Annotated in this window: 48 protein-coding genes and 1 CRISPR repeat array; of the genes, 22 read left to right on the top strand and 26 right to left on the bottom strand. The window is 59.4% G+C overall.

Features of this window, described 5'->3' with window-relative positions; translation table 11 throughout:
* The first annotated feature begins 568 nt into the window (after window positions 1-568).
* Window positions 569-2,461: a tetratricopeptide repeat protein gene (locus tag FNU79_RS02570; RefSeq protein WP_143719350.1), complete on the top strand. Its 1,893-nt coding sequence runs from the start codon at window positions 569-571 to the stop codon at window positions 2,459-2,461.
* A 303-nt stretch (window positions 2,462-2,764) separates the two neighbouring features.
* Complete coding sequence (locus FNU79_RS02575) at window positions 2,765-4,453, top strand: glycoside hydrolase family 13 protein (RefSeq protein WP_143719351.1); 1,689 nt, start codon at window positions 2,765-2,767, stop codon at window positions 4,451-4,453.
* A gap of 60 nt (window positions 4,454-4,513) precedes the next feature.
* Here FNU79_RS02575 and FNU79_RS02580 read toward each other — a convergent pair whose 3' ends face one another.
* From FNU79_RS02580 to FNU79_RS02605, 6 genes are all read right to left on the bottom strand, one after another.
* Window positions 4,514-6,391: an amylo-alpha-1,6-glucosidase gene (locus FNU79_RS02580; RefSeq protein ID WP_143719352.1), complete on the bottom strand. Its 1,878-nt coding sequence runs from the start codon at window positions 6,389-6,391 to the stop codon at window positions 4,514-4,516.
* Window positions 6,392-6,528: 137 nt separating this feature from the next.
* Window positions 6,529-8,058, bottom strand: a complete 1,530-nt coding sequence (locus FNU79_RS02585; protein ID WP_143719353.1) for a carbohydrate ABC transporter permease — start codon at window positions 8,056-8,058, stop codon at window positions 6,529-6,531.
* Window positions 8,055-9,155 (bottom strand): carbohydrate ABC transporter permease, encoded by a 1,101-nt coding sequence (locus FNU79_RS02590; RefSeq protein WP_143719354.1) that lies wholly within the window; start codon window positions 9,153-9,155, stop codon window positions 8,055-8,057. Before FNU79_RS02590 ends, FNU79_RS02585 begins: the two co-directional genes overlap by 4 nt.
* A 112-nt stretch (window positions 9,156-9,267) precedes the next feature.
* The gene (locus FNU79_RS02595) at window positions 9,268-10,503 is read right to left on the bottom strand and encodes an extracellular solute-binding protein (protein ID WP_143719355.1); all 1,236 of its coding nucleotides are present in this window, start codon (window positions 10,501-10,503) and stop codon (window positions 9,268-9,270) included.
* A 69-nt stretch (window positions 10,504-10,572) separates the two neighbouring features.
* Window positions 10,573-11,556 (bottom strand): LacI family DNA-binding transcriptional regulator, encoded by a 984-nt coding sequence (locus FNU79_RS02600; protein WP_143719356.1) that lies wholly within the window; start codon window positions 11,554-11,556, stop codon window positions 10,573-10,575.
* Window positions 11,557-11,787: 231 nt separating this feature from the next.
* Window positions 11,788-13,707 carry a tetratricopeptide repeat protein gene (locus FNU79_RS02605; RefSeq protein WP_143719357.1) on the bottom strand — a complete coding sequence of 640 codons (1,920 nt, stop codon included), beginning with the start codon at window positions 13,705-13,707 and terminating at the stop codon, window positions 11,788-11,790.
* Between the two features lie 87 nt (window positions 13,708-13,794).
* Here FNU79_RS02605 and FNU79_RS02610 point away from each other — a divergent pair, with 87 nt between their 5' ends.
* Window positions 13,795-14,256 carry a S8 family peptidase gene (locus FNU79_RS02610; RefSeq protein WP_143719358.1) on the top strand — a complete coding sequence of 154 codons (462 nt, stop codon included), beginning with the start codon at window positions 13,795-13,797 and terminating at the stop codon, window positions 14,254-14,256.
* Between the two features lie 130 nt (window positions 14,257-14,386).
* Here FNU79_RS02610 and FNU79_RS02615 read toward each other — a convergent pair whose 3' ends face one another.
* Together FNU79_RS02615 and FNU79_RS02620 are read right to left on the bottom strand one after the other, a co-directional pair.
* Window positions 14,387-14,854, bottom strand: coding sequence for a hypothetical protein (locus tag FNU79_RS02615; protein WP_143719359.1), 468 nt, complete (start codon window positions 14,852-14,854; stop codon window positions 14,387-14,389).
* A 136-nt stretch (window positions 14,855-14,990) separates the two neighbouring features.
* Entirely contained in the window at window positions 14,991-15,380 is a 390-nt protein-coding gene (locus FNU79_RS02620) for a nuclear transport factor 2 family protein (RefSeq protein ID WP_225429835.1), read from the bottom strand.
* 108 nt (window positions 15,381-15,488) lie between these two features.
* On the opposite strand from FNU79_RS02620, the gene FNU79_RS02625 reads away from it, so the two are divergent.
* Entirely contained in the window at window positions 15,489-17,873 is a 2,385-nt protein-coding gene (locus tag FNU79_RS02625) for a glutamine--tRNA ligase/YqeY domain fusion protein (protein ID WP_143719360.1), read from the top strand.
* 58 nt (window positions 17,874-17,931) lie between these two features.
* On the opposite strand, the gene FNU79_RS02630 is transcribed toward FNU79_RS02625, so the two are convergent.
* Together FNU79_RS02630 and wrbA are read right to left on the bottom strand one after the other, a co-directional pair.
* The gene (locus FNU79_RS02630) at window positions 17,932-18,222 is read right to left on the bottom strand and encodes a GNAT family N-acetyltransferase (protein WP_143719361.1); all 291 of its coding nucleotides are present in this window, start codon (window positions 18,220-18,222) and stop codon (window positions 17,932-17,934) included.
* On the bottom strand, window positions 18,219-18,815 hold the full coding sequence (wrbA, locus tag FNU79_RS02635; RefSeq protein ID WP_143719362.1) for an NAD(P)H:quinone oxidoreductase: 597 nt from the start codon (window positions 18,813-18,815) through the stop codon (window positions 18,219-18,221). Before wrbA ends, FNU79_RS02630 begins: the two co-directional genes overlap by 4 nt.
* Before the next feature lie 123 nt (window positions 18,816-18,938).
* Here wrbA and FNU79_RS02640 point away from each other — a divergent pair, with 123 nt between their 5' ends.
* Window positions 18,939-19,838, top strand: a complete 900-nt coding sequence (locus FNU79_RS02640; protein ID WP_143719363.1) for a phosphotransferase family protein — start codon at window positions 18,939-18,941, stop codon at window positions 19,836-19,838.
* 26 nt (window positions 19,839-19,864) lie between these two features.
* On the opposite strand, the gene FNU79_RS02645 is transcribed toward FNU79_RS02640, so the two are convergent.
* The 3 genes from FNU79_RS02645 to FNU79_RS02655 form a co-directional block, all read right to left on the bottom strand.
* Entirely contained in the window at window positions 19,865-21,382 is a 1,518-nt protein-coding gene (locus FNU79_RS02645) for a CoA-acylating methylmalonate-semialdehyde dehydrogenase (RefSeq protein WP_143719364.1), read from the bottom strand.
* A gap of 45 nt (window positions 21,383-21,427) precedes the next feature.
* Entirely contained in the window at window positions 21,428-22,774 is a 1,347-nt protein-coding gene (locus tag FNU79_RS02650; RefSeq protein ID WP_143719365.1) for an aminotransferase class III-fold pyridoxal phosphate-dependent enzyme, read from the bottom strand.
* An 84-nt stretch (window positions 22,775-22,858) separates the two neighbouring features.
* A complete protein-coding gene (locus FNU79_RS02655) occupies window positions 22,859-24,271 on the bottom strand; it encodes a replication initiator protein A (protein ID WP_143719366.1) in 1,413 nt (470 codons plus the stop codon).
* Between the two features lie 97 nt (window positions 24,272-24,368).
* Here FNU79_RS02655 and FNU79_RS19615 point away from each other — a divergent pair, with 97 nt between their 5' ends.
* Window positions 24,369-24,500 (top strand): hypothetical protein, encoded by a 132-nt coding sequence (locus FNU79_RS19615; RefSeq protein ID WP_263862359.1) that lies wholly within the window; start codon window positions 24,369-24,371, stop codon window positions 24,498-24,500.
* A 1-nt stretch (window position 24,501) separates the two neighbouring features.
* A CRISPR array of direct repeats spans window positions 24,502-24,820; the repeat unit is 24 nt; unit sequence CAAACCCACCGAATGTCACGGGCG.
* Between the two features lie 139 nt (window positions 24,821-24,959).
* Here FNU79_RS19615 and uraH read toward each other — a convergent pair.
* Genes uraH through uraD form a run of 3 tightly spaced genes read right to left on the bottom strand, consistent with a single transcriptional unit; the run spans window position 24,960 to window position 26,789 of the window.
* Entirely contained in the window at window positions 24,960-25,319 is a 360-nt protein-coding gene (gene uraH, locus FNU79_RS02660; protein WP_143719367.1) for a hydroxyisourate hydrolase, read from the bottom strand.
* On the bottom strand, window positions 25,319-26,200 hold the full coding sequence (gene pucL / locus FNU79_RS02665; protein ID WP_143719368.1) for a factor-independent urate hydroxylase: 882 nt from the start codon (window positions 26,198-26,200) through the stop codon (window positions 25,319-25,321). The genes uraH and pucL overlap by 1 nt, the downstream gene beginning before the upstream one ends.
* Window positions 26,201-26,255: 55 nt before the next feature.
* Entirely contained in the window at window positions 26,256-26,789 is a 534-nt protein-coding gene (gene uraD / locus FNU79_RS02670; protein ID WP_225429836.1) for a 2-oxo-4-hydroxy-4-carboxy-5-ureidoimidazoline decarboxylase, read from the bottom strand.
* Between the two features lie 278 nt (window positions 26,790-27,067).
* Between uraD and FNU79_RS02675 the strand changes: the two genes are divergently transcribed.
* Entirely contained in the window at window positions 27,068-27,616 is a 549-nt protein-coding gene (locus FNU79_RS02675) for a MarR family winged helix-turn-helix transcriptional regulator (RefSeq protein ID WP_143719369.1), read from the top strand.
* Between the two features lie 12 nt (window positions 27,617-27,628).
* On the opposite strand, the gene FNU79_RS02680 is transcribed toward FNU79_RS02675, so the two are convergent.
* A complete protein-coding gene (locus tag FNU79_RS02680; protein WP_225429837.1) occupies window positions 27,629-28,237 on the bottom strand; it encodes a TetR/AcrR family transcriptional regulator in 609 nt (202 codons plus the stop codon).
* A 213-nt stretch (window positions 28,238-28,450) separates the two neighbouring features.
* Here FNU79_RS02680 and FNU79_RS02685 point away from each other — a divergent pair, with 213 nt between their 5' ends.
* The 3 genes from FNU79_RS02685 to FNU79_RS02695 all read left to right on the top strand — a co-directional run bounded on the left by FNU79_RS02685 (window position 28,451) and on the right by FNU79_RS02695 (window position 32,547).
* Complete coding sequence (locus FNU79_RS02685; protein WP_143719371.1) at window positions 28,451-29,467, top strand: LacI family DNA-binding transcriptional regulator; 1,017 nt, start codon at window positions 28,451-28,453, stop codon at window positions 29,465-29,467.
* A gap of 312 nt (window positions 29,468-29,779) precedes the next feature.
* Window positions 29,780-31,141, top strand: a complete 1,362-nt coding sequence (locus FNU79_RS02690) for an ABC transporter permease subunit (protein ID WP_143719604.1) — start codon at window positions 29,780-29,782, stop codon at window positions 31,139-31,141.
* Window positions 31,138-32,547: a sugar ABC transporter permease gene (locus tag FNU79_RS02695; protein WP_143719372.1), complete on the top strand. Its 1,410-nt coding sequence runs from the start codon at window positions 31,138-31,140 to the stop codon at window positions 32,545-32,547. The genes FNU79_RS02690 and FNU79_RS02695 overlap by 4 nt, the downstream gene beginning before the upstream one ends.
* A gap of 56 nt (window positions 32,548-32,603) precedes the next feature.
* On the opposite strand, the gene FNU79_RS02700 is transcribed toward FNU79_RS02695, so the two are convergent.
* Window positions 32,604-33,671, bottom strand: a complete 1,068-nt coding sequence (locus tag FNU79_RS02700) for an aldose epimerase family protein (RefSeq protein WP_143719373.1) — start codon at window positions 33,669-33,671, stop codon at window positions 32,604-32,606.
* A 377-nt stretch (window positions 33,672-34,048) separates the two neighbouring features.
* On the opposite strand from FNU79_RS02700, the gene FNU79_RS02705 reads away from it, so the two are divergent.
* The 3 genes from FNU79_RS02705 (at window position 34,049) to FNU79_RS02715 (ending at window position 36,764) form a co-directional block, all read left to right on the top strand.
* Entirely contained in the window at window positions 34,049-35,557 is a 1,509-nt protein-coding gene (locus FNU79_RS02705; protein WP_225429838.1) for an alpha-N-arabinofuranosidase, read from the top strand.
* 68 nt (window positions 35,558-35,625) lie between these two features.
* Window positions 35,626-36,003 carry an ArsR/SmtB family transcription factor gene (locus FNU79_RS02710; RefSeq protein ID WP_143719605.1) on the top strand — a complete coding sequence of 126 codons (378 nt, stop codon included), beginning with the start codon at window positions 35,626-35,628 and terminating at the stop codon, window positions 36,001-36,003.
* Complete coding sequence (locus FNU79_RS02715) at window positions 36,000-36,764, top strand: class I SAM-dependent methyltransferase (protein ID WP_143719375.1); 765 nt, start codon at window positions 36,000-36,002, stop codon at window positions 36,762-36,764. The genes FNU79_RS02710 and FNU79_RS02715 overlap by 4 nt, the downstream gene beginning before the upstream one ends.
* A gap of 117 nt (window positions 36,765-36,881) precedes the next feature.
* On the opposite strand, the gene FNU79_RS02720 is transcribed toward FNU79_RS02715, so the two are convergent.
* The 8 genes from FNU79_RS02720 to FNU79_RS02755 form a co-directional block, all read right to left on the bottom strand.
* Window positions 36,882-38,417: an FGGY-family carbohydrate kinase gene (locus FNU79_RS02720; protein WP_225429839.1), complete on the bottom strand. Its 1,536-nt coding sequence runs from the start codon at window positions 38,415-38,417 to the stop codon at window positions 36,882-36,884.
* Complete coding sequence (locus FNU79_RS02725; RefSeq protein ID WP_143719376.1) at window positions 38,414-39,505, bottom strand: NAD(P)-dependent alcohol dehydrogenase; 1,092 nt, start codon at window positions 39,503-39,505, stop codon at window positions 38,414-38,416. The genes FNU79_RS02720 and FNU79_RS02725 overlap by 4 nt, the downstream gene beginning before the upstream one ends.
* 58 nt (window positions 39,506-39,563) lie before the next feature.
* Complete coding sequence (locus FNU79_RS02730; protein WP_143719377.1) at window positions 39,564-40,331, bottom strand: SDR family NAD(P)-dependent oxidoreductase; 768 nt, start codon at window positions 40,329-40,331, stop codon at window positions 39,564-39,566.
* A 63-nt stretch (window positions 40,332-40,394) separates the two neighbouring features.
* Window positions 40,395-41,909 carry a mannitol dehydrogenase family protein gene (locus FNU79_RS02735; protein WP_143719378.1) on the bottom strand — a complete coding sequence of 505 codons (1,515 nt, stop codon included), beginning with the start codon at window positions 41,907-41,909 and terminating at the stop codon, window positions 40,395-40,397.
* Window positions 41,910-41,978: 69 nt separating this feature from the next.
* A complete protein-coding gene (locus tag FNU79_RS02740) occupies window positions 41,979-42,674 on the bottom strand; it encodes a nucleoside/nucleotide kinase family protein (protein ID WP_143719379.1) in 696 nt (231 codons plus the stop codon).
* 182 nt (window positions 42,675-42,856) lie between these two features.
* Window positions 42,857-43,720 carry a carbohydrate ABC transporter permease gene (locus FNU79_RS02745; protein ID WP_143719380.1) on the bottom strand — a complete coding sequence of 288 codons (864 nt, stop codon included), beginning with the start codon at window positions 43,718-43,720 and terminating at the stop codon, window positions 42,857-42,859.
* Window positions 43,720-44,634: a carbohydrate ABC transporter permease gene (locus FNU79_RS02750; protein ID WP_143719381.1), complete on the bottom strand. Its 915-nt coding sequence runs from the start codon at window positions 44,632-44,634 to the stop codon at window positions 43,720-43,722. Before FNU79_RS02750 ends, FNU79_RS02745 begins: the two co-directional genes overlap by 1 nt.
* 198 nt (window positions 44,635-44,832) lie before the next feature.
* Window positions 44,833-46,167: an ABC transporter substrate-binding protein gene (locus FNU79_RS02755; RefSeq protein WP_143719382.1), complete on the bottom strand. Its 1,335-nt coding sequence runs from the start codon at window positions 46,165-46,167 to the stop codon at window positions 44,833-44,835.
* 309 nt (window positions 46,168-46,476) lie between these two features.
* Here FNU79_RS02755 and FNU79_RS02760 point away from each other — a divergent pair, with 309 nt between their 5' ends.
* The 9 genes from FNU79_RS02760 (at window position 46,477) to FNU79_RS02800 (ending at window position 57,391) form a co-directional block, all read left to right on the top strand.
* Window positions 46,477-47,508, top strand: coding sequence for a LacI family DNA-binding transcriptional regulator (locus FNU79_RS02760; RefSeq protein WP_143719383.1), 1,032 nt, complete (start codon window positions 46,477-46,479; stop codon window positions 47,506-47,508).
* 434 nt (window positions 47,509-47,942) lie between these two features.
* Window positions 47,943-49,385 carry a xanthine dehydrogenase small subunit gene (locus FNU79_RS02765; protein WP_143719384.1) on the top strand — a complete coding sequence of 481 codons (1,443 nt, stop codon included), beginning with the start codon at window positions 47,943-47,945 and terminating at the stop codon, window positions 49,383-49,385.
* A 67-nt stretch (window positions 49,386-49,452) separates the two neighbouring features.
* Window positions 49,453-51,813, top strand: a complete 2,361-nt coding sequence (xdhB, locus tag FNU79_RS02770) for a xanthine dehydrogenase molybdopterin binding subunit (RefSeq protein ID WP_143719385.1) — start codon at window positions 49,453-49,455, stop codon at window positions 51,811-51,813.
* Between the two features lie 103 nt (window positions 51,814-51,916).
* Window positions 51,917-52,774 (top strand): xanthine dehydrogenase accessory protein XdhC, encoded by an 858-nt coding sequence (gene xdhC / locus FNU79_RS02775; RefSeq protein ID WP_143719386.1) that lies wholly within the window; start codon window positions 51,917-51,919, stop codon window positions 52,772-52,774.
* Window positions 52,771-54,096: a guanine deaminase gene (guaD, locus tag FNU79_RS02780; RefSeq protein ID WP_143719387.1), complete on the top strand. Its 1,326-nt coding sequence runs from the start codon at window positions 52,771-52,773 to the stop codon at window positions 54,094-54,096. The genes xdhC and guaD overlap by 4 nt, the downstream gene beginning before the upstream one ends.
* Window positions 54,097-54,241: 145 nt before the next feature.
* The gene (locus FNU79_RS02785; RefSeq protein ID WP_143719388.1) at window positions 54,242-55,645 is read left to right on the top strand and encodes an NCS2 family permease; all 1,404 of its coding nucleotides are present in this window, start codon (window positions 54,242-54,244) and stop codon (window positions 55,643-55,645) included.
* A 2-nt stretch (window positions 55,646-55,647) separates the two neighbouring features.
* On the top strand, window positions 55,648-55,857 hold the full coding sequence (locus FNU79_RS02790) for a hypothetical protein (RefSeq protein WP_143719389.1): 210 nt from the start codon (window positions 55,648-55,650) through the stop codon (window positions 55,855-55,857).
* 131 nt (window positions 55,858-55,988) lie between these two features.
* Window positions 55,989-56,756, top strand: a complete 768-nt coding sequence (locus tag FNU79_RS02795) for a hypothetical protein (protein WP_143719390.1) — start codon at window positions 55,989-55,991, stop codon at window positions 56,754-56,756.
* On the top strand, window positions 56,753-57,391 hold the full coding sequence (locus FNU79_RS02800; RefSeq protein WP_143719391.1) for a hypothetical protein: 639 nt from the start codon (window positions 56,753-56,755) through the stop codon (window positions 57,389-57,391). The genes FNU79_RS02795 and FNU79_RS02800 overlap by 4 nt, the downstream gene beginning before the upstream one ends.
* The last annotated feature ends 280 nt before the right edge of the window (window positions 57,392-57,671 follow it).

Below are 57,671 nucleotides of genomic sequence, written 5' to 3' on the forward strand. Positions count from 1 at the left end.
AAGTCCACCGTGGAAACCGCCCGTCTGCGGGGTCAGGATCCCGTCGACGTCTTGATGTCCTTGCGCTGCTGACCTTCTACAAGCCGCTAATCAGATACTGTAATAGCTTTGTCAGATCAGGTGAGCTAATTTTGGAGCACGAAAAAACCAGCGCCTAGAGGGACGCTGGAGGAGTAAACTGTAGGTTGTGAGGCATTTTCTTAGTTCCCGAAGTCTTTGATGGCTTTGTTCATATTATCCTCTTGATAAATCTCTAGCAAACTTGTTTGGCTTTGAAAATGTGTGGCAGGGTGTAGGTCGTTATTTAGTTTCCGAAGTCTTTAATAGCTTTGCTCATGATTCCCTCCTGACAGTTCTGTAATCGACTCGATTGAAAGATAAATGGTAGGGTGTAATCCGTTACTTAGTTTCCGAAGTCTTTGATAGCTTTGCTCATGATTCCCCCTCTGTAATTTGTTCTGGACAAACGCGAGATTTTTTCTTTCCCTCAAGGAACTAATCTTTTACGGTAACCGAAAAACTCTTAACGTTTTCTTACCGCTCATACAGCTATAGTATTGATAATTTTATGACTACCGAAGCGAGAACCATTAACGAAGCGTTGGCTGCTTTTGAACATGGTCAATACAAAACCGTCATCACGCTTCTGACAGACCAAACCGACCTCAGCCCAGAGGGCTTGCGCGTACTCGGAAATGCCTATGTGTTTAGCGGTCACTTTGAGCAGGCTGAAGAACCGCTCGAAAGAAGTAGCCGAGCAGGCGACGAAGAAGGCATGGTCGAGTACGGCAATTTCCTCCGCTTGACGGGTCGATTGGCTGAAGCAAGCAGCCATTTTATGGAAATCACCCCGAAGTTGTCGGGCGAATTGTTTTTACGTGCCCAGCGTTGGTGGGGAACAGTTGATTTCCTTGCGGGCCGTACTGAAATGGGTTTACAGCGCTGTGAGATAGCATGGCACGGTTACATGGCGTTAGGAGATGATGAACTCATTGGCCGCGTCACCCAGACTATTGCCCAAATGCACCTTACGGCTGGTGATCTCAATAGAGCCGGACAACTCTACCAGGAAGCCATACGCCGCTTGCCACTGACAGATCAACCCATTTTCCGAATTTCGGCTTTAGGAGGCTTGGCAGAAGTTCAGATATCACTGGGAGAAGTCAAAGAGGCCCGAAAGACTTTAGACGCGACACAAGAAGCGCTTCAATTTACAGACTCACTCAAATCCCACGTCCATATTCTTTCTGTCGAGGCCGAATATTACCGTCTATTTGGAGATCAAGAAAAATACACCAAGATTCTTCATGAACTTCAAAGTGTAGTAGAAGACTTACAAGACTTCGAGTCTTCTACGTGGACAGCCGCCAGCCTCGCTGACCTCTACAGCTTGCGGGGCGATCACAGTTTGGCAATGGAAACGCTCTACGAACTCGCACCCGAGGGCCATCATCCACTGGTCATTGCCACGCGGGGCATGTTGCTGCGCCGCCGCCGCCTTTACGGAGCGGCCATTGAAGCCCTTCAGGAAGCGCTCGATTCGCCGCGTCTGGAATCCCGCGCTCAACTGCGCTCGCTGCTGCATCTGGCCGATGCTCAAGCCAAAAATGGCGACACCGAGGGAGCAGGCACGTCGCTCAAGTTGGCGATGGAAGGCTTGCTGGCGGCCCGCGACCTTATTCTTTACTCGCCAGATATCGCCGAACTCTCAGATCTGGCGCAACACGCCCTGCTTGAGCCGGATTTGTCGCCGTACATGGAAGTCTTGCTCGGTAAGCTCGCAGCGCTGATGGGCCGCAACAGCGTACCAGACAACACCGCGCTGCATCTGCGGATTCAAACATTGGGCCGCGCCGCCGTATTCAAAGACGGTGAGGAAATCAAATTGAGCTTGCAGGGCAGTGTCCTCACCTTGGTGTATTTAGCGCTCAATCCCAGCTCGACGCGAAAAGAGCTTGAGGCCACGCTCTACCCAGATCGTGAAGGCAAAACGGCGGGCGATTATTTTCGGGCGGTGTTCCGAGAACTGCGTGTCAAACTCGGTCAGGAGGTGCTGTGGATGGACGGCAGCCCCAAATCGCCGCACTACCGCTTGGGGCCGGGCGTCCACGTTGACCTCGACACCGAACACCTGCGCGAAGCCCTCAGAAACGGCGACACGGCGCGGGCGCTCTCGCTTTACCGGGGGCCATTTTTGCCAGATTCCAAGATGGAAAGTGACTGGGTGGACGACACCCGCGAGGAGTTGCGCCGCAGCCTTTCGGCTGAGCTGCGCTCCAAACTTCAAAAAGCGCGTGATGATGGAGATTTGCGCCGCGCCCTGCTGCTGGCCAATCAATCGCTCAAACTAGACCCCGGCGACCTCGATATGCTCGAAATCCGGGTGGCGGTGGCCCATTTGGTGGCTTCACCACAAGACTTGGCCCGCTACGTTGTCGAGTTGCAGCGGCAAATGAGCTAAAACCTGCTCCAACTCAGCTGCTGCCGAATGTAAATCAAGGAGTCCACATCCGGCAGCAAGTGAGTTGACTTTGGCTTCTCCACTCACTTGAGGAATGGCTAAGAACCCTGACCTGTGATTGTCGAATACTTAACAAATCGATTTGGAGTTTGCTCGTTTACGGCTACGCTTCACTCAGCACTCAGCGCCCGTTCATGTAGCGCAGTCTATCAGTTTTCGAACGTTCAGGAATGGGGGAAATGAAGCGCATTTCACTCATACTGGAAAGCGGCGACTCGCCAGCGCCTTGCTATGATGCCAACCATGACTTCCACCCTAAACGCCCGATCCTGGTTCAAAGACGCGGTGGTGTACCAAATTTACCCGCGCAGCTTTCAAGACTCTGACGGCGACGGTATAGGCGATTTGCGCGGCATTCTTTCGCGCTTGGATTACTTGGCGCGGCTGGGTGTAGACGTCATCTGGCTCTCCCCTATTTTCGCCTCGCCCAACGACGACAACGGTTACGACATCTCGGATTACCGCGCCGTCATGGCCGAGTTTGGGACGATGGCGGATTTTGACGAACTGCTCGCCGCAGCGCACCAGCGCGGCCTCAAGATCATGCTGGATCTGGTGGTCAACCACTCCAGCGACGAGCATCCGTGGTTCGTGGAAGCCCGCGACCACCCCGACTCGGAAAAGCGCGATTACTACATCTGGAAACCACCCGTGAACGGTGACATGCCGACCCACTGGCAGGCCTTTTTCGGCGGCCCAGTCTGGCAACTCGATGAAGCGTCGGGCGAGTATTACCTGCACCTGTTCAGCGTCAAGCAGCCGGATCTCAATTGGGAAAATCCCAAACTCCGCGCCGAGGTCTACGACCTGATGCGCTTTTGGCTTGATAAAGGCATTGACGGCTTCCGAATGGACGTGATCAACCTCATTTCCAAAGACCAAGCTTACCCAGACGGTGAGCCGATTGCGGGCACAGCGCTGACCTCTGGCTACCCATATTTTATGAATGGCCCCCGCGTGCATGAATTCTTGCAGGAAATGAACCGCGAAGTGCTGAGCCGCTACGATTTGATGACGGTGGGCGAAACGCCGGGGGCCAGCGTGGACGACGCCGTGCGCTACTCCGATCCTCAGCGGGGCGAACTCGATATGGTATTTCAGTTTGAACACGTGGGGCTGGGCAGCGGCGAGCGCGGCAAGTGGAGCAACCTACCTTGGACACTGCCGGAACTGAAAAGCATTCTCAGCCGCTGGCAAACTGGTCTGCACAATCGCGGTTGGAACAGCTTGTATTGGGACAACCACGACCAGCCCCGCGCCGTTTCTCGCTTCGGCAATGACTCCTCCGACTTCCGGGTGCCCAGCGCCAAGATGCTGGCGACCTTGCTCCACTTTATGCAGGGCACGCCGTACATTTATCAGGGCGAGGAGTTCGGGATGACCAACGTCAGTTTTGAGAGGATCGATCAGTACGACGACCTCGAGACACTGGGAGCCGAGCGTGAGCTGCGTGAACTCCACGGCTGGAGCGAAGAGCGCATCATGGCCAGCATTCACGCCATGAGCCGCGACAACGCCCGCACGCCGGTTCAGTGGGACGCTTCACCCAACGCCGGATTTACCAGCGGCAAGCCTTGGCTGGAAATTAACCCGAATTATCCCAACATCAACGCGGAAGCCGCCGAGGCCGACCCGGATTCGGTCTGGCACCACTACAAGCACATTATTGCCCTGAGAAAATCGCTGGACGTGGTGCGGGACGGCACGTACGAGTTGCTGGACGCCGAGCATCCCAGTGTTTACGCTTATATCCGCGACGACGGCCACACCAAGCTACTGATCATGGCCCACTTTTCGGCCAAGGCGGGCCAATACCGCATTCCCGCCGAGTTCGTGGGCGGCGAAGTCTTGAGCAACAACTATCCAAGCTTGCAACTGGCCGAAAAATTGAACTTGGAGCCGTATCAGGCTGTGGTAATTCGGGCGAAATAAGGTGCGACAAAACTGGGGTGACCGCAAATAAGAGCAACCACCCCAGTTTTGTACAACAGCTTAAACCGGCTGCGGCTCCAGCGTCACCACTTCCAAGAGGTGCCACAAGGCCAGCGGCGCGGCGGCGTCCCAGCCCTGCGGGTGGCAGGCGGCAGGATACGGCACCGGCACGTCGGCCTGTCCTTCACGCTTGAACCCGGCCAGCAGCTCGCTGAGGCGCTTGTCGCCGGCGGCGCGGGCCACGTCAAACAGAGCGCGGGCGACTTGCTGGGCCTCGCGGCTCAGGCCGTAGCGGGCCATCCCCAGCGCGGCGGCAGCGGTGTCGTGCGGCCAGACGCTGCCGTTGTGGTACGACACCGGGTTGTAGCGAATTTCACCTTCGCCCAGCGTACGAATGCCCCAGCCGCTCCAAAGCTGCTCGCCCAGCGCGGTGGCCGCCACTTTGGACGCGAACTCGGGCGGAATGATGCCCGTCCAAAGGGTGTGGGCCGGATTGCTGACCAAGACCTTCATCGGCTGCTTGTCACCGTTGAGGCCGTGAACGTAATACTGGCGCTCCGGCCACCAGAAGGCGGTATGGAAGCGCTGGCGCAGCTCCGAGGCCCGCTGTTCCCACTCGCCAGCCAAGCCCGCTTCACCGAGCTGGCGGTACAAGCTGGCGGCGGCCAGATAAGCGGCGTAAGCGTAGCCCTGCACCTCCACCACCGCGATGTGGCCGCTGGCATCAATTCCTCCCTCCGTAAAGGTGCTGTCGCCGCTGTCTTTCCACACGGCGTTGGTGATCCCGCCGCTCGGGTCAGGAGTGTACTCGATGAAACCGTCTTGATCGGGGTCGCCGTCGGTCAGGCACCAGTTGAGTGCTGCTTCCCAGTGCGGGCGCAGCTCAGCAGCCAACTCGGGGTGCTGGCCGCTGAGTTCGCCCACCAACCAGACAAACAGCGGCGTGGCGTCGGCGGTGGCGTAGTAAGGGCGGTGCGGAGTACGGCCCAGGCGGGTCAGCTCCCCGACGCGCTCCTCGTGGAGAATCTTGCCGGGTTCTTCCAAAGTCGCTCTGTCGTATTTGGTGCCCTGCTTGGCGGCCAGATACCGCGCCACCGAGAGCGCCATTTCCGGTAAGGCGTCTTTGACCATCAGGGCGATGATGAGGCTGTCGCGGCCAAAGGGAGCCACGAACCAGGGCAGGCCCGCCGCCGGAAACGGCCCCTGCGGGGTATGAAACGACAAGCTGCGGAGGTCTTCCACGCTCTGGGCCACCACCTGCTGATCGAGCGGGTCACTGAGCGGCGCGGAGCTGAGGCGGACGTGAAGAGCGTCGTACTCGCTGGCCAGCGCGGCGGCGTCGCCGGAGGTCGGTGTTTCGTCTCCTTCCAGCAAAAAGGTGCTGACTTTGATGTGGGTTTCGGCCTCATTCAGCGTCCAAATCAGCTTCTCGCCGTCCCACTCGGCAGCGGGCGAGACTTGCACCAGGGCGCGGCACAGCAGGCCATCAAGAGCCAGATAGCGGAACTCCACACCGCCGTCTACCGCTTCGGCGCTGACTTGACGGTGTTCGATGCCCTGCGGCCAGCCACGCACCTCGAACATGTCCGCGAAGTCGGCGGCCAAGCTCAGGCTCAGCGTCTGCGGCCCGCCGCCGATATAGCGGGTGACACTCAGCACGTCGCGCACTTCGCTGCCCAGCACCGTCAAGTCGCGGGCAATCCCGACTTTCATGGTGTAACCCACGTTGGCGTTGGCGCTGTGTTCGCGCAGCCAAAATGGATAGCGTTCGTGCTGCATCAGGGCCTGGGGAGTTTCATGATTAAGTTGCCACTGATAGCGGCTCAGAAAGCGAGTATCCCGGCGGTAAAGGCCGCTTTCACCTTCAGCGATGGCGTACTGAGCGTCACCTACAAAATACAAATCATTTTCTTTGAGAACAGTGCGGGTATTCAGCATGAGCATCCTTGTAAGGAGGGGAAAATAAAGGAGAGTTGGAAGGCCAGCTTATAAGCGGCGAGAAGAGAAAGCAGACAAAGGGGGCGCAGGCTTTTGTCGTTGTCCTCCGCCCCAAAGCTGTACTAGACGGAGGCGGCTTAGCCTTTCACGGCGCTGTCAGATCCAGTGTCCACAAAATAGCGCTGGAAAATCACGAAGACGATAATCACTGGAATGGCGCTCAGCACCGCGCCGGCCAGAATCAGGCCGTAATCGCCCTGCCCACCGTAAGCCGAACGGAAGTTCGACAAACCGACTGTCAGCACGAAGTTGACCTGATTCCTGAGCAGCACCAGCGGCCAGAAAAAGTCGTTCCACGCGCCCTGAAACTGAGTGATACAAAGCGCGATCAGCGCCGGGCCAGCTTGCGGCAACATCACTTTCCAAAAGGTGGTGAACGGCCCAGCGCCGTCGATGCTGGCCGATTCTTCCAGCTCTTTGGGCATTCCCTCAAAAAACTGCTTCATCAAGAAAACGCCGCCAGCCGCCACCAAGCCGTTAAGCCACAGCCCCCACAAGTTGAGCAGCCCCAGTTGCTTGAGCAGCACATAATTGCTGACCAAATTGACCTGACTCGGCACCATCTGCACAAACAGCACGCCCAGCAAAAAGATCAGGTTTTTGCCGGGAAAGTCGAGGCGGGCCAGTGCGTAACCGGCCAGCGAGCAAAAGACGATGGCCGACACCACCCGCAAAAAAGCGTACAAGAAGGTGTTGAGCACCCAGCGCATAAACAAGCTGATGCCGCTACGCGGATCGGTGGTTTCATTGAAGGCGCGGCGGTAGTTATTAAAGGTGTAGCCGAGCACGCCGGGCGTGACGTTGCGGTAAGCGAAGCTGCGGTCAAAATTTTGCTTGTCGCTGGGCGGCAAGGTGCTGGCCACGATGCTCTGGCCGCGCTCCACGTCCACTTCGAGGGGGGTGCGTTCGAAGACCGGGCCGCGCAGATAATACTTCTCGCCGGACTTGATGAGTTCGACTTGTTGCGTTTCGTTGAGGTCGTACTGCTTGGCCTGCGCCTGCGGCGTGTCGAGCGTCACGTCCACTACCTTGCCGTTAGCCAAAATAGCCGTGAGCTTGTCGGTGGGCACGCCCAGTTTGGCCCGTACAGTCTCGCCGGTTTGCTGGGTCAGCGCCGGATAGTCAATGCTGACTTTGTAAGTGCGCTGGTCGCCCGTTTCGCCCGTTTTTTCGGTCTTGACAGTGCTGTAGTCTTTGGCCTGCGCCTGACGGGCCAACGCCACCAAACTGGTCGGCTGATACGGAAACAGAAAAATAGTCGGCGGAGTCTGCGGCGCGTCTTTGGGAGCAGCCACCGTCACGTCGAAGGTCAGGCTGCGCCCCGGTTTGAGGCCGCCGTTCCAGCCGTCGCCGCCGCCCTGCACGCCAAGGCGGTAGGCCTTGCCGATAAACTCCGGGGTGATTTGCGGAATGATCAATCGCGGCGGGTATTCGTTGGGATTGTCTTTGAGGCTGCTCAGTAAGCCCATTAAAAACGGCCCCAGAAAGAAAAAACTCATCACGATCATGAACAGGTAAAGCCAGCCAGCTTTGGCCCAGCGCCGCCGTGCCAGCCATTCTTCGCTCTTACCCGCCTTGGTCGGCTGCCGCGCAGAGAGCGCGGTCATACGCTGGCCTCGGAAGGAAAGAACTTGCGCTGAATAAAGACCATCACCAGAATAATCATGGCCAGAATGATCGCGCCCGCCGCCGCCATATTGACCGGCGCAGTTCCGGCTTTAAAGGTGTTGATATACACGTAATACGCCAAGGTAATCAAAGTGGATTGCGGCGCAGCGTCACCGATGACCGCCACTTGGTCAAACATCTGCATGGTACCGATGAGGCCCACAGTAATCACATAAAAAGTTACGGGGCGCAGCATCGGTACGGTAACATTCATCAGTTTTTCAAAAGGAGTCGCGCCGTCAATGTCCGCCGCTTCATAAAGAGAGCCGGGAATGTTTTGCAGGCCCGCCAAGAAAAAGAGCATCAAAGTGGGAATAGTCGTGAAGGTGTTTTGAATGATGATAACCAGCAGCGGAATACTGAGAACCTGCACACCGCCGATACTCAGCCACACGTCAGCAAAGTACTGGAAATCGAAAGCAGGCACTTCGCGAACTTGCAGCACGCCGGTAAAACTCAGCACCACAATCGCGCCAATCGCAAGTAAAGCGCTGATAGCCGCCAAAGCCGGATCAAACCAACCGGCTGGTAATTGACGTGAGCGCTCAAACAACACTTGGGCAATTTGGGCGATGACCAAGATTCCTAAAAAAGCCAGAATAAACGGCTGATACATTTGAAACTGGGTGATGACGTAGTTGGCCACCCCGCGCCGCTGAAACAGCCACAGAAAAATCAAAGTAATTACGACAGAACTGGTGATACTGGGCATATACCAAGCCGAGCGGAAAAAGCCCATGCCACGAATCTTATTGTTGAGAGCCACTGCCATCAACAGAGACAAAATGGTTTGCAGGGTGGTCACGGTGATGGCAAAAATCAGAGTGTTGGCCAGCGCCCGCCGAAAGAGAACATCGTTGAGAACGTCCGCGTAAGGCTTTAGGCCGATCAGATGCGGCACGTTGAACAAGTTGAAATCAGTAAACGAGTAGTAAATGGCCCGCCCAAAAGCGTAGACAAAGAAAACCAGAGTAGAGATCAGGAAGGGAGCGAGAAACAGATACGCGGTGGCAGTAGACTGATTCTTCTTAAACATAAAGCCTCTTGAACATCAAACTCTCCCTGTCCGCAACGCGGTCACTTCATATAAGAGAGGGTCGGGGGCACCCTGCTCGGCTCCCGACCCTGCCTCAACTCCGGGTAAGGAATTAGCGGCTTTGGAAGGTGTTCATTTCGCTTTGGGCCTGCTTGAGCGCGTCGGCACTGCTCTTTTGCCCACTCAGCACAGCGGCCAGCGCGGTGTTGATCGGCTTGATCCAGTCGGGGCCCTGAACGCCGAAGTAGTAAGGACGCACCGTGCCGTCGGTTGCGCCGTCAAACACGGCCTTGCTGTTGGCCGCGCCTGCATCGGTCTTTTTGAGGAAAGCGTTACTTTGCAGCGAGGTGCGGCTGGGAATGGCCAGGCCCTGCTCCAGCACGTACTGCTGCACCTGCGGGCTGGTCAGGATATTCAGCACCTTGACGGCGGCGGCTTTGTTCTTGGTGCCGGAATTGATGGCCCAGCCCACGGTATAGACGAAGTTGCCGCGCTTGCCGGTCTTATCGTCTTTGGGAATCAGCGCGGTGCCGTACTTGAGGTTGGGCGCGTTGTCTTTGAGGAAGCCGACAATCCAGTTGCCCTCGATGGCCACCGCCACTTTGCCGGTGCCGAGGCAGCCGCCCGACCAGCTCTGCGAGATCTCGGAAGGCTGCACGCCGACTTTGTTTTTGGCCAGACCCGTGAAGTAGTTAAAGGCCCGCACGAACGCCGGATCGAGCAAGTTGGTTTTGCCTTTGGAGTCAAAGGGTTTCCAGCCCGCCGCGAAGGCGAACTGACCCATCCGGGCATAATCGGGAGCCAAGCAGATGCCGTAGTAATCGTTTCCCAGCGCTTTTTTGACGTTGGTCAGCTTGGTTTGCAGGCTGCTCCAAGTGTCGGTGTTGTCGGGGTAGGCCACTTTGGCTTCATCGAACACAGCTTTGTTGTACTCGACGGCGAGGGTGTTGAAGTCTTTGGCAATGGCGTAAGTTTTGCCGCCCCGCGTGAACGCGGCGTTGAGGCTATTGATGTAGGGGCCAGTCGCCACCACACCGTTGAGCGGCAAAATTTTGCCGGTGGCCACGAAGCCGTCTAACGTTTCGGCAGGCAGATAAAACACGTCGCCCGCATTGCCCGCCGCCAGCAAAGTGGTGAGCTGCTGGTTATAGTCGCCCTGCAGCGGCTCATAGGTCACGTTGATCTTGTCTTTGGCCAGCGCCGGCTTGACAAAACGGTTGATCAAGTCGCCCACGATGGCGGGGTCTTGGCCCGCGTAGCCGTTGATCTTGATGGTGGTTTGAGCGGCAGCTTGGGTGGTGGCCGCCGCCGCGAGAAGCATCAGGCCGAGCATCATTTTGTTACGCATACTCCCTCCTAGGGAACAAAGCACGGAGAAATCAACAGAGAGCGGAGAACTGAGATTCGATTTTAAAACTCAGGAAATTGAGCTTGAACTGGGCGGCGCGGCCACCGTTGCGCCCAGTTTGAGACGCACCGGAATGTGCTGTCCGCGTGCCGGCAGGCCCTCCACCGCTTCACGCATCAGCTCTAGGGCGCACTCAGCGATGCGCTCAATGTCTTGCGACACGGTGGTCAGCTTGATCGGCAGTGCCAATTCCGGCAGGCCGTCAAAGCCCACCACCGACACGTCGCGCGGCACCGTGAGGCCCAAATCTTCGAGGGCGGCCACCGCGCCCACCGCGCTTTCGTCACTCTGGGCAAACAGGCCGGTGAAGCGCACGCCGTTTTCCCACGCCCGCCGCACCGCCCGGTAGCCGCCCAGCAAGGTAAAATCCGCTTCCAAGGTCAGCGTCTGCGCTCCTGCGGCCACAGCCGCCTGCAAAAAGCCGCTCTCACGGTCTTGGGCGACCTGCGAGGGGCCGCCACCGAGGTAGACCAAGGCGCGGTGTCCAGCTTTGGTAAGCTGCTCGGTGGCCAGCCGTGAGCCGCCGATGTCGTCGGGAGCCACCCAAAACGAAGCAGGGTGGTGGCCGATCAGCACCGCCGGAACGCCCAATTCAGCCAGCAGCGTCAGCCGCTCGTCGCCGTCTTGGGAGTTGTTGAGCACCAACGCCGCGTTGGGCAACGAGCGCAGACTGGCCAGATCGTGCTTGAGATTGACCAACTGAACGCCCTGCGGCGCGGTGCGGGCTTCTAGGGCGCGGGTAAACAGCACGTGGTAGGGCGAAAGCAGCGGATCATGGCGGCCAAACGACAGCCCCAAAGTCTGCCCCTTACGCCAAGACAACTGCCGCGCTGCCGGATCGGGGGCGTAGCCGAACTGATCCATCACAGCCTGAACGTGGTGCCTCGTCCTGACCGCCACCGTTTGGTGCCCATTGATGACGCGGCTGACCGTGCCCTTGCTGACGCCAGCGGCGCGGGCAATGTCGTCAATGGTGTAGCGCAGTGTGGTCATCAATTCCTTAAGCAGCGGCGTGAGGGCGGTGAGGGGAAAGGCGGGGCGGGACTGTAACCGGTTACAATAACTAGGCGAAGAATAATTCTCGACACCTGTCAGTTCAGAAATACAGAGGTTTTGTAAGCGGTTACAGTGCCATTGTGGGCTTTTTTGGGCGGATGTCAAGAGGGGATCAAAACGGCTAGATCGCTGTATCAACGAACAGGAGATTTCTGGTTACGTTATTGGCTAGGTCAGGCGCTGCCGAGCGCTTTCAAGCGCCTGCGCCAAAGCGGGCGAAGCTTCAGCAATCTGGGCATCTGCGGCCAGCGCCTGAGCGAGGTTGCGCTCTAAGCTACGCAGCTCAGCGGCTGTTTGAGCGCGGCTGAGGCGCAATTGAAAGACCAAATTAAACGCCAAGCGCACTTCCTGACGCACCTGATCGGCCCACTCGCTTTCAGGTGTCAAGTCTTCAAAAAAGCAGCCATGATACTGCTGAAGGGCCGTTTCCAAATCCGCCGCATTGAGGCTTTGCCGCACGGTGTCCAAGTCGAGGTTTAGCTCGATGCCGCCGCCGAGTTGGTAGCGCGGATGACGCAACGTATCGTCGAGTTGCACGACGCCTTGCCCCAAAACGGCCCGCAGTTCGCGCACGGTGGTGCGAAAAAAAGTGGTGGTTTGGGAGCGGTCAAATTCAGGAAACAGCACCGCTTGCATATCGTTGCGGCTTTGGTGCGGGTGCAAGTAAATATAGATGAGCAGCAGCGTCGCGCCCGCCGAGAGAGTGGCGGGGGCTTGGCCACCTTGGGCGTCGGTTGTAACACCCACACTGATGTGCCCCAGCGCCCGCACTTCGAGGCGCATTGGCTTGGGCCGCAACGCTGGCCCCGTCTGAAAGCGGGCCAAGAGCGCCTGCATCAGCGGCGCGAGCTGCGGCTCGATCAAGGCGTACTCCACCAATTCACCCAGCTCCTCCAGATCGGCGGCGTACCCACGAAAGTCCTGCGTTTGGCCGAGGTGCATCAAGACGCGCCGCAACGTTTCTCTGGCCGCCTCCGCTTGGCCGAGACTGAATTGCAAATCAGCCGCAAACAGTTGGCCGCGCCAAAACAGCCGCTGATCCTGGGGGCCGGTCTCCTGGCAAGCGGCTTGCAAATCGTCCAAAGCCTGAACTTCATACCGCTGGCGGCGCATCAGAAGGCCGCGCACCAACTTGAGCCGGGGAGGCAGACCCCGCCGGGTGCCGAGGTCGTACAAGCACAGCAGCGCTTGATCGGCTCTTCCCTGTAGGCTGAGCAGTTCGGCCCGCTGGGCCACCGTCCACAGCCGCAGTTCGTAGTCTTGAAGCTGATCAGCCAGCGTACCGAGGCCGCGCAAATCGGCTTGCAGCGCCGAGCGCTCACCGCCCAACAGCCGGATTTCCAGTTCAGCCTGCAGCACACTGGCCCGTGCCCACCGCTCAGCGCCACTGGGCAGCGTCAGCGACAGGCGGCGGCCTTCTTCCAAGCTGCGCTGGGCTTCTTCCGACTGACCCAAACGGCTTTGGGTCACGGCCCAGCCGCTCAGACACGCGATTCTGGCGGAGCAGGGCGAGGCGGGCAAAGCCATCAGGGCCTGCTCAAAACGGGCGCTGGCCTGCTCCAGTTCGCCGAGTTGCAAATGCATCTGCGCCAGTGCGACTGCTGCCGCCGCTCGGGCAGGTGACGGCCGGCGGCGACTGGACTTTTGAGTGGCCGGGTCGGTCAACACCGGACTCAGGCTGCGGCACAGGGCCAGCGCCCGCTCCACTTCGCCGCTCAAAAACAGAGCCTCGCTCCAAAAGACTTGGGCGCGGCGCTTGAGTTCGCCGCTGGGCAAGCGCCCGATCACCGCCGCCAAGCGTCCGGTAGCAGGCCTGACTTGCCCGCACCGACTCAGCCAGCGGCCATACTCCACTTCAGCCTCCAAGTCGCCCGACGCCGAGGCGCGGCGCAGCGGGATTTCAGCTTCGAGCGGTTGACCAGCCGCCCAATGCGCCACACCGAGCCAGCGCCAGTACGCGCCGCACCGCCTATGCAGCGGATTGGCACTCAAATCACCGAGCAGCGCCAAGGCCCGCCACGGGTTTTCGGCGGCCAGTGCAGTGGCCACTGCAATCAGATCAGCGGCCAGCGGCGGAGTGGAGTTCACGGATTGAGTCTAGGCCACCTCAGCGCATAGACCACGCCCACTGCTGTTGTGAAATCGAAGCGCTCAACGCCGTGCTGTGTTGGCATCTTGTCGCTGGCTGCCATGCGCGGGGTGCTGGTGGTGGCTTCAGCAGGCAACGACAACCAACCCAGACTGACTTCTCCCGCCGCAAATACGGCCAATTTCCTCCTGAGTAGCAATGATCTGATTTCGGTGGGCAGCATAGACGCGGGTGACGTCAAATCCAGCTTCTCAAATTATGCCTACTCGCTCAAATTGGTGGCTCCCGGTGAGCGCATCTACACTGCTGTTCCCAACAATCAAGTCGGCTACTGGAGCGGTACTTCCTTCGCCGTTCCGATGGTCAGCGGCGCGTTGGCACTGGCCTTGGGACAAGGCGCGGATGCCGACAGCTTGCCAAGTAAGTTGGCAAGCGGAAGCGACGATATCTTGGGTTTCAATAAAAACTACACCCATCAGCTCGGCAGCGAGCGACTGGATTTGGGGAAATTCTTGAAATCGCTCAACTCAGGATTCAAGTGGTTCTAGAAGCCTAGATTTCGCAAAAGTCCCATTTAAAGTCGGAAAATGCTCCTTCAACAGGTATCAAACACAGAATAGAAAAGCCAAGCTTCCTCGACACGAGAAAAACTTGGCGCTTCAATTGATCCTGTCAGAATTAGTGAGTCTTTAGGGTCACGGTCGTCCGGTCGCCCCGCGTCACCGTCATCAGATCAAGTTTCCACTTTTTCATCATGTAGGCTTCAGCGTATTCACCGGTTTTCATCATGCCCATTTTCATATTCATGTCCTCTTTCCAACCTTCAGCCATGATGGCCTTGTTGTAAAAGGCAGATAAGCCCTCGGCGTCTTTGCTTTTGTAAACTAAGGTGGCACCATGCCTGCTGTAGCTGTAATTCATCAGGCTGTAGCCGGGAGCTTTGGTAAACGCCACCGTATTGCCCGCCATCATCATATTCATCATGGGGTTGGCAGAGTATTTGAACATGGGTGCCCCCATCATGTCCCCCATCCTCTCTCCGGGCATTTTGAGATCATGGGCCTTGACGTCCATCTTATGGGCCATTGCGGGAGCAGCGAGGGTCAGAGCCAATAATCCAGAAACGAGCAATCTTGTCTTGTTCATGCTTTCTCCTTGAGGCGGTTGAAGCTTCATTTCAGGCAAGGTGCCTTCAAAACAACTTCACCCTCTCTCCTATACTTAGAAAGAGGGTGAAACGGTTCAGTTTAAGTTTTTTAGAGATTCTTTATTTCTGTCTTACTTATCCGGCAGCAGTCTTGATAAAAGCGGCGGAGTCATAATAAGTGCGGAAGGCCGTGACTTTTTGGCCATCATGCTCAATGACGCTGATCCCTCTGTACTCGATGGCTTGGCCGCCTTTGAGTGCGCCTTTGCCGACCCATTCCATCACGCCCATATCCTCAGCGTCGGCGTGGTGGGTAAAGTCGCTGTGAATCGTTTCAAAGTCCGACAGGTAGCGTTCCCAGAATATTTTCGCGCCGTCTAGGCCGCTCCAATCTTGCTGGGTCAGGTTGTGCAGCGTGACAGTCTCGGCGTGCAGGGCGAGCAGGGCGCTGAGGTCGCCGCTGTCTTCGGCCGTGTGCAGGGCCTTCATAAACTGCTGGGTCAGGGAGTTACTGGACTGAGTCATACACCCAGTTCAACATCGGAGCGCGGCGAAAAGCGTAAGCCTTCTTTCACAGCTCCCTTTGTCTCAAGTTCGCATGAAGCGCTGCCCAAGGCGGGTATGCTGTGAGCAATGACGAGTGCTGCTGATTTTGTTCCCCCTGCTCCCCGCGTGGCCCCCAACTTCATTACCGAGATCATCGAGCGCGATCTGAAAAGCGGTAAGTATCCCAAAATCGTGACCCGCTTTCCGCCGGAACCTAACGGCTACGCCCACCTCGGCCACACCTTCGCCTGCTTTTTGGATTTCCAAACCGCGCTCCAATATGGAGGCACCTACCACTTGCGCTTGGACGACACCAATCCGGCGGGCGAGAGTGTGGAGTTTGCCGAGGCGATTCAAGACGATCTACGCTGGCTGGGCTGGGACTGGGGCGAGAATTTATTTTATGCGTCCGACAACTTTGAGCGCTATTACGCCTATGCCGTGCAGCTCATCGAGATGGGCAAAGCCTACGTCGACAGCGTCAGCGGTGAGGAAATGGCCCGCCTGCGCGGTTCGGCCACCCAGCGCGGCACGCCCAGCGCTTACCGGGAGCGCAGCGTGGCCGAGAATCTGGAGTTGTTTGCCCGGATGCGGGCCGGGGAATTCGCCGATGGCGCACACATTCTGCGGGCCAAAATTGACCTTTCCAGTTCCAACATGAAGCTGCGCGATCCGGTGCTCTACCGCATTCTGCGGGGCGAGCATTACCGGCAGGGCGCGGCGTGGTGCATCTATCCGATGTACGACTTTCAGCACCCGCTGCAAGACGCCATCGAGGGCGTGACCCACAGCATGTGCAGCCTCGAATTCGTGGACAACCGCGCTATTTACGATTGGCTGATGGAAACGCTGGCGTTTGAGCCGCGCCCGCACCAGTACGAGTTCGGGCGGCGCAGCCTCGAATATACGGTGGTCAGCAAGCGCAAGCTGCGCAGACTGGTGCAAGAAGGCCACGTCTCCGGTTGGGACGATCCGAGGATGCCCACCTTGCGGGCTATTCGGCGGCTCGGCGTGCGGCCCGAAGCGGTCAACGCCTTCGCCTCGGCCATCGGGGTGAGCCGCACCAACCGCACGGTGGATTTGGCCGTCTACGAAAACGCCGTACGCGACGACCTCAACCCACACGCTCCCCGCGTGATGGCGGTGCTGGAGCCGCTGGAAGTCGTGGTCAGCAGCGCCGGGGGACAAGCTCTGGAAGCCAAAATGCTGAGCCTTCCCTACTGGCCGCACGACGTCATTCAGGCCAGCTTGGACGGCTTGGTGGCTTTGCCGAGTGGCCAGCGGGTAGAGCCTGACAAAGCGGTGCGCGAAGTGAGTTTGTCAACTCAAATTTACATCGAGCGCGGGGATTTTGCCCTTACGCCGCCCAAAGGCTTCAAGCGCCTAATCCTCGGCGGCGCGGTGCGGCTGCGCGGCGCGGGCATTTTGCGGGCCGATGAGGTGATTCAAGACGAGGCCGGACAGGTAACGGGGATTCGGGCCACCCTGCTTGGCGAGGAGAGCAGCGTCAAACCCGCCGGAGTGATTCACTGGGTAGACGCGGCAACGGCCCTCAGTGCCGAGTTCCGGTTGTATGACCGCCTGTTCAGCGTGCCAAACCCCGATGGCCCCAACCCCAACGACATTCTGCCGGACTTCGACCCCGAGCAGCCCGGCCACGAAGACCTGACCCAGCCGCTCAGCACCGATTTTTTGCGCTTCCTCAACCCTGAAAGCCTCAAAATCGTGCAGGGATACGTGGAGGGGAGCGTGGCCGCCGACCCCGCAGGCACCCGTTATCAGTTTGAGCGGCAAGGCTATTTCTGGCCCGATCCGGAAGACAGCCGCCCTGAAGCGCTGGTGTTTAACCGCATCATCACTTTGCGCGACACTTGGACAGGCAAAACCGAGCCTGCGACCAAAACTAGAGCCGTTAAAACTGAGCAGAAGAAAGCCGAGGCCCCCACACTCAGCGCCGACCAAAGCGCCGAAGTCGCCCGTCTGCGCTCGTTGGGCGTCAGCGAGGCCGAAGCGGTGGTGCTGGCCCGCGATCCGCTGCTGGGGGCGTATTTCGGCTCCACCACTCAGCAGGCCGGACAGGTGGCAGCGTGGGTGGTCAACGACCTCTCAGCGGCGGTGCGGGCCGGGCAGGTGGCCCTCAAGGTCAGCTGCCTCCCCGCGCTCGCCGAACTGCTGGCAAGCGGCGAGATCAGCAGCCGGATTGCTAAAGACGTGCTCACCGAGAGTCTGGAAAGCGGCGAAGCGCCCACCGAAATCGTGCAGCGGCGCGGCCTCAAGGTGGTCAGCGACAGCGGCGAACTGGAACGCATCATTGACGGAGTCCTGAGCACCAATCCTGACAAGCTGGCCGAATACCGGGGCGGACGCGCGGGGCTACTGGGCTTTTTCACTGGGCAAGTCATGAAAGCCAGCGGCGGGCAAGCCGAACCCAAAGCGGTGGCGGCACTGCTGAAAGCCAAATTGGACGGCTGAAGCAAGCAGCAAAAGAGCGCGGAACTTCATCAGGTTCCGCGCTCTTTTCGTTTTCCTTTTAAGCTTGCACCAAGTCCTGATATTCGGGGTGGCGCTTGATGTAGGCGGCGATGAACGGGCAACTGGGAATGACCTGCTTGCCCTGCGCTTTTACGTCGTCGAGCGCGTGCTTGGCGAGTTGACTGCCCAAGCCCTCACCCTCATGGCCGTCCTCGACTTCGGTGTGGTAAAGGTTGACCGTGTTGCCGCTGACTCGGTACTTGGCAAGCCCGATCAACTGATCTCCGCTGAAAATTTCGTACTGATGTTTGGCGGAGTTGTCGCGGAGTTCGGTTGATGGCTGACTCATTGCGCCAGTTTAGCGCTGATCTCCACGAGTCGCTTGGCTTGGTGGCGGATGGTGGCTTTGTCTTCTTCCGAAAGCGGCTGGCCGTTCGCCGTGACGCTCGCGCCGTAAGGGTTGCCGCCGGACGCGAAAATGGCTTTGTCAGTGTAGCCTGGAGCCACGATAATGCTGCCCCAGTGCTGGGCGGTAACGTACAAGGTCTGCAAGGTGGTTTCCTGGCCGCCGTTGGGGTTCTGTGCGGAAGTCATGGCGCTGAAGCCTTTATTGGCCAGCTTGCCTTCTCCCCACAAGCCGCCGAGCGTGTCGATGAAGGCCCGCACCTGACTGGCCGCGCCGCCGAACCGGGTGGGCGCAGAGAACAAGTAGGCGTTGGCCCACTCCATGTCGGCGGGGGTCGCTTCCGGCACGTCGGCGCTTCGCTCCTGCTGGGCCTTCCAAGCGTCTTGGGAGTCAATCGCAGCTTGCGGGGCAGTTTCCGGCACCTTCAGCACCCGCACTTCGGCCCCGGCAGCGCGGGCGGCTTCGGCGGCAGTGTTGGCCATTTGGTGATTGGTTCCGTAGGTGCTGTAGTAAATGATGGCGAGTCTAACGGTCATAGTGGTTCCTCCCGCGCCCGTGAAAGGAGCGCTTTCAGAGATCACTCTACATTAAACGGTTTGAAAAGTAAAGCAGTTTGTAGAACGTTTTCTAGGATGCCAGCGAGTTGGTAAACTGAGCGAGTGCCCAGTTTTTTAACGCCGCAAACCCTCAGTTGGCTAGGGCGGGTTGTCCCAGACGCCAAACTCGGCCGCGTCCAGCCGCTGGCGGGCAGCACTTCGGCCAGCGTTTACCGCCTTGACTTTACCAACAGATCGAGCGCGGTGCTGAGGCAGTTTGATGTGCTCCCCGATTGGCTGAAATTGGAGCCAGATTTGGCCCTACACGAAGCGCGAAGTTTAGAGCGGGCCGCCCAGATGAACTTGCCCACACCAAAGCTGCTGGCCTTCGACGAAAGCGGCAAGGAATGCGGCGTGCCGAGCGTGTTGATGTCGCATTTGGCAGGAACAGTGGAACTCAATCCACCGAATCTCACGGGCGAATTGGATCAACTCGCGGCAGCACTCTCGGAGATTCACCGCGTTTCTCCAACTGATTTCGGCTGGGCGTATGCGCCTTATGCCGACCTCAGCAAGCTGACCGTACCGACTTGGACAACCGCGCCGCAAGCGTGGGCTGGGGCGATTGAACTTTTACAGGGGCCACGCCCGACTTTTACACCATGTTTCATTCACCGTGATTTTCACCCCGCCAACGTGCTGCGGCAAAGCGGGCAAGTCAGCGGGGTGGTGGATTGGGTTAACGCTTGTGTCGGCCCAGCCGCAGCCGACGTGGGTCACTGCCACCTCAATCTGGCTCAGATGTACGGTTTAGAGGCCGCCGACACCTTTAAAGCGGCTTATGCGCGCCATACAGGGCATCGGCAAGAACCGTACTGGGACGCGCTGAGCTTGGCAGACTTGGTGGACGGGCCAGAGCCACCGAAAGTTTACGCGGGCTGGCCTGCTTTTGGGCTGACTGGATTGACCGACGAACTGATTCGGGCGCGGTTAGATGCTTTCTTGCTGAGCTTAGATTTCTAGGGTGGCTGCCTTCGCCACAGCTGTCTTTAACGTGTTTGGGGAAATCCCAGATCCACTTTGCTTCCCGCCGGATCAGGCCAGCGCGAAGTGATGACCTTGCTGCGGGTATAAAATTTGACGCCTTCGGGGCCGTACATGTGGGTGTCGCCAAACAAGCTGGCCTTCCAACCACCGAAGCTGTAATACGCCACCGGAACGGGAACCGGCACATTGACGCCCACCATCCCGACTTCCACATCAAACTGAAATTGGCGGGCCGCGCCTCCGTCACGGGTGAAAATAGCGGTGCCGTTGCCGAACTCGTTGTCGTTGATCAGCTTGAGGCCCTCAGCGTAACTTTCAGCCCGTACCACGCACAGCACCGGCCCAAAAATTTCGTCGTCGTAGGCGTCCATGCCCGGTTTTACACCGTCGATCAGCGAGACGCCGAGGAAGAAGCCCTCATTGTCAAATTTGATGTCGCGCCCGTCTACCACCACTTTTGCGCCCTGCTCCTGCGCCGACTGGATGTAACCGGCCACCTTGTCGCGGTGCTCGCGGGTAATCAGCGGCCCCATTTCGTTGCCTTCCACGTCGCCCGCACCAATTTTCAATTTAGGAATGCGCTCTTGGACGGCCTCAATCAGCTTGTCACCTGCGTCACCCACCGCCACCACCACGCTGATCGCCATGCAGCGCTCGCCCGCCGAGCCGTAAGCGGCAGAGACGGCAGCGTCTGCGGCCATGCCGATGTCAGCGTCAGGCAGCACCAGCATGTGATTTTTGGCTCCACCGAGGGCTTGCACCCGCTTGCCGTTTTTGGTGCCGGTTTCGTAGATATATTTGGCAATCGGCGTAGACCCCACAAAGCTCACCGCAGCGATGCCGGGATGTTCCAAAATGGCGTCCACCGCTTCTTTATCGCCGTGAACGACGCTGAACACGCCGTCCGGCAGGCCCGCGTCGCGCAGTAGTTCGGCCAAGAAGAGAGCGGCGGACGGGTCTTTTTCACTGGGCTTGAGAATGAAAGCGTTCCCGCAGGCCAGCGCGTTGCCGATCATCCACAGCGGCACCATCGCCGGAAAGTTGAATGGAGTGATGCCCGCCACCACGCCCAGCGGCTGCTGAATGCTGTACACGTCCACTCCGGTGCTGACCTGTTCAGAGTAGCCGCCGCGCAGCAAGGTGGGAATGCCGCAGGCGTATTCCACGTTCTCTATGCCGCGTGCGACCTCGCCCAGCGCGTCGCTGTGGACTTTGCCGTGTTCGCGGCTCACGATAGCGGCCAATTCGCTGCGCCTCGCTGACAGCAGTTCGCGGAACTTAAACATCACGCCCGAGCGCACACTCAGCGAGCTGGAACGCCACTTTCTGGCAGCGGCGGCAGCAATTTGCACGGCGGCGTCCAGTTCGGCTTTGCTGGCCAGCGGCACATGGGCCTGAACTTGTCCGGTGGCCGGATTGTAGACAGGAGCGGTGCGGCCCGATTTACCCTCAGCGGGCGCATTGCTGAGCCAATGGGTCAGGGTATGGACAGTAACGGGGGGTTCAGTGGTGGTTGTCATTTGGACTCCTTACGGCGAGGGGCTGAGTGAGCGCGGCGAATCTCTTCAATCCGCTGCTACTGGCCCCAAAATCATCTGATCCACCAAAGCCAGCGCTTCTTCATAGGCGTCTAAGCCAGCGTCCAGTTCTTCTTTAGTGATCACCAGCGGCGGGCAGACCCAGATCATATTGAAGCGGGTATAAGCATAAATGTGCTTGCTCTTGAGATACGAAGCCAGTTTGCCCATTTCCGGCGAAGTTCCGTTGAACGGTGCAAGCGGCTCTTTGGTCGCCTTGTCTTTGACGAGTTCCAACACACTAAACAAGCCGATGTAACGAACGTCACCTACACAAGCGAATTTGGTTTTCATGACTTCCAAGCGCTCGCCCAGATGCTTACCGAGTTCTAAGGTGTGTTCAAACAGGTTTTCGTCTTCGTAGACCTGCAAATTAGCAATCGCCGCCGCCAAACTCACCGGATGGCCGCTGTATGTCAAGCCCCCCGACAAAAAGTGATTTTCAAAGTAATCGGCAATCTTTTGGTTCACGATGACCGCGCCCAAAGGCATGTAACCGCTGGTCAGGCCCTTGGCACAAGTCACGATGTCCGGCGTAATGCCGTAATGCTGAGTAGCCAACCATTTGCCAGTCCGCCCAAACCCACTCATTACCTCGTCGGTGATCAGCACAATCCCGTATTTGTCGCACAACGCACGCAGGCGCGGATAGTAACTGTCTGGTGGAATAAGGATACCGTTGCTACCCGTAATCCCTTCCACCAAAATAGCGGCAATGGTGTGCGGCCCTTCCATCTGAATGACTTCTTCAATGTGACTGACGCTGCCCTCTTCCCACTGCTCGGCGGTCATCCCCATCGGAGGGCGGTACATGTAGGGATCAAACACGCGCACGATGCCCGGAATGCCCGGCTCGACGGGCCAGCGGCGCGGGTCGCCCGAAGCGCTCATACTGCCCATCGTCGCGCCGTGATAGCTGCGGTAACGGGTGATGATTTTGTCGCGCCCGGTGTAGAGGCGGGCCATTTTCATGGCGTTTTCGTTGGCTTCACTACCGCCCAGTGTAAAAAAGCTCTTGGCGAGGCCGGTGACTTCGCTCAGCTTCTTGCCGAGTTCGGCCCGCACATCGGTGGCAAAACTGGGGCCAGCGAAACACATCTTGTCGACCTGGTCTTTGATGGCCTGCAAGACTTTGGGGTGCTGATGGCCCACGTTGATATTGATGAGCTGCGAGGCCATATCCAGCCAACTGTTGCCGTCAGCGTCAAAGAAATAGCTGCCTTTTCCTCCAGTCATGTGAATCGGGTGGGTCTGGTTTTGCACGCTCCACGAAAAGAGAGTGTACTCGCGGTTATCGGCGATGACTTGGTCGGTGTTGGGATGGGCTTCGGGCATAAGTTGGCCTCCCTTGAGTTGAAGGTTCTCAGTCTAGGACAAACGCTCCCGCTGTGCCAGATGAGCCGAGCCCATTCGGCTCAGTTACTCCGCCAGATCCGCTTTTAAGTCTTTGACCAGGCCCGCCAGCCGCTTCTTGGCAGCAGCAGCGCTGGCTTCCCGAAACAGCTTGGAAGCGCTGATTTTGCCGGTCGTACAGAGTTTCTCAAGACTGTGAAACTCAGTGTCACTGAGCTGACCTTTGAGCAATATTTTCAGGGACGGACGGGCACTGACCCACTGCTCAGCAGGCGAGAGTTCAAGTAAAGTGCCTTGCTCATCTTCATCGGGCAAGACCAATGGTTTGACTGTACTCGCTTTGCCCACTGCACTTTTTTCCGGCTTGGGCTTGCGTTGCTCTGGGGGCGCGTAGCGCTCTTCGGCATCGGCCAAGATATCCCAGGCGTAAGCGCCCCGGCTGCGGCGAATGGTGGGAGTTTGCGCTAAAATCGCTTCGGCTAAACTCACCCGGTCTTCCACGAAAGTCACGGGTGAAGCGCGGACAAATTTTTTGGCCATACTGTCGCTGACACTCATGGCTTTGATGCGCCCGACTAGCAAAAGTTGCTCTGGCGTTAAGGGATGGTCAGGGCGCTGGGCGTTGAAGGTGTAGATGATCTCCTGCGCCGAGCCGCGCCCCAAGTACTCCACGGATTTCAAAAATTCGCGCCGAACGAGTTCGCTGTGTGGTGGCTCAATCGCCCGCCGAATCCGGTCAGGCGTGAGGTCGCTGAGGCGCAGCAGCTTGCCCCAATCAATCAGAGCCATTTTCAGCACTTGAGTGCGCTGAGCTTCCTCGTCACTGAACAGCAGAGCGTCCAGCAAACGGTACATAATCCCCGCTTGATTGGACGGCAGCGAGAGCATAAAATCCAAGTCCACCGGCTTGAGGTGTCGCGCCCGCAAATTCTCGGCAATGTCACGCGGCAAAGTCACGCGCAATTTGGTACCGCTGCCGAAGGTCTTTGGATTGAGCGAAGTGCCGGTCAAATTGATGTCTTCCAACTTATCGACGAAGCGGAATGTGGCCCGCCGCACACCTTTGCCGCTTTGGTCAATCCAGCCGCTGATGCGGTAGGTGGTGCCGGTGAGGCGCATCAGGCCGTCGTGAAGCTGCTGATAGGATTTGCCGCTGTCGTTGCGCCCCATCGCCTTAAGCAGTTCGTAGGGGGTAATCAGAACGCCGTCTCCAACAGGGCAACCCTGTTCCAAGTACATGTTGGTCAGCACCAGCATCAGGTCGTTGTCGGGGCCGTGCGGATAGCCGTAAGCGTTGCCCAAACACTCCACGTTCATGGCCCGGCCCGCGATCTCAAAAGAGTGTTCCCAAGTGGTCTCACCGGGCTTGAGCCGCTTTTGGAAGCTGATCAGCGAGGCCTGCGCCAAATTGATTTCATCAAACCGAATGCTGATTTGAGAAACGCTAATTGGGGCCAACTCGCCTTTGACCACGGTCATAACCCAAACTAACACATCTGGGCGAGCCGTCAAGAGCCGCCCACAAGCGGCAAAACACGCTCGAAAATGCTTCGAAACCGCTTTATGAGAGAAGAATGTGACGCTACTTACCGCCGCCCTTGATGATGATTCAAATCTTTTAATATCTTTTAAAGCTTTAAAAGAAAAAGATATTGAAGATCATCATCAAGGAATTTTGGCAAATGCTGTCTCAGACGGCAAATTCTGAGCAAACCCACCGAATGTCACGGGCGAAATCGCTCCAAACCCACCGAATGTCACGGGCGAATTTTGGCAAACCCACCGAATGTCACGGGCGAATAGAAAATCAAACCCACCGAATGTCACGGGCGAATTTCACCCAAACCCACCGAATGTCACGGGCGGAATTAAATCCCGTTGTAGCCGATTATCCTCAAACCCACCGAATGTCACGGGCGAATTTAGGAATTTGATCACCTAAACCCACCGAATGTCACGGGCGAATTTCGGCAAACCCACCGAATGTCACGGGCGAAATTATTCCAAACCCACCGAATGTCACGGGCGAATTTTTTGGAACAGCAGAAAACTGGAGCCCTATTCAAGAGCAAAGATGAGACGAAAAATCGCCCAACTTGATAGGAAGTTGGGCGGAATTTGTCTAGATTTTAGTCTTATGGTTTTCTTAACTAAGCTAAGTATTGATTTAGCTCCCTCTATAAGTGCTGTAAGACCAAGGCGAAACGAGCAGTGGAATGTGGTAGTGGGCCTCTGTATCTCCCACCGTGAAACGCAACGTCACGATATCTAGGAAGGGAGGCTGTGCGGTGGCTCCGAACGTGCTGAAGTACTCCGCGACGTGAAAAGTCAGCTCATAGGTTCCTTTCTCCAACGCTCCACGTTCAATCAGTGGCTGGTCGGTGCGTCCGTCGGCATTGGTGGTGGCGGTTTTGAGGGACGTACGGTTTTGTCCATCCACCCGCACCAATTCGATCTGTACGCCCGCTGCTGGGCAGCCCCTTGCCGTGTCTAAGACGTGGGTGCTGAGTCCGGCTTGGCCTGCCATTAAGCCCGCTCCACCCAGCCCTCGATTTGGCCGTAAGGGTCGGCGTCGGCGTGAAAGACGCTCTTGGGGTTGGTGACGCCGTGGCGCTCGGTGTTGTACTGGATGTGGTGGCGGTTGGGAAAAGCGAAGTGAATCCGGCTGATTTCGGGGCAGCGGGTCAACACCGTTTCACCGATTTTGTAGAGGGTGGCCTGCATACTGGCCGAGTAGTGATCGGTGAAGGTGTCCATCAGCGAGGTGTAGACGCGCTGCCATACGTCGTCATAGTCGCACTCGTCGACTTGATATTCCCACTTGGCCGTGACCACGGTGGCCAGAATGCGGTCATTGGTTTCGGGCAGGGTGGTGAATGGCTCTTTGAGGTAGCCTTCCCAGCCGCTCTGAGTGGTCTTGAGGATGTACAGCTCGTCGATGCCGCTGGTGACGGTAAACGTTTTGCCGTCGCCTTCTACGACTGCGGTGTGCTTGGGCATTTGGCGAACGAAAGCGTGGTCGTGGGCCTCGCCGTTGGACTGCATCCGGTCCCAGAGATGTTCGGTGAAGTAAGCGGTGGCGCTGGTCACCTTGGGGCCTTGCTCGACGAAGTGCCGAATCAGGTGCTTGCCGTACTCCTCGACGCTGCTGGTCAGGCCGTCTACTGCCAGGCCGTAAATGGTGTTGCGGACGGTGTCGGTGGCCAGCAAATCGGTATTGTCGCCTCCCACGTGGGCCGGGTCAAAATCGCCGCGCATGGCAACACGTACCCAGACGTCTTTGATTTCGTGCTTGGGCTGGTCGCGGAAGACTTTAAAGAGGCGCACGTCGGCTTTGCCGTAGTGGTTGTCGCCCATTTTGACCTTGACTTTGGTTTCGGTGGTGCTGTTGGGGATGGTCTGGGTCATGTTGATTCTCCTAATTGGGATGAATGTGGAAGCCGCTGATTGACGAATCTAGTGGTTAGCGGACGAGGTCTAAAATCCGCAGGCGGGCGATTCGGCTGATTTCAAACAGGGCGGCGGCCCGTTCTTGATCAGGGGTGTTGCTCAGACGGCTTCGGGCGCCCTCAAAAATGCTGGCTTTGGTGTTTTCGCGCACGCACACCACGTAAGGCAAGCCGAACTTCTGGTGATACGCTTCATTAAGGCGCTGAAACTCAGCAAATTCGTCGGCGCTGAGGTTGCCTAGGCCCGCTGAGGCTTGCTCGCTGGCGCTTTCGGGAGTGATCTCTCCGGCTAGTGCTGCTTTACCGGCCAGATCGGGGTGGGCACGAATCAGCGAGAGCTGCGCGGCTGAAGCGTCGGCTGTCACGGCGGCGCTGAAAGCCTGCGCGATGTCCTCAGCACCTCCGAAAGGCCGTGCTTTGGCCGCTGCTGCAGCGTACTGAGGCGAGTTCTCCAGCACGCCGCCAAAATAATCGGCGAAGGCCTGGGGCGTCATGGCATTGATCTCAGCCAAACTGAGCGCGGTGGGCGAGTGGGTGATCTGGATCAACAGAAACCTCCAAAGGCTTGAGTGAGAAACGGCGGGTGAGTCAGGTAGTAAAAAACTACTTAGACGCCTAAGTATTTTGGTATGCTCATCTTAAGTAAGGGCTCGGCTCTTGTCAAGCCGTCTGCTGCTCTGCCTTCTTGCGTTATGCCTACCCTTCGGCCACCACTCACGACCAGAGGGCCGCGCTGGGAAACAAGAGGGCGCAGAAATGAGGAGCGACAGATTTTTACCCGATGACAAAAGACTGTGTTAAGCTCACTGCCGAAGTGAGTCCCCGCATGACATCAACCACTGCCCCAGCGCCTAGCAGCGATCTGCCTACCACCGCCCGGCTCCTTGAGAGGATTCGGGAAGATTGGGCGCAGCTTCGCCCCGAACTCGACCCTCAACCGATGCTGACGGTGCTGCTGCTTGACCGCCTGCACAGTGCGCTATCGCGCCGCATCGAGCAGACGTATTTCGAATCGGACATCAACGCTTCCAACTGGGATCTGCTGCTGACTTTGCTGCGCTCGGCACCGCCAGAAGGCCTGACGCCCAGTGAGCTCAGCCAACTCAGCGCCATTTCGGGGGCTTCGATCACCAATAGGGTGGCGCGGCTGCTCGACAAAAAGTTGGTGGAGCGGGTGGTGAGTGCGCAAGACCGCCGCTCGGCCCAGATTCGGTTGACGCCCACAGGCCGGGCGCTGACCGAGAAGCTACTGACGCCGCATGTCGAGAATGAAACGCAGGTGCTGAGCGTCCTCAGCCAAGAAGAGCAGCGCACCTTGGAGCGCCTAGCCCTCAAATTGGTCAGCCATTTGGAGCGCCAAACCGCTCAGGAGTAAAACCCGCTCAAATCAGCGCTCTGGACGGTGCTCTGAGCGCCGAATGCCGCCGAGCAGCAGCGCCACGAACTGATCGGCCACGTCTTGGGGGCTGAGCGGGCCGCCGACTTTGTACCAGTTGGGCAGCCAGTTGGCTCCCGACAAAGCCAGCACCGCCGTTAAGCGCACGTCGAGTCCCGGCACGAATTCGCCCGCCGCCACTCCTTCGATCAGAATTTCGCGGAACAAACGCTCTACTTTGTCGCGCCGCACGGTGATGAGCGTTTGGCGCTCGGGGGGCAGGTGCCGCCACTCAGTAAACAGCACTTTGGCAAAGCCCAGATTGCGCGTGACGACAACCACGTAAGCTTCGAGCGCCAAAGTCAGTTTGTCGGCGGCTGATCCTCGGCGGCTCACGGCAGGCTGGAGCGCTTCGTCAAACTCGTCGGCCATGCGGGTCACGATTTCCCACAGCAGCTCTTCCTTGCTGCTGATATGGGCGTATAAGCTGCCCGCTTTGATGTTCAGGGCGCTGGCAATGTCGCGCATCGAGGTGGCGCGGTAGCCCACGTCCGAAAAAAGGTGCGCCGCCGCTTGGTAAATTTGCTCGCGCCGTTCGGAGGGCGCACGTTCATCAGGCACCCGCACATGCTAGCAGGCAGTCGACAGCGGCGGAGTGCTTGACTTTCATCACAAATCTAATGAAAATAAAATCAACTGGCAACGTTACCAAACAGGAGACTGAAAGCGGATTACCGACATGGCAGCGGTTTTCGGGTATTCCGTCAAGAATTTACACGAGAGGCAAGGCGTTCTGGCAACGTTACCAGACCCAACCCAAATGGGGGAAAACGGATGACCAAACCCAGCGTTTTGGATGTGGCCCGCAGCGCTGGAGTGGGCGCGAGTACCGTTTCACGGGTGCTGAACAACCACCCTCATATTTCCGAAAGTGCCAAAGCGCGGGTGCTGGCCGCCGTGGAAGAACTGGGCTACACGCCCAATCTCAGCGCCCGCAGCTTAAGAAGTGGTCAGACTGGAGCCATCTCGGTGCTGTTGCCGATGACCGGCACGGCCTTTTATGAGACTTTGCTGAGTGCGGTGCAGGCGGGCCTGGAAGTACACGACTACGACTTGGCACTGTTTCCGCTGTTGGGCGAGCGGCGTTTTCGGCGCTTTCGGGAATCGGGGGCGCTGCTCTACCACGCCGACGCCCTCTTGATCGTTTCGCAGAGTCCTGATCAGTTGTACGCGGGGCGGCTTCCTTTCAACAAACCAGTCGTGCTGCTCGACGCCCACCACCCGCATCACCACAGCATTTCCTTTGACAATCCGGCGGCGGGACGGATGGCCGCCGAGCTGGCGCTGAGCCGCCGCTTACCGCTGGTGCTGCTGGACGTGGCCGAGGGGCCGGGAGACTGGCCCTCTCCTGCCTTTTTGGAGCGGCGCGGCGGCGTCTTGGAAACGCTAAGCCGCCGGGGCGTCACTCCCATTCAGACGCTGCACGCCCACACCTCACCGAACTACGGGCGTGAGGCGGCCCAGCAATTGATCGCCAGCGGGATCAGGCCGCCGTTTTTTCTGCTGGCCCTCAGTGACGATCTGGCGCTGGGCGCGTCTCGGCAGCTTTTGGAAGCGGGCTGGCAGGCCGGGCGCGATTATTTGTTGCTGGGTTTTGACGGCAGCTTGGAAGCCGCGCAGGCCGGAATGAGCAGCGTTGCTCAGCCGGTCAGTCAGATGGGTGGGGCCGCTGCCGAAACCCTGCTGGCCGCGCTTGGTGGCGGGCTGAGTACCCTCACGCAGCGGGTCTTTGCGCCCAGTTTGCAGGAGCGGGCCAGCACCGCAGCCAGCCTCGTACTGGGGAGCCGCTGATGACAGCGCAGCTTACCTCAGCCCGTGCGCCTCCAAAAATGCTGGCAAAGTAGAGCGGATTAAAAGTACGGGGGCATTCATTCAGATAAATCTACTTCAGTAAACCAAGAATCCGCAGTTTAATCGAGTACAAGCACAACAAAATCAACATTACTCAAGAAAAAGCCCAACTCCACCAAAAATCGACCGTTTCACGCCTGCGTTCAGGCCAGAGGAGAAGATAAAATGACTGTTTCTAGGCCCAGAGAATCCGACGCCGCGATTATTTCGCGCAGCCGCAGCGCCGTGCCGCCTGAGGGCGTCCGGGGGGTGATGATCGCCATTGGCATCCTGACGGTGGTGATGGGCGGCGCGGCGCTAGGAGCGTGGCTGCTGTCCGGCGCGGTGGCGGGCATTTGGCCCAAAGCGCCGCCGTACCTGATCTTGGTGCTGTTCGTGCCGCTCTTGATCGCACTGATGCTGGGCGCACTGCGGATGTTTCGGTGGATGCAAAGCTGGTACTACATCGTTCCGGCGCTGGTGTTTTTGCTGGCCTTCACCGCTGTGCCCATCGTACTGACGGTCAACTACGCCTTTACCAATAAAAGCGGCGTCAACAGCGGCGCGGGTGACACGGCTCTCAAAACGCCGGTGACGCTCTCCACCGACCGCAAAACCATCACCTTTTCCGGCGCTCTGCCTGCGGGAAAAGTCAATCTGCCGACCTTTTTGCAGTGCACCGAACCGACTTGCACCGGTGAAAGCATCGTGCTGTACGACGAGGAAGGCTCAGTGCCGGTGTATTACAAAATTGCCAGCATCAGCCCTCCCGGTGCTGGCCCGACCAGCGTGACGCTGCTCAGTTCGGTGGCTCCCAGCTTTATCGTCACCGACGCCACCCGCCTCAACCGGATTCGCAACGTGGGCCTGGAGAACTTCCGCCAGATCTTTGCGCGGGCCAGCGTCGAACTCGTTCCGGTGTTTATCTGGACCATCACCTTTGCTTTCCTGACCGTCATTATCAACGCGGTGGCGGGCCTGATCTTGGGGATTTTGCTGTACAACCCGCGCCTGAAGGGACGCAACTTCTACCGCACGCTGCTGTTTTTGCCGTGGGCGATTCCCGCCGTGATTACCGTGCAGATGTGGGTGGCGCTGTTCAATCAGCAGTTCGGGGTGGTCAATAAAGCGCTGGGGCTGCTGGGCTTTGCCGCCGTGCCTTGGCTGGGCGACCCGCTGTGGGCCAAAGTCTCGGTGCTGGTGGTCAATTTGTGGCTGGGCTTTCCCTACATGATGACGGCCACCATCAGCGCTCTGGCGACCATCAGCGATGACCTCTACGAAGCCGCCAGCATCGACGGGGCAAGCCGCTGGCAACAGATCACCGGCATCACGTTGCCGCTCCTGAGAAACAGCTTCACGCCGATTTTGCTCTCGGGCTTCGCCTTCAACTTCAACAATTTCGGGATTATTTATCTGCTCACCCAAGGCGGGCCGCCTGTCGCGGGGCGAACGAGTACGGCGGGGGCCACCGACATCTTGCTGTCATGGGGCTACAACACCGCCTTCGGTGCCAGCGGCGGGCAAAATTACTCGCTGGCCAGCGCCATCGCCCTGATTATCTTTGTTTTGACACTGGGGATTAGCCTCATCAACTTCAAAGCCGCTGGCGTATTCGAGGAGGCCCGCAAATGACCGCCGCTCCCCAGCCCAACAAAGAACAGCCCACCCACGACATCGACGGACACGACACTGCGTTTGTCTATGTTCACCGCGAACCCGGCCCCCTGCGCCGCGCCGCGCCTTGGGTCTTGCTGGCCGTGATCGTGGCCGCCTTCATCGCGCTGGGCTACTACTTGGCCAAAGATATGGCGGGCCGTCCAGCCAGCTTCACCATCTACAAAATCGGCAACGGCTGGCTGTATTTTCTCGGCTTTTTGGTGGTGGCCTCCGGCGTGCTGGCGCTGACCAGTTTCATCGGGCAGCGCATCGGCATTCAGCGCACGGGGAGAAAGATCAAATACGGCGACGTACTGGGTGTGCAACTCACCCATTTGTTCCTGATGCTGGTGGTGCTGATCGCCATTTACCCGCTGTTTTATGTGGTGCTGGCGGCGTTCGATCCCAAAAACAGCCTCTACGCCTTTCCCAATTTCGATGCGCCGACGGTGCTGGGCAAGTCCGGTATTTTGCCGAGCTTCAAGGGCCTCAATACCGAAAACTTCGCCAAACTCTTTGACGGTGTGCAGATTCCGGCGTGGGAACTGGTGCTGGCGGCTTTGGCGGGCGCGGCCATCGCGGTGCTGATTTTCACAGCGGTGGTGCGGCGCATTCGCGGCCTGAGCGAAAGCGGCACCACGCCGACCCAAAGCTGGGCGGCGCGGATTTTGGTGGTTTCGCTGATTGTCTTGGTGCTGTTTATCGGGCCAGCCCAGTTTACCGGCGCAGGCACCGAGTCTAAGTTCTTGCTGTCGGTTAGAAACACCTTGCTGGTGTCGGGCGTCACCGGGGCGCTGGCGATTTTGCTGTCCACCACCGCCGGATACGCCATGGCCCGGCTGCGCTTTCCAGGCCGCTTCCAGACGCTGCTGTTCTTTATTTTCGTGCAGATGTTTCCGGTGTTCCTCGGCCTGGTGGCGGTTTACGCTCTGATGTACGGCCTGGGCCTGCTCAACTCGTTCACCGGCCTGATTCTGGCTTACTCCGGCGGCGCAATCGCCTTCAACACCTGGATTTACAAAGGCTACGTGGAGTCGCTGCCCGAGAGCCTGGAAGAAGCCGCCATGGTGGACGGCGCGACCCGCTGGGGGGCGTTTACGCGGGTGGTGCTGCCGCTGTCGGGATCGATGCTGGTGTTTATTTTTCTCAATCAATTTATCGGCACGTACGCCGAGTTCATCTTGGCCAACGTGCTGCTGACCGGCGTGGAGCAGTGGACGATTGGCCTGCTGCTCAAGAATTTTACTTCGGGGCAGTTCAATACCAAATGGGGTATCTTCGCCGCCGCTGCGACGCTGGGTTCGTTGCCGATCGTGGCGCTGTTTTACGGCTTTCAAGGCTACTTCGTGGGCGGCACGACGGCGGGGGGCGTCAAGGAATAACAACGGGTTTTGTGAAGTGGAGCGTGGTGGTTGTTCACGCTCCACTTTTTTTGGCTTTATTCTGCCGAGAACTGGTACTCCGTGACCGACTCGAACACCTCGCCGGGCCGCTGCACCGTACTCGGAAAGCTCGGTTGGTTGGGCGAATCGGGAAAATGCTGGGGCTCCAAACAAACCGAGGAGCGCTTCCCGTAAGGCTGGTTGCCAAAGCCCACGAACGAGCCGTCGGTGAAGTTGCCGGAATAGACTTGCAGGCCGGGTTCGGTGGTTCGCACCTCTAGTCTTCTGCCGCTGCTTGGGTCGTGCAATGTAGCTGCATGTCGCAAACTTCCAGCTTCTCCGTTCAGCACGAAATTGTGATCGTAGCCGCCCACGAACTCAAGCTGAGGGTCGGGCTGCTCAATCCGCTCACCGATTCGGCGCGGAGTACGGAAGTCAAACGGCGTGCCGGTTACGCTCACCAGCTCGCCCGTCGGAATGGCGTCGGCACTCACGGGCGTGAACTGATCGGCGTTGACACTCAGTTCGTGGTCGAGCACGTCGTCTGCGCCGCCGGTCAAGCTCCAAAACGGGTGGTGGGTCAGGTTGAGGACGGTGGCTTTGTCCGTCTCGGCACGCCACTCCAAGCGCAGGGTGTGGCCGCTGAGGGTATAAGTCGCGCTGACCCTGAGCTGGCCGGGAAAGCCTTCCGCGCCGTCCGGACTGACATGGCTCAACTTCAAGCGGTTGCCGCTGATCTCAGCTGTCCAGACTTGGGTATGGAATCCGTTGGGGCCGCCGTGCAGGGCGTTAGGGTCGTCGTTGGTGGCGATTTGGTAGAGCTGAGTGTCCAACTCAAATTTCCCGGCCTTGATGCGGTTGGCGAAGCGCCCGATCAGCGCTCCGTAGTAGGTGACCTGCGGGTGGTTGAGGTATGGCCCTAACTCCTCATGGCCCAAGACCACGTCGCCCCAATGGCCTTGTCGGTCAGGAATTCGCACCCTCACCAAGCGTCCGCCGTAATTGCTGATCCACACCTGCATGAACTCGTTTTGCAGGCTGTAGAGGGAAACGGGCTGAGCGCTGGGAAGCTGGCCCCAAGCGGTTTGTTGCCAAGCTGGCGGCTGAGTCTTTTGGCTGGTCACGGTTTATTCTCCACTATTACCGCCGCTGAGAGGGCCGCTGCACGCCGCAAGTATTGGGCGGGGCCGGAGAAGCCATTGAGCGTGCCTTTGAGAGACAGGAGCAACTACCCGCAGCGGAGCGGCTTCAAGAAAGCGGCTTGAGGCGTCGGCGGCCCAGTAGAAAGCACCGCTCAGATCGGCTAGGGAGGGGAGGCGCAGGAGGATTCGGGGAAGAGAGAAACAAGTCAGCAAACGTTCGTACAGAGTTTGAATTGAATGTGCCTACAATGCCTGACGATTGGCTCAGAGGCCTCTGGCCCCTCTTCCCTCAGTTTCGTCGGGCAAAGCCCCAAACCGCTCACCAAATTTCACTCGAACTCAAAACCAAAGGAATTGCTTTGACCAACCGTGCCACCGCCACCGTTTTTCTCAATACTGAGCGCCGCATTGGCGAGATTTCTCCGCTGATTTTCGGGGGCCTCGCCGAACACATGGGCCGCTGCATCTACGAGGGCATTTATGACCCGGCCTCGCCGCTGGCCGATAAACGCGGCTTTCGGAGCGACGTTTTGAGGGCGCTCAAGGACATCAATTACCGGATTTTGCGCTATCCGGGTGGCAATTTTGTTTCGGGCCACCGCTGGCAAGACGGCACCGGGCCGCGTTCCAAAAGGCCGCGCCGCCGCGACTTGGCCTGGCGCTCGGTGGAAACCAACCAGTTTGGCCTGCACGAATTCATGGAATTTGCACAGGAACTCGGTGCGCTGCCGATGTGGGCGGTCAACCTCGGCACCGGCACCATTCAGGACGCCGCCGATCTGGTGGAATACCTGAATTTACCGGTAGGAACGAGCTTCAGCGACCTACGTGCCGAGAACGGCCAAAAGAAACCGTACGGCGTCCAGTATTTCTGCCTCGGCAACGAGATGGACGGCCCTTGGCAGCTCGGCCATATGGACGCGGTGGCCTACGCCGATAAAGCCCGGGAAGCGGCCAAGCTGATGAAGTTGATGGATCCCGAGATCAAATTGGTCGCTTGCGGCTCATCCAACACCGATATGGCGACTTATCCCGAGTGGGACAGAACCGTGCTGGAGCGGATGGGCGATGAGATCGACTATTTTTCGATGCATGCTTATGCGGGCAACCGCACAGATGACACCGATTCGTTTCTGGCCAGCAGCCTGCACTTTGAAGACCACGCCAACACCATTGCGGCGGCCATTCGCCTCGCCAAAGCCAAGAACCGTTCCAAACACGACGTTTATCTTTCCTGGGACGAGTGGAATGTTTGGTACAAGACCGAGGGCGATAACGGCAACTGGCAAGAAGCGCCGCACCTGATCGAAGAAGTGTTCAACTTGGAAGACGCTTTGGTGGTGGCGCAGTGGCTCAGTACTTTCTTGCGCAAGGCCGACATCATTAAAATCGCCTGTATCGCCCAAATTGTCAATGTGATCGCGCCGATCATGACCAAAAAAGACGCGCTGTTCAAACAAACCACTTTCTATCCGCTGATGCTGTTTAGCAATCACGCGGCGGGTCACTCGCTCGACTTGCTGGTGCAGGCTCCTGTTCACGACACCAAAATGTACGGCGGCGCGGCGCAACTCGACGCTTCGGCCAGCTTCGATACCGAAACGGGTCGAGGAGCGCTGTTTTTGGTCAACCGCTCGCAGACCCAGAGCCTCGACGTGACGCTCAAATGGGAAGATGTGGCTCCTGAGGGCTTCACGCAAGGCTGGCAGATGAGCGGACACGATCCCAAAGCGCACAACAGCTTCGAGCAGCCTGACGAAGTGACAGCCCACGAAATCGAATTGCCCGCGCTGGACGGCCCACAAACCACACTGAGCTTGCCGCCGCTATCATTCACGGTGCTGCTTTCGCGTCACGCGCCCGCTTGAGGCGGCGGCGGGAAGTCGCGCCCTGACCGAAACTTTCCAGACCCAAGCGCTACACTGACGCTATGAGAATGGATTCTCAACTCTCCCCCACTCTGCCGGATGACGATCTGTGCGAGGTCAATTGCGTTCATCCTGAAGCGGTGCAGGCCGCCCGCGCCGCGCTGCCGGATACCGGGCAAGTTGGTGAAGCCAGCTCCCTCCTCAAAGTGGTGGCCGACCCAACCCGCTTGCGGCTGCTCAGCGCCCTGAAAACCTGTGAGCTGTGCGTCTGTGACCTCGCGGCGGTCATCGGCCTGAGCGAGAGCGCGGTGAGCCATCAGTTGCGGCTGCTTAGGGCGCACCGGTTGGTGACGTTCCGTAAAGAAGGGCGGGTGGCCTACTACCGCCTACTCGATCAGCACGTCAGCGGCCTGATCATCAGCGCTCTGGATCACGTCCGCGAATGAAATGCCGTGAGCCGAATGTAGACCTGCATTATCTTGATCCGCGTTTGGTGGCGTTGTATGACACCGATAACCCGCACGGTGCCGACACCGATTTTTACCTTAGGCTCGCGTCGAAAATCGGCGCTCAGCGAATCATTGATCTGGGCTGCGGTACCGGCCTCCTGACCCGCCAATTGGCAGTGAGTGATTGGTGGGTTGTTGGAGTAGACCCGGCTCCCGCTATGCTCGCCTTTGCCCGCCAGCAGCCACAGGCCGAACGGGTGGAATGGAGAGAGGGAGATTCCCGCGTTCTCGGCACACCACAAGCCGATTTGGCCCTCATGACCGGCAACGTCGCTCAAGTTTTTCTTGAAGATGATGACTGGGCGGCGGCGCTCAGCGACCTGCATGTGGCGCTTGCCGTTGGCGGGGTGCTGGCTTTCGAGAGCCGCAATCCAGAGCGCCGCGAGTGGGAAACGTGGCACCGGGATGCCACGTTCGAGCGCCTGAACACACCGGACGGCCCACTGGAAACCTGGCTGGATGTGACGCACGCCAGTCAGGGCCGAGTGTCTATGCTGGGCCATAACGTTTTCACTGAAACAGGCGAAGACCTTGTGGTGGGTAGTGAGTTGCGCTTTCGAAGTCACGAAGAATTGATAACTTCTCTCACTGACGTTGGATTCGGCATTGAACACATTTACGGCGACTGGCTTGGCGGGCCAGTGACACCAACGAGTCCGATTATGGTCTTTGTTGCCCGCCGACTTGACCGCCGATAAGTGGCGGTCAAGCAAGTCTCATACAGACTCCGTTTTGCTCTTACTCCCGCTGTTTTGGATGGAATGCACCCCCAGTAGAGCTTGTCTGCTAGGCACTGGGCTGGGTGGTCACGCCCTTCAGCTCAATTGATGCACGATCCCCTTGGTTTGGGTATAAAGCTGCTTGAACAGCTCAAATTTCTTGTCGTAGAGGGCGCGTTTGGACTCGTCCGGCTGAATCAGGCGATCCGCCTTGACCCACGTTTTGAGATCGTCGCGGTGCAGCCTGCCCGACACCAAGCCCGCCAAGAAGGCGTCGCCGTAACTCGCGCCGATGGTCAGCGCCGGAACTTCCTGAGCGGCTCCCACGATGTCGCTGACGATTTGCAGCCAAGTCTGGGTTTTGGCTCCGCCGCCCACCGCCACGATGCGCCGCACCTGCGTGCCCATTTCGCGGAAGGTTTCGATGTTGTGGCGAATGCCGTAGCCCACGCCTTCCAGCACCGCCCTGAACAGATCCTCGCGGGTAGACGATAAGCTCAGGCCTGCCACCACACCGCGTGCGTGCGGGTCGTTGAGTGGGGTGCGCTCCCCGCTAAAATACGGCAGCATCAGCAGGCCGTTCGCGCCCGCCGGAACTCCCTCGGCGGCGGCAAACAATTCATCGTAAGCGTCCTTTTCGGAAAGGTCACGGCTGAGTTCGTCGGCAAACCAGCGGGTCAGGCTGCCGGTGGTGGACATGCCCGCCGCCAAGTTGAACTGCCCGGCGAACGCGCCGCCTACCGTCCAAACGCGGGGATCGGGTGCGGGGGCTTCTTCCACCAAAATAAAGAAGGTGGTGGAGCCGTACATCACCATCAAGTCTCCGGGCTGCACCACGCCCACGCTAATGGCTTCGCTCAGGGCGTCCACCGCGCCCACTGCCACGGGCGTGCCGACTTTGAGTCCGGTCAGTGCGGCAGCTTCCTCGGTGACGTGTCCGGCGAGTTCGTCACTCCAACTGACTTGCGGCAAGACTTCCAAGCCCTTGTCGCCCAGTACCGGAGCGGCGTATTTGCTTGTCCAGTTGCGGGTCGGCGGGTCGTAGAGCGGCATGTAATGGCTGGCTTCGTGGCGGTTCATCACGTGCTTGCCAGTCAATCGGAAGGCCAGGTAGCTGCTGGCGGTGGTCAGCGTGGCGGTCTTGGCCCAGACTTCGGGCTCATGGTCGCGCAGCCAGCGGATTTTGGAACCCACTGCCTGACTGGTCAGCGCCATGAGGCTGTGCTCAAAAATGACGTCCCCGCCAATTTCGGCGTTGAGCAAGTCAATTTCGGCGTGAGCGCGGGTGTCCACCCCGTACAAAATGCCGGGGCGCAGTGGCCTGCCCGATTCGTCGAGCGGCAACAAGCACGGCCCAATCGCGCTCAGTGCCACCCCTGCCACGTCGTCGCCGCTGTAGTCGCCGCTCAGCAGAGTCTTGATGATCTGCGAAACGTCGCTCCACCACACCAAATCGGCGTCCTGCTCGGCGTAGCCGGTCTGAGGAAAGCTGACCCCGTGCGCGATCACAAGAGACTTCAGCACGTTCCCGGCCAGATCGGTCAGCACGCCCTTGGAACTGTAGGTGCCGACGTCTATGCCCAGCAGCAAATTGGCCAGCGGCCGATCTGGGGCTTGTTTAAACTGGGTCACTCCCCACCCATCTCGATCATCACTTTCATGCTTCTGGCCCGCTCGGTGTCGGCAAAGACGAAGGCTTCAGGGGTTTGGTCAAAGGCGAAGCGCTGGGTAATCAGCATGTCCAAATCAACCGCGCCGGAAGCCACCAACTCGATCGCCGCCGGATAGCAGTTGGCATATCGGAAGATGCCGCGAATGTCAGTTTCACGGCTGGCCGCGCTGACGATGTCTAAGCTGACTTCCGGCGCGGGCGGCAAGCCCACCAGCACCGTCACGCCGCCTGGACGCGGGGCTTCTAAGCTCATGCGGCACGTCGGCACGCTGCCCGCCGTCTCGAAGGCTACGTCCACTCCTCCGTGCGAAATCGGCAGGCCACTGATCTCTGCCGTAATCTCGCGGATGCGCTGCACGGGGTCTTCGGTGCGGGCGTTGATGGTGTGAGTGGCTCCGACTTTGCGGGCCATCTCCAGCCGGAAGTCTTCCAAATCCACCGCGATCAGGGTGGTTGCGCCTGCGGCTTTGGCGGCCTGCAAACTGGTGCAGCCGATTGGCCCCGCGCCGATGACGGCCACGCTGTCGCCCATTTTGACACCGCCGCGCCGCGCTGCCCAAACGCCTACCGCCAGCGGCTCGATCAGCGCCGCTGCATCTAAGCTCATGCCGTCAGGAATTTTGAAGGCGAAGTCCTCGGGCCAGACCACCCATTCCGAGAGCGCTCCGTCTACGGGCGGGGTCGCCATGAAGTGCATCCACGGGCAGAGGTTGTAGTGTCCGGTTTTGCAGTACGAGCATTTGCGGCAGGGCACGCCGGGTTCCAGTGCGACTCGGTCGCCCACCTTGAGGCGCTTGACGTTTTCCCCTACTGCTTCCACCGTGCCGCTGACTTCGTGGCCCAGCACCAGCGGCGACTCCACGATGAAGTTGCCGATACGTCCGTGGGTGTAGTAATGCACGTCGCTGCCGCACACACCGATGCGCTGCACCTTGACTCGCACATCATCGGGGCCGGGGGCTGGAACTTCGCGGGTTTGCCACGCCAGCTCGCGCACGGTGTTCAGCACGCTGGTTTTAGAAGATTTGGGTTCTGCGGTTTGGGTCATGCTGTTTGCTCCTGTTGTCGTCTCGAATAAAGTGAGGGGCTTCGCTCAGAGTAGCCACTCACCAGACGGTGTAGCCGCCGTCCACCACCAAGGTATGTCCAGTCACGAAGCTGGAAGCGTCAGAGGCCAAATAAACCACCGCCGGAGCGATTTCACGCGGCTCGGCGAGGCGGCCCATCGGAGTTTCTTTGAGCCAGGTTTCGCGCCATTCGGGAGTTTCTAAGCCCAGAATGGTCATGGGCGTGGCGGTGTAGCCGGGAGCCACCGAGTTGACCCGCACGCCGCGTCCGGCCCACTCACCGGCCAGCGAGCGGGTCAGGTGAATGACCGCCGCTTTGGAAGCGTTGTAACCCGATTGCGGCTGCGGGTGGTTGGAAATCATGCCGCTCATGCTCGACGTGCTGATGATGCTGCCTTTTCCGGCGTTCAGCATCTTCTTGCCGAACTCGCGGCAGCACCAGAACACCCCGTTGACGTTGACCGACATCACCACTTCCCAGTCTGCATCCGAAAGCTCCTCGGACGGCACGTTACGGACGATTCCGGCGTTGTTGACCAGAATGTCCAGCGCGTCCAGCTTCTGCGCCAGCGTCCGCACGGCGGCGGGGTCGGTCACGTTGAGCGGCTCGAATGCCGCGCCCATGCTGCTGGCCGCCGCTTCACCCACCGCCGGATTGATATCGGCAATGGTGACTTTGGCTCCAGCTTCGCCCAGCGCTTTGGCAATTTCAAAGCCGATGCCCTGCGCTGCGCCAGTGACTAAAGCGGTTTTGCCGTCTAGATTAAAGAGATCAAGGATGTTGGATGATTCGGGGGCTTTGGTCATGACTTGGGGTTCCTTTTGAAGTGAAGGGGGCCGAACTAAAATGGGCACAGGTTAAAATACGGTTTACTCATTGCCAACTGATTCCATCCGCGCTTTGAAACGGCTGTGGCTTTCTTTGATCTTGTCCATCGCCGTCAGCGGGCCATTTTCTTGCAAGTCTTGGCGAGCCGCCAGATAAGCCGACTTGAAGCGCCCGTTTTGGCCGAGGTCGCCGAAGACTTCTTTGAGTTGCAGGAAGGCGGCGGGCTCCTCGGCTTCGCGGCTGACTGCTGCCGTCAGCATCTCGGCGCGGACATCTTGCAAAGCTGGAAACTGGCCGTCACGTACGGCCTCCACGTAAGCCGCCCACGACGCCACCACCAGCGCGGCGTGGTCAATGTCGCCGCTTCCCGCGAGTTGCTCGCGCACCACCGGCAGCAAAAACTTGGGAATGCGCTCGGAGGCGTCAAAAATCAGGCGGGCCAGGGTGTCCTGAATAGCGGGACTGGCAAAGCGGGAGATCAGCTCGTGGCTGTACTCGTCCAGATCGACTCCCGGCACGGGCCGCAGGGTAGGCACCCCTTCGGTTTTCATGTAATCCAGCAAAAACCCGGTGAAGCGCGGCTGCTGACAGACTTCATGCACGTAGGTGTAGCTCGCCAGCAAGCCGAGGTAGCTCATGGCCTGATGCGAGGCGTTGAGCAGCCGCAGTTTCATCAGCTCGTACGGCTCCACGTCGCTGACCACCTGCACGCCCACCGTCTCAAAGGCGGGGCGGCCCAAGGTGAAGTGGTCTTCCAAAACCCACTGGGTAAACGACTCGGCCATCACCGGCCAGCCGTCTTCTATGCCGTACTCGTCGGCCACTTCGCGGCGGCTCCCATCGGTGGTCGCGGGGGTGATGCGGTCAACCATCGAATTGGGGAAGGCCACATTCTGGGCAATCCACTCGCCCAATTCGGGGTCTTTGAGTCGGGCGAACGAGGTGAAGGCGAGCTGCGCGACGTGACCGTTGCCCTGCATGTTGTCGCACGACATCACCGCAAAGGGCTTCAAGCCGCGCTCACGCCGCAGCCTCAGCCCCTCGGTGACATAACCGAACACGGTGGTCGGCACCGCCCCTGCCGCGAGGTCGTGCTGAATGGCCGCGCCGGACGGATCGAACTGGCCGGTGGCGTCGTTGACGCTGTAACCGCCCTCAGTCACAGTCAGCGAGACGATTTTGGTGTTGGGGTCGGCCAATTTGTCAATCACCGCTTGTGGCGAATCGGGCGCGAACAAAAACTGGTTGATCGCCCCGATCACGCGGGCTTCTTGCTGGCCGTCCGGGGACTTGGTGACGAGGGTATACAGGTTGTCTTGGCCGGCAAAAACGTCGCGCATCTTGGCGTCGAACGGCAGCACGCCCACCCCACAGATGGCCCAGTCGGTACTGCCGCCGGCATTCAGGAGGCGGTCGAGGTACATGGCTTCGTGCGAGCGGTGAAAGCCGCCCACGCCGAAATGCACGATGCCGGAAGTGAGCCGGGCCGGGTCGTAGTCGGGAACCGCCACAGTTGAAGCGAGGTTGGGCAGCGCGGATAAGTTGAGTTTAACCATGAGGATTCTCCAGCAAAAACTTGTACGGTGACCCTAGATGAAGGCAAGCACAGCAGGGTGAAAGGCGGCTCAGTCCACCAACCGGATGATGAGGTCGGCGCGTGAGCGGCCCGCGTTGATCAGGGCGGCATTGTTTTGGTCTACCCGCTCCACCCAGGCTTTGGCGGCGTCGGGGGCTTTGCCGAACGCCACATGGCGGGCGATCAGCCGTGAAAGGCGCAGCTCTTCGGGCGGCTCCAAAAACCACACGGCGTCGAGTTGAGGTTTGACCCGGCTCCACGCGCCGCCTTCCAGCAGTAAGTAGTTGCCCTCAGTGAGAATCAGCGGGGTTGAGGCGAGGATGGGTAAGGCGCTGCCGATGGACTCTTCGATGGTGCGCTCGAAGGTCGGTGCGTAGATGACCTCCTCCGTCTGGTGCCACAGCCGCTCTAGCAGCGCCGCGTAGCCGTCCGCGTCAAAGGTATCCGGCGCACCCTTGCGCTCCCGGCGGCCCAACCGAATCAGTTCGCTGTTGGCGAGGTGAAAGCCGTCCATGCCGACCACCGCCACCTGATCGCCCAGAGCGCCGGCAATGGCCGCGCAAACGGTGGACTTGCCTGCGCCGGGCGCTCCGGTGATGCCGAGGATGCGCCGCTCACCGGATTTGAGCAGGGCACGAGCCAGAGCGATCAGGTCGGCGGTGGTGCGGGGCTGCGCGGCTGACGAGGCGGCTGATGGCACGGGGGAGCCGGAGGCGTCGTCAAAATGGGGATGAAGGGTGTCCATGAATCTCCTCCTCGGAAGCAGGGTGGCGTGAGCGGGTGAGGCAAAAGGGAGGGGTCAACTTGCCCTGAGCAGACAGGCTCTGAAGCGCTTGTGGGCGTTCCAGAGCCTGTCTGTAGGCGGGGGTCAACTCCACTCACCAAAGGGTTGTGCTCGCTGAACTTGAGAAGCTCAGGGAAGAAAGCTTACTTCACCGCGCCGAACGAGAGGCCGCGCACCAGTTGGCGCTGGGCCACCCAGCCGAAGATCAGCACCGGCAGCACCGTCAGCACGGCGGCGGCGCTCATCTGCGCCCAGAACAACCCACGTGAGGTCTTGAAGGTGCTGATAAACACGCTCAGCGGCGCGGCGTCGGTGGAAGTCAGGTTGAGGGCAAAGAAAACTTCGTTCCAAGCGAAAATGATAGCCAGCAGGGCTGTGGCGCTGATTCCCGGCAGCGAGAGCGGTAGGGCGATCCCGAAAAACTCCTTGGCGACGTTGGCTCCGTCCACCTTGGCCGCTTCATAGATGGCCGGAGGGATTTCGGTCATGTAGCTGTGCATCATCCAGACCACCAGCGGCAGGTTCATGGTGGTGTACATGATGATCAGGCCCCACCAGGTATCGAGCAGACCCAGGTCCCTGAACAGCAGATACAGCGGCACGATCACCCCGACAGCGGGCATGAACTTGGTGCTCAGCATCCAAGTCAATACGCCCTTGGAGCGCTTGGTCGGATACACCGCCAGTGCGAAGGCGGCGGGCAAACCCAGAATAAAGGCCAAGACGGTGCTGCCAATCGCGGCAATCAGCGAGTTTCTGAGGGCCACGCCGTAAGCGGGCAGGGCATTCTGAAAATTCTCGGTGATCGGCGTGAAGGTAAACACCGGCGGAACGGCGAACGCCTGCGCTTCCGTTTTGAAAGCGGCCAGCGCCATCCACAGCAGCGGGAAGAAGAACAAAAAGGCCAGCAGGTAAGTCAGCGCCGTCAGCAGAATGCCGCTGGTCGAGGGGCCGCCCTTTTTCTTGGGTGCTACGGTCACGGCTCGTTGAGACGGAAGAGTGGTCATCAGTGGCCTCCAGGGCTGACATTTTTGCTGATCATCCGCAGCAGGAAGATCGCTAGAATATTGGTCAAAACCACGGTAATCACGCCCGCCGCGCTCGCTACGCCGATGTTGTATTCGGCAAAGGCCTTTTGATAGATGAAGTACGGCAAGTTGGTGGTCGCCACGCCGGGACCGCCAGAAGTCGAGGCGTAGATTTCACCAAAGACCTGCAAGACGTTGATGGTTTCCAGCAGCACCACCACTTCCAGCGCCTGCGTCCAGTGCGGCAAAACGACGTAACGGAATTCCTGAAGAGGTGACGCGCCGTCGAGCCGGGCCGCCTCGATCTGGTCGTCCGGCAAAGATTGCAGGCCAGTCAGCAAGATCAGCATGGCAAACGGGGTCCATTCCCAGGTCACCATGCCGATGATGGTGGCCATCGGATAGGCCGAGAGGAAATCAATCGGCGTGCCGCCCAGCGATTTGACCAGCCAGCTGAAAAACCCGAAGACTGGATTGAGCAGCATGTTTTTGAACACCACCGCTGTGACCAGCGGCATGATCAGGAAGCTGCTCATCAGCACCGAGCGCACGAACCCCCGGCCAGGAAAGCTCCGGTTGAGTAGCAGAGCCAGGCCGCCGCCTAAAATCAGGGTCAAGATCAATGTCCCAGCAGTCAAGATCATGCTGTTGAGCAGAACTTTCAAATTGTCGCTGTCGGTTAGCAGACCCACATAATTGGAAAAGCCGATAAATGGACGGCGGTCGGGTTCGACCAGGTTGTAGCGGAAAAAGCTGTAATAGATCGTCATGAAAAACGGCACTTGGGTGGTCAAAATCAAGTACAGCATGGCGGGCCAGATCATCACCGAGGGGGTGATCTTGAAACCACCTTTGGGCTTGGGCGCAGTTGCAGAGATAGGCACAGCGGTCATGGGTGACCTCCAACAAAAAAGAGACGGCGGGACAAAAAAAAGCTCAAACGGCAGTTGATCTCTCCCTTGCTGGGCCGCCAAAAAGCGACCAGGGGCCGACAATCCACTTTGCAAGCTGTGATTGAAGGCCGGTGACTGGTCGCTGCGGTCTGGAAGGGGATGAGCTGGGCGAAAGTAAGCTCCATCCCTCAAGTCGGCTTACTTCTGGTAGCCGCCTTCTTTGGCCACTTTCTGAGCGGCAGCCTGAGCTTGGTTGAGCGCCTGATCAATGGTGGTCTGACCGCTGATCGCGCCGGCGAGGTACTGACCCACCTGGGTGCCGAGCGCCTGGAACTCGGGGATGGCCACGTACTGAATGCCGGTGTAAGGCACGGGATCCTTGGTGGCCTTGGTCACGTCGGCGCTGCTGATGGCTTTTTGCACCAAGCTGCTGAACGCTCCAGCGGCTTTTTTGTACTGAGGATTGCTATAGGTGCTGGTGCGGGTGCCGGGGGGCACAGCCGCCCATGTGCCTTTGGTCTTGGCGACCAGGGCGATGTAGTCCTTGCTGGTGGCCCAAGTGATGAACTTGAAGGCGGCGTCTTCCTGCTTGCTGCTCTTGGGGATCGCCAAGTTCCAGCTCCAGTACCAGTGGTTGCCGCGTGGGGTGCCGGGGCCGGTGGGCGCGTTGGCAAAGCCCACCGAGTTGACGATTTTGCTGCTGGAAGGATCGCTTAGGAGTCCGGCGGCTACAGTGGCGTCCACCCACATCCCGCACTTGCCCTGGCTCATCAAGGTCAGGTTCTCGGTGAAACCGTTGGAGGTGGCTCCGGGGGGGCCGTACTTCTTGATCAGGTTGACATAGAAAGTCATGGCGTTCTTCCAGGCCGGGCTGTCAAGCTGCGGCTTCCAATCGTTGTCGTACCAGCGTCCGCCGAAGGTGTTGGCCACGGTGGAGAACACCGCCATGTTCTCGCCCCAGCCGGGCAGGCCGCGTAGGCAGATGCCATAAACGCCGTTTTTGGGATCGTTGACCTTAGAAGCGAAGCCCTCGATCTGCGTCCAGGTGGGGTTGACCGGCATGGTGACGCCCGCTTTCTTAAAGAGGTCTTTGTTGTAATACGTCATGCTGCTCTCAGCATAAAACGGCACGGCGTAGAGCTGGCCGCCAATGGTCAGGGCGTTACGGACGCCGGGAATGATGTCGTTGACGTTGTAGCTCTTGGCGATGTCGGGGTTTTTGGCAAAGGCGGGAGTCAGCGGGTCGAGCCAGCCGTTCTTGGCCCAGATCGGCACTTCGTACGCGCCCACGGTAGCGACGTCAAAGCTGCCCGCGCCGCTGGCCACGTCGAGGGTGATCTTTTGGCGCAGTTCGTTTTCCGGCAGCACCACCCATTTGACATTGATGTCGGGGTAAAGCTTGTTGAATTCGGGGGTGAGTTTTTGCATCGTCACCATGTCGGGGTTGTTTACCGTGGCGATGGTGATGGTGCTGGCGGCTTGAGCATTGCCCAGAGCCAGCGCGGCGGTCAAAAGTGCAGCGAGTGATTTCATGTTTCCTCCGAATAAGGGGGTTGGGCGGCTCTCACCAAACAGCTTTGTCAAGAAACTTGAAAAGCGCTCCACGAGTCATGGCTGAAGGAAACCGCTGCAAACAGGACGATACCTGGCTGCCAGCGAGTTGAAGCACTTGATCACTTCAGTGTGTTATTGGACTCGTGTTCATAGAGTAGTTGTTTTCTCAGGGTTTGTCTAATTGTACTGAGTACAGTCATGGACACGTGGCCAACCATTGAGCGCGGAGCTCTGAAAGTGATTGGTCACGTGGCCTATTGCCAATCAAAACTGTTTACACTGTGGAGCGTGCCGAGCATTACCGATGTTGCCAAACAAGCTGGCGTTTCGCCCACCACGGCCAAACGCGCTCTCAAAACGCCGCACCTGCTTCATCCTGAAACGCTTGCAAAGGTCATGGAAGCGGTTTCCAAGCTGCATTACGAACCTGATCTGCGGGCTGGAGCGCTGCGGGCTGGGCAAAGCCGCACGGTGGGCGTGGTGCTGGGATCGGTGGTGGAGCCGTTTTTTGCTCAACTGGCCCGCACCCTTGGTCAGGAGTTGCGTCGGGGCGGCTACAACATGCTGCTGACCGAAAACGAATATCAGAGCGCCCACGAACTCACCGAACTCAAGCTGCTCTACGGCCAGCGGATCGACGCGCTGATTTTGCGTGCCGGTTACGGCGACGAGAGCCGCGAATATTTGGAGCGGCTGCACAAACGCGGCGTGTTTATCGTGCAGGTGGATTACTGTTTGCCCGGCGCGACCTACCCTTCAGTGATGCTCGGCAACGTAAAAGCGGTGCGGGAAGCGGTGCAGTACTTGTACGCATTGGGCCACCGCCGCATTGCCGCCACTGGCAAATACGACCCGCTGCTGCATCCTGAAGGCCGCTCGTATACCTTTCCCACCGCGATGGCCGAAGTGGGCTTGGAGGTGCGGCCCGAATACGAACGGGTGATGTTTTTGACCGAAGAAAACACCTACCAATACACGCTGGACGTGATGCGCCTTGCCTGCCCACCCACCGCGCTGCTGGCTCTGACCGGAGCGAGCGCCGCCGGATGTTACCGCGCCCTGCAAGAACTCGGCCTCAAGGTGCCGGACGACGTGTCGCTGCTGAGTTTTGACAACTACTCGTGGATGAGTTTGGTCAGTCCAGCCATCACAGTGCTGGCCCAGCCAATTGACGACATGGCCCGCGCCGCTGCTCAAATGGTTCTCAGGGCGCTGAGCGGTGAAGACAAGCGGCCCGCCGATATCGTCTTCCCCGCCGAGCTGATCGTGCGCGGAAGCTGCGCTCCACCGCAGGCGCAGCGGGTGTTGGAGCGGGCCTAGCCACTGAACTCTGGGGCGCGAATTCGCAATGAAAGGCGGGGCTGAAGGTGCTGAGGAGCGCGATCAGTCCATGACGACAGAACTGCTGACCCGGCCAGATGCACAAGGAGTCATAAAATGGCGGAGTTGCCTTTTGATGGCGAATTGAACGCAACCCGTCACCGGCCCGCCCTGATTCTCCTGCGTCCTGACCCTCTTGCATTTAGTTAGACGGCGTACTAAACTTTACCGGTAACGACAACTTGATCGCTGTTCTGCATGGATAACCAGTGATCCGCCTCACGGCGTCAACCATGCGCTTACTTCCCAAATGGAAGTGGGCGCATGGTTGGCCGTGAGGCGTTGTTGTTTGGATTGGGCAGCTCAATCTCTCAAGATCAAGGCTCAGCGCAGGAAATACCGGCAAACCCGGCTTCATTGGAGGACACTACCCCATGCAGACTGTACAGCTCAATGTAAACGGAACCCGTAAAGTGGCCCGAGATGTCCGGCCACACACCACACTCCTCAACTATCTGCGCTCGGAAGGGCTGACCGGCTGCAAAGAAGGCTGCGCCGAGGGCGAATGCGGAGCCTGCGCGGTGCTGCTGGCCCGCCCTACTGACGACGGTGGCACGCGGTTGGAGTCGGTCAACGCCTGCTTAGTGCTGATGGGTACGCTGGAAGGCCAGGAAGTCGTCACCGCCGAGGGTATCGGCCAGCCCGGAGCGCTGCACCCCATTCAGCACGAGATGGCTGTGCGCGGCGGCTCGCAGTGCGGCTACTGCACCCCCGGATTCGTGGTCAGCATGGCCGCCGAGTATTACCGCCCAGAAAGGGGGGAAGGTGACCCACAGGGTGTTCATCAGGGCACTGGCCCCAACGGCTTTGACATCCACTCGCTGAGCGGGAATCTCTGCCGCTGCACCGGCTACCGCCCGATACAGGACGCCGCCTACGCGCTGGGGAGTCCCGCCGAGGGTGACGTGCTGGCCGAGAGACGCGCCCAGCCTGCCCCCGCGCCGCAGCCCACCCACCTCACCACTCCCGAGGGCGACTTTCACCGCCCCGCGACGCTGTCCGAAGCGCTGGAGTTGCTGGAAGCCAATCCTGCCGCCAAGCTGCTCTCCGGCGGCACCGACTGGGGCGTGGAAGTCAACATCCGCCACGCCCGTGCTGCCGTCACCATCGCGCTGGACGGCTTGCCAGAGCTGCGCGGCCTGACTTGGACGGACGAGCATCTGGAAATCGGGGCGGGCTTGCCACTAACCGAAATCGAGCGCCGCCTCGGTGACCAAGTGCCGCTGCTGGCCGAATGGTTTCCGCAGTTCGCCTCACGCCTGATCCGCAACAGTGCCACGCTAGGCGGCAACATCGGCACCGCTTCGCCCATCGGTGACAGCCCGCCCGTGCTGCTGGCGCTGGACGCGGGCGTGATACTCGTCGGCAAGAATGGCGAGCGAGAAGTCAAAGTCAGCGGGTTTTTTACCGGCTACCGCAAAACGGTGATGGCCGCCGGAGAACTGATTAAGGCCGTCCGGATTCCTTTGCCGCTTGCGCCCACCACCGGCTTTTTCAAGATTGCCAAGCGCCGCTTCGACGACATTTCCAGCGTGGCGGTGGGCATTGCTCTGGAACTGGACGGAGAGACCGTCAAACGCATTCATATAGGACTGGGCGGAGTGGCGGCCACGCCGATTCGCGGCAGCAAAGCGGAGCAGGCGCTGACGGGTCAAACTTGGAACGAAAAGAACGTTCGCGCCGCCGCCAAATTGCTCGGCAGTGAGGGCACCCCGCTGGACGACCACCGCGCCTCCGCCGCTTACCGCGCCGCCATGTTAGAGCAGACGCTGCTGAAGTTTTACTTTGAGAAATCAGGGAAAGGAGTGTTGGTATGACTAAAGTTGTAATGACACGTCAGCGCAGTGGGCTTGAGCGAAAAGCCGTCTTTGAACGGGTAGGACTATGACGCACAGCTTGTTTGAACGCCCGCCCGTCGGTGCCGTTGGCGACGCCATTCCGCACGAGAGCGCCGATCTGCACGTCACCGGCTACGCGCTCTACACCGACGACCTCGGGGTGCGCCTCCAAAATTTGCTGCACGCTTGGCCGCTGCAAGCGCCGCACGCCCACGCCCGCATCCTCAGCATGGACACCGCGCCCGCGCTGGAAGTGCCCGGCGTGGTGCGGGTGCTGACCAAGGCCGACGTGCCGGGTGTCAACGATTCCGGCGTCAAGCACGACGAGCCTCTGTTTCCTGATGAAGTCTGCTTTTACGGCCAAGCCGTCTGCTGGGTGCTGGCCGACAGTACCGACGCTGCGAGGCAGGGCGCGGACGCTGTCAAGGTGGAGTACGAACCGCTGCCCGCCGTGCTGACGGTTCAGGACGCCATCGCCGCAGGCAGCTTTCAAGGTGCTCAGCCGGTTTTGCGGCGCGGCGACGTGTCGGTGGGCTTTGCTGAGGCCAAGAACATCTACGAAGGTGAATTTGAGTTTGGTGGTCAGGAGCATTTTTATCTGGAAACGAATGCTTCGCTGGCCCACATTGACGAATCCGGTCAGGTTTTCATCCAGAGCAGCACCCAGCACCCCACTGAGACGCAGGAAATCGTGGCGCACATTCTGGGCCTGACTTCCTCGCAGGTGACGGTGCAGTGTTTACGCATGGGCGGCGGCTTCGGCGGCAAGGAGATGCAGCCGCACGGCTTCGCGGCCATCGCGGCGCTGGGCGCGACCTTGACCGAGCGGCCCGTCCGGATGCGCCTTAACCGCACCCAAGACCTGACCATGACCGGCAAGCGCCACCCTTTTCACAGCAAATGGAAAGTCGGCTTTGACGACAACGGGCGCTTGGTGGCCCTGCAAGCCACGCTCAGCAGCGACGGCGGTTGGAGTCTGGATTTGTCCGAACCCGTGCTGGCCCGCGCCCTGTGTCACATTGACAACGCTTACTACATCCCGCACGTGGAAGTGCATGGCCGCATCTGCAAAACCAACAAGACCTCTCAGACGGCCTTTCGGGGCTTCGGCGGGCCGCAGGGCATGTTGGTGATCGAGGATATTCTTGGCCGCTGCGCTCCCTTGTTGGGCTTGGAGGCCCATGAACTGCGCCAGCGCAACTTCTACGCGTCCGGCGAGGCCACGCCTTACGGCCAGCCCGTCCGGCACGCCGAGCGGCTTCAAACGGTGTGGAGCGCCCTGCTCGACAGCAGCGATTTTGCCGCCCGCAACGCTGAAATTCAGAAATTCAACGCCGCGCACCCGCACACCAAACGCGGCCTCGCCATTACACCGGTCAAGTTCGGGGTGAGCTTTAACTTCACCGCCTACAACCAGGCCGGAGCGCTCGTTCACGTCTACAAAGACGGCTCGGTGCTGATCAACCACGGCGGCACCGAGATGGGGCAGGGCCTGCACACCAAGATGATTCAGGTGGCGGCCACCGCTCTGGGCGTGCCGCTCAGGAGCATCCGCCTTGCGCCGACCCGCACTGACAAAGTGCCCAACACCTCGGCGACGGCGGCGAGTTCTGGGGCCGACCTCAACGGTGGGGCCATCAAAAACGCCTGTGACCAGATCAAAGAGCGCCTCGCGGCGGTGGCGGCGGGTTCGCTGGGCGTGCATCCGGGCGACGTGAAATTTGAAAACGGGCGGGTCTATCCGCTGGGCCACCCCGATCAGGGCATGGACTTTGCCAAACTCGTCCACGACGCTTATCACCTGCGTACCCAACTGTGGGCGGCGGGCTTTTACCGCACGCCGGGCCTGCACTGGGACCGGGAAAAAGTGCAGGGCGAACCGTTCAAATACTTTTCTTACGGCGCGGCGGTGGCGGAAGTGGAAGTGGACGGCTTTACTGGAGCCTACCGCCAACTGCGCACAGATTTGCTGCACGATGTGGGCGACAGCTTATCGCCGCTGATCGACATCGGTCAGGTCGAAGGCGGCTACGTGCAGGGCGCAGGCTGGATGACCTTGGAGGAGTTGCACTGGGACACCTCCGACGGGCCAAATCGGGGGCGGCTGGCGACCCAATCGGCCAGCACCTACAAGCTGCCCAGCTTCTCGGAAATGCCGGAAATCTTTAACGTGGCTCTCTTGGAGCAGGCCACCGAAAGCGGGGTTGTTTACGGCTCAAAAGCTGTCGGTGAGCCGCCGCTGATGCTGGCGATCAGCGTGCGCGAAGCCCTGCGCCAAGCGGCCGCCGCCTTCGGGCCGAGCAATAGGGCGCAAGAACTCCGGCTGCCCGCCACGCCCGAAGCGGTGTTCTGGGCGCTGGACAGTGCGCGGCAGGCGGCGAGGGACGCAGTGGCGGCGGACGACTGAGGAACAATCACTCCGCCCACCACCCCATCCTTACTCCTAAAGAGGGACGCGGAGTGGGAAAAGATGTTCGTTTTTTCTATCCCACGTTCCAAAAGGAGCCCAAATGAACTGGTTAGCCGCCCTCAACCACCTGACCCAGACCAACCAAGCCGGCGTCCTCGTGACTGTGGCTTCGGTGCGGGGCCACGCTCCACGCGAGGCGGGGGCCAAGATGGTGGTCAGCTTAGATGCCACTTGGGACAGTGTGGGCGGCGGCAACCTGGAGATGGCGGCCTGCGAGCGTGCCCGCGCCCTAATGAGAGCGGGTGTGCAGGCTCCCGAACTGCTGACCTTGCGCCTGACCGACAGCGCCAACAACGAATATGGCCGTCAGTGCTGCGGCGGCGAAGTTACTTTGCTGCTCGAACCGCTGACCACCGTGCGCCCGCATATCGCCATTTTTGGAGTCGGACACGTGGGCTTAGAACTCGGCGTGATGCTCTCGCGCTTGCCGGTCAACTTACATCTGGTGGATTCACGGGAAGCTCAACTTACGCCAGAGCGCTTGGCCCTGCTCGAACAAGGCGCGGCCAAACTCCACGTCCACCACTCTCCCATCCCCGAAATGAGCCTCTACGATCTGCCCGCCGGAAGCCACCTCGTCATCATGACCCACGACCACGCCGAGGACGCGGCTTTGTGTGACGCGGCGCTGAGGCGGCCCGAACTGGGTTTCATAGGTCTAATCGGCTCCAAAGTCAAATGGATCCGTTTTCAAGAACAACTTAAAGCGGTGGGCCACACCGAGGGAGATTTGCAGCGCCTCACCTCCCCGGTTGGCCTCAGCCACATCAAAGGCAAAACGCCCGCCGTGATTGCCATCGGCGTGGCGGCTCAGCTGGTGGCCGTGCTGGAAGCGGCGCAGAGCCGACCTCTTTTTCCCAGCACCCAGCCGCCGACAGCCGCCAAAGGAACTCCATGACTTTATACCGCGCCACCTTCCTCCACACTCCAGTCAACCCCTTCCACCATTCAGACGCGCTCAAGAGAGAAGACGACGGCGGCTTGCTGGTTCAGAACGGCCAAATTAGAGAGAGCGGCAGTTTTGCTGACCTCAAAGCGGCGCACCCCACCGAAACGGTGGAAGACCTGCGCGGCGGGCTGCTCCTGCCCGGTTTCATTGACACCCACGTGCATTATCCGCAGGTTCGCGTCATCGGCGGCTTGGGCGTGCCGCTCCTCGATTGGCTGGACAAGTACGCCCTGCCGGAGGAGGCCCGCTTCGGTGATTCTGCCCACGCTGCCACCGTGGCCCGTGAGTTCGTATCGGGCCTGATCAGCAGCGGCACCACCACCGCGTTGGTGTTCGGCTCGCACTTTGCCAACGCGGTGGACACTTTGTTTCAGGAAACCGAGCGGGTGGGTTTGCGAACTGTGGCGGGCCAAGTGGTGAGTGACCGGATGCTGCGCCCAGAGCTTCACACCACCCCCGAGCGGGCCTACAGCGAAGGCAAAGCGCTGATCGAAAAGTGGCACGGCAAAGGCGAGAACCGTTACGCCGTTACCCCGCGCTTTTCGCTGTCGGCTTCGGAAGGCATCTTGGAGGCCTGCGCGGCGCTGATGAAGGAATTTCCCGACGTGCATTTCACCTCGCACAGCAACGAGAACCTGAAAGAAGTGGAGACGGTGCGCCAACTGTTTCCAAAGAGCCGCGACTACATCGACACCTACGAGCAGGCTGGACTGCTGGGTCGCCGCAGCGTGCTGGCCCACAACGTCCACATGACCGGCCGTGAGCTGAGTGCAATGGCCACGCACAGTTGCACTTCGGCGCACTGCCCGTGCAGCAATTCGGCGCTGGGGAGCGGATTTTTCCCGCTCAAGCGCCACCTCGCGGCGGGCGTGCGCGTCTCGCTCGGCACCGACGTTGGTGGCGGCACCGGCTTTTCGATGCTTAAGGAAGGCTTGCAGGCTTACTTCATGCAGCAACTTCTAGGTGACAGCGGCGTGGCGCTTGAGCCGTCTCACCTGCTCTACCTTGCCACCCGCGCCGGAGCCGAGGCGCTGGAGATGGACGGGCAAATCGGAGATTTCAGTGCGGGCAAGGCCTTTGATGCCTCCCTCTTTCAGCCGCCGGAAGGCTCGACCATGCAGGCTGTTCTCAACAACGCACACAGCACCGAACGCGCCCTCGCTTCTCTCTTCGCGGGCGGCACGCAGGCCGATGTCAAACGCGTCTGGATCGGCGGCAAAGAAGTGTTTAGCCGCCGTGAAACTGCACAGGCCGAGCCGGTCAGCGCCTAAATGGTACGCGCTTAAATGACACGCGCCCGGTCTCGTGACGGCCCACACCTGACCCCTCTGCCTTGACCCACTTCGCCCGCCGTTTCCCGCCGCCCATCCCCGCCGCCCGTTCCTGCCCACCCGCACTGCTCCACAGGAGAAGTCCATGTCACGAGCCTCCGACCTTCCCGTCTCGCCCCCCGTTTCGGCTTTTGATCGGTATTTCGAAATCACCAAAACCGGCTCGAACATACCGCAGGAAATCCGCGCCGGAATCACCACCTTCCTCACCATGAGCTACATTCTGTTCGTCAATCCGCAGGTGCTGAGCAGCGCCATCAAGATCGATAACGCCTTCGTGCAAATCTTGATGACCACCGCCATCGCCGCCGCTTTCGGTTCGCTGGTGATGGGCCTGATCGCCCGCTATCCGTTCGCGCAGGCTCCGGGCATGGGACTGAATGCTTTTTTTGCCTACACCGTGGTGCTGACTCAGGGCATTCCGTGGCAAACGGCGCTGGGCGCGGTGTTTATCTCGGGAGTGCTGTTCGTGGTGCTCAGCGTTGTGGGCGCTCGGCAGGCCATTGTCAAGGCCATTCCGCTCAGCCTCAAGTTTGCGATCACGGCGGGCATCGGGGCGTTCTTGGCCTTCCTCGGCCTCAAAAATGCTGGCATCGTCGTCACCAACCCCGCCACCTTCGTGGCGATGGGCCGCTTGGTTGACCCGACCGTCTGGGTGGCGCTCATCGGCCTGATCATCTCGGCGGTGCTGCTGAAGCGCAAAGTCACCGGCGCGATTCTCTACGGCATTCTGATCACCACCGTGATTGCCATCATCAGCCGCGCTCCGGTGTATGCGGGCGGCCCCAAAGGTGCGCTGCAAGCTTTCCCCGGTTTTGAAGGCAAGATCCTCGGCATCTTCGCCACCCCGATCTGGCCTTCGGGTTTGGTCGGTCAACTCGACATCGGCGGCGCGGTCGGCTTAGGGCTCATCAGCGTGGTGTTTACCTTCTTCTTTGTGGACTTCTTCGACGCCACCGGCACCCTGACTGGCCTGGCCCAGCGCTCCGGCTTTCTGGACGCCAACGGCGATATGCCCCGCGCCCGCCGCACCTTTGCGATGGACGGCTTGGCGGCGATGTTCGGCGCGTTCATGGGCAGTTCCACCACCACCGCTTATGTGGAGTCGGCCTCCGGCATCGGCGCAGGTGGGCGTACCGGCCTGACCGCCGTGACCGTCGGGGTGCTGTTCCTCCTGAGCATGTTCATCTGGCCACTGGCCGCCGCGATTCCGGCTGCCGCCACCGCTCCGGCGCTGATTTTGGTGGGCGCGATGATGATGGAAGGCGTGATTCACGTGGACTGGGAAGACATGTCCGAAGCGCTGCCCTCGTTTCTCACCATCATCCTCATGCCGCTGACTTTCAGCATCGCCAACGGCGTCAGCCTCGGCGTGATCAGCTACTGCCTCGTCAAAGGCCTCAGCGGTGAGGCCCGCAAAGTCAGTCCGATTTTGTACGGCGTGGCGGCGCTGCTGATTATTCGTTACATCTGGCTGGCGGAGGGTTGAGCATGACGAATGAAATGAACGGCGTGACGCTGAATCACCCCGAAGCGCTGGCCTTACTGACTTGGCTAGACGAACTGCACTTGCAAGTTCCCGCTGCTGCTGATCCGGCTTTGCACGCGGCTATGGCCAAACTGCGCTCGGCCAAGGGTCAGGAAGCTGAACTCGTGGAAGGCTCCGGGCGGGTGTACGATCTGAGTCCAAAGAGTAAGTAACCTCAACCACCCACGCAGCGCGGGCCTGTTCTCAGTAGAGGAAATAGGCCCGCGCCGTTTTGCTTTTCCATACATCGTAGATTTAGCTATCACTATCACTATTCCGATTTTTCAGCTAAGATAATGCTGACATGAATTTACATCGACGCAACACCGTGAGGGGCGCTCTGGCTGGCGTGGGTCTGATTTCTCTACTCACCGCTTGCCCGAGGCCAACGCCGCCGCCGCCCTACGCCTCCTTCAATTTGACCTTCAAGTTTCCGCCGCTGCCCGCTTCCGCCAACTTGGGTAATACCTACCTCGCCGCCATCGCTTTTGACGCCGACACCGGGGCCATCAGTGTGGTCAACAGCCAGTCACTCGGGTACGGCGCTCCGGGCGGCTCTCAAAGTAACACCGTACAGCTGAACTTGTACGGCCTCGACGGACTGCTGAACGGCACGGTCTACGGTCAAAAAGAAGCCAAGAAAATCAACTGCTCTCAGGCCTTTGCCAAAGGCGAAGCCGACGGTATCAAGGACATCAAAGTCACGCCGGAAGGGGCCAAGACCTGCAACGTCTACTTCGTTATCTTCGAGGACAAAGACGGCAACCGCTCGCCGAGCAACGCCGAAGAGATTTATATGACCCACGACATCGTGAGCTACGCCAGCAGCCCCTTGACGTTCAGTTACGGCAGCGAAGACGGCCATTCTGCGGTGAGCGGCAGCCGCAACAAAGGCTGGTCATTGGTGCGCCACCAAGTTTTGCAGCCGACCAGCACGCCGGGTCAGTACTTGGTCAGCATGAACAGCGCGCCCGCCGAAGATCAGGCTATTGCGATCAACATGCACGTCCCCAGCGCCTTTTACACCAGCCAGAGCTTGCCCAGCGCCCAGCTTGGCGGGAGCCAGAAATGAAAACCACTTACGCCGCTTCTGCTTTGCCGCTGCTGCTGCTGGGTAGCCTGCTGAGTGCTTGTAGTCAGAGCAACGCCGCCACCGGAGGCCGTCCCGAACTGCCCACCGCCAGCGAAGTGCGCCACCCCGCCGCGCCCAAAGGAGCGCCCGTGTTCCTGAGCTTGCTGACCGAAGGCAATGTCAGCTTGTACCAAGTGGGTGTCAAGGAAGACGCCACTTCCACCAGCGTCAATCCGCTGGCGCTCGGCGACGGGTACAAGGGCCGCACCGTGCCGATCAGCGAGGCGCTGCCCGCTGACGCGGTTGACATCAAGGTCAGCGACGCCACCGCCAAAGTCGTGCTGCTGCACTGGGTAATGTGGCAAGACAAAAACAACAACGGCTCACTCGACGGCGGCGAGAGTTTGCCGCTGCTCAGCCACGACCGCGTGGTCTACGCCGATCAAACCGTGAACGTGACGTTTCAAACCCTGAGTCCCGATATGGTTCAAAAGTGGAACTTCGCCCAGGGCTGGAGCCGCGCCGCCCACTACGTCTACAAACCGCTGGACACCCAAACCTACCGCCGGAGCTTGGAAACCAACGGCCTGAGCCGCTTTGAACTGCACCAGCCCACGCCCCTCACCAGTATGTAATTCAAGTCTGCCTGAACGCCCCACTGCAAGGTGGGGTTTTTTGTTGCTGCCGTAGTGGCTCTGCACCCAGTCCAAAATTTTGAACTGAGACGCGGGTCAGGGGCTTTTTTGCTGTCTGTGTAGGCCCTTGTCCTTTTGCTGCCGGTGGTTCAAGTCACGGCAGACACACCAAAATGTCAATTTATTTTTAGAATTTGACCTTAATCCTTTCGCGGCAGAGTTGACACAAGGCTTAATGTCTGCTTAACTCACTTTAATATTTAGCCAACTAAGTATTCCG

The organism is Deinococcus detaillensis (genome assembly GCF_007280555.1).
GTDB classification, from domain to species: Bacteria; Deinococcota; Deinococci; order Deinococcales; family Deinococcaceae; genus Deinococcus; species Deinococcus detaillensis.

Coding starts and splice junctions, on each gene's coding strand:
- FNU79_RS02790 (WP_143719389.1), top strand. CDS start 55,648: ATGACGAATGAAATGAACGGCGTGACGCTGAATCACCCCGAAGCGCTG.
- FNU79_RS02600 (WP_143719356.1), bottom strand. CDS start 11,556: ATGACCACACTGCGCTACACCATTGACGACATTGCCCGCGCCGCTGGC.
- xdhB (WP_143719385.1), top strand. CDS start 49,453: ATGACGCACAGCTTGTTTGAACGCCCGCCCGTCGGTGCCGTTGGCGAC.
- FNU79_RS02590 (WP_143719354.1), bottom strand. CDS start 9,155: ATGTTTAAGAAGAATCAGTCTACTGCCACCGCGTATCTGTTTCTCGCT.
- FNU79_RS02800 (WP_143719391.1), top strand. CDS start 56,753: ATGAAAACCACTTACGCCGCTTCTGCTTTGCCGCTGCTGCTGCTGGGT.
- FNU79_RS02595 (WP_143719355.1), bottom strand. CDS start 10,503: ATGCGTAACAAAATGATGCTCGGCCTGATGCTTCTCGCGGCGGCGGCC.
- FNU79_RS02725 (WP_143719376.1), bottom strand. CDS start 39,505: ATGACCCAAACCGCAGAACCCAAATCTTCTAAAACCAGCGTGCTGAAC.
- FNU79_RS02630 (WP_143719361.1), bottom strand. CDS start 18,222: ATGAGTCAGCCATCAACCGAACTCCGCGACAACTCCGCCAAACATCAG.
- FNU79_RS02710 (WP_143719605.1), top strand. CDS start 35,626: ATGGATTCTCAACTCTCCCCCACTCTGCCGGATGACGATCTGTGCGAG.
- FNU79_RS02685 (WP_143719371.1), top strand. CDS start 28,451: ATGACCAAACCCAGCGTTTTGGATGTGGCCCGCAGCGCTGGAGTGGGC.
- FNU79_RS02615 (WP_143719359.1), bottom strand. CDS start 14,854: ATGAACAAGACAAGATTGCTCGTTTCTGGATTATTGGCTCTGACCCTC.
- FNU79_RS02730 (WP_143719377.1), bottom strand. CDS start 40,331: ATGACCAAAGCCCCCGAATCATCCAACATCCTTGATCTCTTTAATCTA.
- uraH (WP_143719367.1), bottom strand. CDS start 25,319: ATGGCAGGCCAAGCCGGACTCAGCACCCACGTCTTAGACACGGCAAGG.
- FNU79_RS02695 (WP_143719372.1), top strand. CDS start 31,138: ATGACCGCCGCTCCCCAGCCCAACAAAGAACAGCCCACCCACGACATC.
- FNU79_RS02645 (WP_143719364.1), bottom strand. CDS start 21,382: ATGACAACCACCACTGAACCCCCCGTTACTGTCCATACCCTGACCCAT.
- FNU79_RS02750 (WP_143719381.1), bottom strand. CDS start 44,634: ATGACCGCTGTGCCTATCTCTGCAACTGCGCCCAAGCCCAAAGGTGGT.
- FNU79_RS02755 (WP_143719382.1), bottom strand. CDS start 46,167: ATGAAATCACTCGCTGCACTTTTGACCGCCGCGCTGGCTCTGGGCAAT.
- FNU79_RS02625 (WP_143719360.1), top strand. CDS start 15,489: ATGACGAGTGCTGCTGATTTTGTTCCCCCTGCTCCCCGCGTGGCCCCC.
- FNU79_RS02585 (WP_143719353.1), bottom strand. CDS start 8,058: ATGACCGCGCTCTCTGCGCGGCAGCCGACCAAGGCGGGTAAGAGCGAA.
- wrbA (WP_143719362.1), bottom strand. CDS start 18,815: ATGACCGTTAGACTCGCCATCATTTACTACAGCACCTACGGAACCAAT.
- xdhC (WP_143719386.1), top strand. CDS start 51,917: ATGAACTGGTTAGCCGCCCTCAACCACCTGACCCAGACCAACCAAGCC.
- FNU79_RS02690 (WP_143719604.1), top strand. CDS start 29,780: ATGATCGCCATTGGCATCCTGACGGTGGTGATGGGCGGCGCGGCGCTA.
- FNU79_RS02655 (WP_143719366.1), bottom strand. CDS start 24,271: ATGACCGTGGTCAAAGGCGAGTTGGCCCCAATTAGCGTTTCTCAAATC.
- FNU79_RS02785 (WP_143719388.1), top strand. CDS start 54,242: ATGTCACGAGCCTCCGACCTTCCCGTCTCGCCCCCCGTTTCGGCTTTT.
- FNU79_RS02580 (WP_143719352.1), bottom strand. CDS start 6,391: ATGCTGAATACCCGCACTGTTCTCAAAGAAAATGATTTGTATTTTGTA.
- FNU79_RS02745 (WP_143719380.1), bottom strand. CDS start 43,720: ATGACCACTCTTCCGTCTCAACGAGCCGTGACCGTAGCACCCAAGAAA.
- FNU79_RS02575 (WP_143719351.1), top strand. CDS start 2,765: ATGACTTCCACCCTAAACGCCCGATCCTGGTTCAAAGACGCGGTGGTG.
- FNU79_RS02620 (WP_225429835.1), bottom strand. CDS start 15,380: ATGACTCAGTCCAGTAACTCCCTGACCCAGCAGTTTATGAAGGCCCTG.
- FNU79_RS02650 (WP_143719365.1), bottom strand. CDS start 22,774: ATGCCCGAAGCCCATCCCAACACCGACCAAGTCATCGCCGATAACCGC.
- FNU79_RS02570 (WP_143719350.1), top strand. CDS start 569: ATGACTACCGAAGCGAGAACCATTAACGAAGCGTTGGCTGCTTTTGAA.
- FNU79_RS02715 (WP_143719375.1), top strand. CDS start 36,000: ATGAAATGCCGTGAGCCGAATGTAGACCTGCATTATCTTGATCCGCGT.
- guaD (WP_143719387.1), top strand. CDS start 52,771: ATGACTTTATACCGCGCCACCTTCCTCCACACTCCAGTCAACCCCTTC.
- FNU79_RS02795 (WP_143719390.1), top strand. CDS start 55,989: ATGAATTTACATCGACGCAACACCGTGAGGGGCGCTCTGGCTGGCGTG.
- FNU79_RS02765 (WP_143719384.1), top strand. CDS start 47,943: ATGCAGACTGTACAGCTCAATGTAAACGGAACCCGTAAAGTGGCCCGA.
- FNU79_RS02735 (WP_143719378.1), bottom strand. CDS start 41,909: ATGGTTAAACTCAACTTATCCGCGCTGCCCAACCTCGCTTCAACTGTG.
- FNU79_RS02740 (WP_143719379.1), bottom strand. CDS start 42,674: ATGGACACCCTTCATCCCCATTTTGACGACGCCTCCGGCTCCCCCGTG.
- pucL (WP_143719368.1), bottom strand. CDS start 26,200: ATGACCCAGACCATCCCCAACAGCACCACCGAAACCAAAGTCAAGGTC.
- FNU79_RS02675 (WP_143719369.1), top strand. CDS start 27,068: ATGACATCAACCACTGCCCCAGCGCCTAGCAGCGATCTGCCTACCACC.